This is a genomic window from Comamonas sp. w2-DMI (assembly GCF_040187735.1).
In the GTDB taxonomy this organism is placed as follows: domain Bacteria; phylum Pseudomonadota; class Gammaproteobacteria; order Burkholderiales; family Burkholderiaceae_C; genus Comamonas; species Comamonas terrae.
Window position 1 is genome coordinate 53338 of the sequence record NZ_JBANEL010000021.1, and the last position, 52356, is coordinate 105693.

The following is a 52356-nucleotide window of genomic DNA, read 5'->3' on the forward strand; positions in this document are numbered from 1 at the left end:
AGGCCGCCAATCTGCAGCAAGCCCAGGCCGATGCACAAGCCCGCGCGGACGCCGGGCAGGCGCCGACCCAGGCGGACAAGAATCTGGCGGCAGCGCAATCCCTGGTGCAAGGCGGGGCCGATGTTTCCATCTTTGGCGATTTCTCCGAGGAGGCGATGGCCGCCGGTATCGCCAGGCTGGTGAGCGAGAGGGTCGAAGCTGCGCTGGCTCCGCAGCGTGAAGCCCAGGCGCGCGAGCAGGCGCTGACGGCAGAGCAAGCCCATATCCAGAAGATCCTGGATGCCCACAAGGATGCCTACGAAGTCGCGGAGTCCAAGGAGTTTGCCAGCTGGAAGGCTGGCCAGCCCAGCTACGTGCAGGCAGCCATTGACCGCACCTTGCAGGGCGGTACCACCCAGGAGGTCATCGACCTGTTTGACCAGTTCAAGAAGGTCCATGCCGACGCGCAAGCAGCCAATCCGGCCGCCGCGGCCGTGGCCCATGCGCTGGCGGCAGCCAAGAGCGAGCCGCCCGTGAGCCTGTCCAGCCTGCCCGGTGCGGCGCCGACCGGCTCCGAAGCCGAGCGTGTCCAGCAACTCGCAAGCGACCCTGCTGCCCTGTTGGAGTACATGGCCAGCCTGCCGCGCGAGCGCCAGACGAGTTTGATGAACAGCGTGGTGTAGCCGCAAGGCCCGCCGCAAAAACCCTTTGGGCCATCTCGTGACGAGAGCGCCCGTGTCCCATAGCAGGAGGACCCGAAATGTCCAAGACCAGTGTAGGCGCAGGCTCGTCCAATGCGCAATTCGTGCAAGCCGCCGGACTGTTTTCCCAGTCCATGCAGCGCAATTCCAAGCTGAACCAGATGGTCGGCCCCATGCCCAAGAGCGAAGGTTCGGTGGGCGCCACGCTGCGCAAGCAGACCACCACGGACATGCCGATTGTGCGTACCGTGGACCTGTCGCGCGGCAAGGGCGATGAGGTGGAATTCCATTTTGTGCAGCCTGTCGGTGCCTACCCCATCATGGGCGCGCGCATGGCCGAGGGCAAGGGCACCGGCATTTCGCTGGAAAAGGCCCGTGTCCGCGTCAATCAGGCGCGTTTCCCCATCGACGTGGGCGACACGATGACGGACCTGCGCTCGCCCGTGGATTTCCGCAAGATCGGCCGCCCGATCGCGCAGAGCCTGATGGACCGCTACCAGGATCAAGGCACGCTGGTGCATCTGGCCGGCGCGCGCGGTTTTCACAACAACATCGAATGGGCCATCCCCACCAAGGACCACACGGACTTCGATGATATTGTCATCAATCCCGTGCTGGCGCCCACAAAGAATCGCCACTACCTGGCCGATGGCGATGCGATCAAGCCCTTTGCCGTCAATGCCGGCGAGGTGGATCTGGCATCGACCGACGTGCTGGGCATGAGCGTGGTGGATAGCGTGCGCACGCTGGTGGAGTCCATCGCGCTGCCGCCTCCCGCCATCCGCCTACCGGGTGACCAGGCGGCCGATGACTCGCCTCTGCGCATGATGCTGGTGAGCCCGGCGCAATACCACCAGTTCTCGCAGGACAAGGATTTCCGGCAGTTCCAGGCCAATGCCCTGACGCGCGCCAGCCAGGCGGAGCGCCATCCCCTGTTCCTGGGTGAGGTGGGCCTGTGGAACGGAATTCTGATCTGCAAGATGCCGCGCCCGATCCGCTTCTACGCCGGGGACGAAATCAGCTATTGCGCCCAGTACAACAGCGATGCGGAAAGCACCTGCGTCGTGCCGACAGGCTTCGGCACCACGCACGCGGTGGACCGTGCGCTGCTGCTGGGCGGCCAGGCGCTGGCGCAGGCGTTCGCTTCCAGCCGCCATGGCGGCATGCCGTTCTTCTGGAAGGAGAAGCCGTTCGACCACGACGACAAGATGGAGCTGCTGATCGGCGCGATTCAGGGTACTTCCAAGGTCCGCTGGGCCGTGGATCAGGGCAATGGCACCAAGCACTTCACCGACCATGGCGTGATTGCCATCGACACGGCTGTGCCCATCATCGGCGCGCGCCAGTAATCCGGCGGCTGCGGGCGCGGCGGTTGGCTGCGCCCGGCACCGGCCGGGCTGTGTTCCCCATCGAATTGTTCTAGGAGCCAATCATGGCAATCGTGACCATCAACCAAAAGCGCGGCAATCTGCTGGGCGCCACACCGTGGGGCAACTTCAATGCCCTGCATTTCATCCTCAAGACCGGCACCGCAGGCGGCGCCCTGGAGGCCGACAGCGCGGCGCCCATCGCAGCGGGCGACAAGCTGCGCCTGGGCATCATCCCTGCGGGCTCCACCCTGGTGGATTCCCTGGCCATCGTGTCCAAGGCCCTGACCGCCTCCGTCAAGGGCGATCTGGGCTTTGAATATGTGGATGGCGTGGACAGCGCCAAGGTGCCCCAGGATGCGGCCTATTTCGGCGCTGGCCTGGACCTGGCTGCCGCGGCCCGCCTGCGCAATGCGACGGCCAAGCGCCCGTGACGCTGCCCAAGGATGCCTATCTGGTGCTGACCACCTCGGGCGCGGCCAATGCGAAGGACGGCCGCGTCGACGTGGTGCTGCAGGCCATCTCCACCGGCGCACTGTAAGCAGCGCTCCCAGGATGCGGGCCTGCCTTCGGGCGGAGCCCGCATTGGTCCATCTACACACTCCCCAGCATCATGAACTTTGTACGCATCACCTATACCGGGCGCAAGATCTACCGCGACCGCGCCACGGGCTATATCTGGCAGCCTGGCGAAGAAAAGCTGGTGAGCGAGGCCATCGCCCGCCCGCTGCTGAAATTTGTTGAATTTTCCCGCACGGCCGACCTCAAGGCCGAGGAAGCCAAGGCGCCGGCGCAAGAGCAGGGCGCGGAGGTTTGCGCCGAACTGCCTGCGGACCTGAGCGAGCAGGACGTGGCCGAGCTTGAGCAGCAGGCGCTGGATGACCGGGCGCGTGAGGAAGACAGCCAGCGCGAGGCCATGTTGATCACCGTCCAGGGGATGAACAAGGCTTCGCTGGTCGAGTACGCAAGGAAGTACGACACGACCTTCCCCGCCACCACGAAGGTCGATGACATGCGCATCGCCGTCAACGGCCTGATTCACCAGTTCGGGGTGCGGTGATGACGCTTGCGGAGCTGATCGCGTCGTTTCGCGTGGATGCCATGGACAGGGCCGAGCCCTATCTGTGGGACGAGGACACCGTGACGCGCTGGCTCAACGAGGCCCAGGAGGAGGCAGCGGTGCGCGGCCGGCTCCTGCTGGACGACAGCACCCCCGCCGTGACCACCATCGCCGTGCAGGCCGGCAAGGCTTCCTATGCGCTCCATCCCAAGGTCTATGAAATCGCCCATCTGCGCTGGCAGCCCAGCGCGGCGCCGCACCGGGCCCGGCCGGTGGTTCTGGTGACGCGGGAATGGATGGACCGCAAACACCCGGGCTGGCGCCACCGCCTTGATGGCGATGCGATGTATGCGATCCAGACAGAGCGTGACCTCCGACTGGTGCCCGTGCCGCGCGAGGACGGCGTACTGGTGCTGGAGGCCTATCGCCTGCCTTTGAAGCCCATGGGCTGCGATGGCGACAAGCCGGAGATCCACGCGGCCAGCCATGCCTATCTGGTCTATTGGGCGCTGTACAGAGCGTTCAGCCAGCCGGATGCCGATGGCTTTGACCCGCAACGCGCGGCCATGGCCGAAGCCGCGTTCACGAAGTACTTCGGCGCGCGCCCCGATTCCGACCTGCGCCGGTCTACCCGCCAGGATCTCCCCCAGGTGAACGAGACCTATATTTTCTGAGGTGCCGCATGTTCGGACTGAGCAAACCCCCATCCAAGGCCCAGGCCGCCGCAGTGCGAGCCCAGCAGCAGAACCAGGCGCCGGACAGCATCCCCGGGATGTTCAAGCCGGGCGAGTTTGTGCTGCCCCCAGACACCGTGCATGCCATGGGCGGCAAGCAGGCGCTGCAGGGCATCGTGGATGCCACGCACACTCCGGTGCCGTCGGGATTTGGCTGGAGCGCCGAACGCGTTGCCACCGCCAAGCCCAAGGCGGAACCCGGGCTGGGGTTCAGGCCGGAGGTGTTCTTTGCCAACGGCGGCGCGCCCGAGGACCAGACCCGGTTGGGACTGGGATTGAAGCCCGCCGCGGCACCCAGCCCCAGCAATACGTTCCCCGGCAGCCGGTTGCCGGGCGACAGCGGCTCGACCAGTGCGCCGCCTGCCGCGCCCGCGGCGCCAGCTGCGTCAGCAGCAGCGCCAGCGCAATCCCCCGCTGCGGCCGGCTTCATGCCCGGCTCCCGTGCCGTGTTCAATGAGTCGGGCAAGGCCATCAGCGACCTGGCTGCCCAGGGCCGCTATGGAGCGGCAGCCGGCGAGACAGCCCGCGCGGCGCTGTCCTATGTGCCGGCCGTGGTGGATGACGTGGTAGGCGGTGCGATCCGTGCTGTTGGCCCGACCGTCATGGATGCTGGCAAGCAGTTCCTGGGCATTGGAGATGCTGCCGCGGCACCTGCCCCAGCGGCTGCGCCAGCGCCAGCTCGCCCCGGTGCGGCACCTGCGGCACCCGCGGCTACGGGTCTTCCTGCTGGTGCTGGTCGGGGCTTGGTGAATCCGCCGCCGGCCAATCCCGCACAGCCAGCGCCCACATCGACCACGCCTGCAGCAGCTACCGAAGTTTCCCCCGGCGTCTTCCGCTCCGGCAATTCGTTCGGAGACTCGGCGCAGGCGGTGGCTGACATCCAGGCGCGGCCGGCTGGGCTGCCTTCGAGGCAGAACATGGCAGCCGCCGATGCGCTGGCTGCCCGTTCGCAGCAAGACTCACTGGCGCGCGGCTTCCAGCCGGGACAGGGCGCGGCAGCGGCTCCCCTCTCGGCACCTGCCGTCAGCCATAGCGGCAACGACTGGGCGGCGCGCCAGCGCCTGAAAGACTTGGAGACGGCGGCCAGCAGCATCACCAACCGGCCGGAATGGCGCAGCGGCAGTTCCACGCCAGCTTGGGGCAACCGCCAGAGTGCTGGAGTCGTGGATCCGGACGGCAAGATCGGCCGTTTCAATGCCGCCCTGCAGGCGGACCTGGCCGCCCAGGGCAAGGCGCCCGATTTGCAGCAGCGCACCAACGAAGTCAACGCGGGCCTGCAGCGCGCGGCCATGGCAGAGGCCGGCGCCAACGAGCGCAATGCGGCCGACAATGCAACCCGCATGGCAGACGTGACAGCGCGCGGCTTGACGGATCGCGGCCGGCTGGCGCTGGAGCAGAGCAGGGCAGCCATTGACAACCAGGTGCGCGGCTTTGAGGTGCGCGGCGCCCAGCGCCAGGAGCAGCTGCAGCAGCGCTATGCCGCAGCAAAGACGGACCAGGAGCGCCAGTCCATTGCCAAGGAGATCCGCGATCTGTCCGGCAAACCGCTGGAATCGCCCTGGAAGGTCCAGGTGACGCCGGCCGTCAAGAACGTGGACGGCTCCACCACCGAGGGCAGCATCTACCGCTACAACACCCAGACGGGTGAGGTGCAGCAGGTGGGACAGCGGAGCGCGGCTTTGCCTCCAGGTATGAAAAAGCAAGTGGGAACTTCTGGCGGCAAACCGGTTCACGAAGATGAGAAGGGGAATCGCTTTGTTGTCGGGTAAGGCTACTCGCCGTCGAGGCGGCCATTGAAGGGGCGTAGCTGTGTCGGTGCGTCATACAGCCGCCGGCAGGCTACCCCGATCAGCTGTGCCGCGCGGTTGCTCCGCGTGTCCCCGGCCTTCTTCACCGTGCATTCTGCACCGCTGCTGAAGCCGAACAGCCCGCGGCCGTTACCCTGGGGCACGGCCTGCAGGCCGCCCGGATGCTCTGCAATGCAGACCTGGTGCACGGCCTGGGCCGCAGTATCGTTTTGCGTTCCAGGGAGCTTGTCAATCAGGCAGGTCGCGTAGTTCGCGGCCTGCGCGGCGCCGCCGGCGAGCGATAGCAATCCCACTGCTGTAGAAATTTTCCAGTTCCTTCCCATGAATCTCCTCCTGGGAAGGACTGTATCAGGTTGATTTCATGCGATTTTCCGAACGCTGCCTTCGATTTACAGAAGGTTCAGTATGGCCGCATCGCGCAGATGGGCTGCAGTCATGACGAGGCCGCGCTTTTCCATGAGTTCAATCATGTCCTCGGCAGACATCTCCGGCCGTTGCCATCGCTGGCGCATCCGTTTGAGTGCATCCAGTGCTCTCAGTGGGTAAAGGCCCAGCTGATTCACGACGAACTCATCAGGGGTGTGCAGCTCAATATCGTAGCTCTCGAGGATTTCGGAAGGAAAGTCCTTGACGTTCGAGGTGACGATGACGTCAGCATGACCTACGACGGCCGCAGCCAAAACATGACGGTCGTCTTTGTCGGGTAGGTTCAGACTTTCGATGATGGGCTCGTAGCCGCGGATGAGGCAGTCCGGGATTGCTGCTTGCATTTGCAGGGCGGTCTGCCGGATCGCATGTGCATTGTTCGGGAATTCCTCAATCAAGTGGCGCGTCCACTCATCCTCGATGGTCGTTGTCCAGCGAGCAACGTACAGTCCTGAATGGGCGAGGCTCAGCAGGATGTCCCGCAGTAGGGCGGGATAAAGAACGTTGGCATCCAAGATTGCTGTAAAGCCTGCTGCACCCGCCATTCATAGCTCCTGTCCGATGTCTTTGGTTAGTTTTGCGATATTGGATAGCGCCTGCTCGGACCGAGCTTGCGATTCAGTCTGGTACTTGACCAGCTCTTCGAACTCGATTCTTCGATGCCGATTGACCATCCGGCACTTCAGCCTGCCTTGCTCGATTTCCTTGATGACGAAGGGGCGCGATACGTTCAAGAACGCGGCGGCCTCTTGAGTCGTCAGTTCCAGCTTCTGAGGGACAAGAAGCATGGGTTCACGCTTGGCCATCTGGCGAAGCACGCTGGCGAAGAACCTCAAGGCCTTGGGAGGCAGCAGCAGTTCAGGGCACTCGCCCTTGCCATCATCAAAATCCAGTTTCAGCTTTACTGTTTCTGCGCGGGAGTGATCCAGCGCAGCGATTAGGCAACTCGTTGCTGTGGCCGCCATTTCGGCTTCGGCAACGCTTGCCGGCTCAAGCACTTGTTGACTCATTGTTTTCTCCTGGTTGGTTAAACGAATTAAACGAAAAATACGCAACTAACGCAATAGGAGTTGTAATTCGACCTAAAGTTCGCGTGGAGATTCGTTTTGCAATTCGAGTTGCAATCCAACTGGCAACATTGGAGCGTTCTAAGAATTGCCTGCCGCTGTACGCGCCGCAGCCATCTGTGCAGAATCCACTGCCAGGAGGGAACCCAACATGCCAGCTCCTGCACCTCGTCTCCAGTTCACCAGCATCCGCACCGTGGTTGTGGAAGGAAAGCCATTGGTCGGCCTGAAGCACACCGCCAAGACCGCCTCGGGCCTGCCGGTGTCCACGGCCTGGATCGAGATGCCGCCGGAAGATGTGAGGCGCCTCATCAAGTCTCTGCAGGACACCTTGGCAGAACTCGGGCAAGAGTAGCCGGCCCTCTTCAGGAGGCTGGCAAACTGGATTCAGTTGCAGTTCCAGAAATTTCCGGAGCGATGGCAGGCTTGGCCATTGGGCCCGGTCATGAAATCTGGGCTCACTCGGTGATAAGTGCTGCCCTGATTGTCGTAGCAGAAGCCGGCATTGCAATTGGTGAAGCTCGTAGGTGGGATCGTCTTGGCCTGTGCAGCACGCCTGCGCGCCTCTTCATCCCGGAGTCGCGCGCGCTCAGCCTCTGCCGCCGAATCCCATTTCCCACCGTTGTTGGTGATGCTGCTGGCCGAGGTCTCCAAGTCCTTCAACCGCTGGCGGGCCGCCCAGTCGTTGCCGGAGTGGCGCACCGCGGGCGCTTGAATGGACTGTTGGCTCTGCTCCATCCATTCACGCTGTTGCTCTGCCATGTAGCGCTGCTGTTTGGCCGCTTCCGCATTGAAGGCCTGCTCGCGCTCTCGGTAGATCTCCGCATCGGTGCGCTTGCGCTGAACCATGCCGCCGGTCTGGTGTGCTTCGCATGGGCGGTCTGAAAAAATCTGTCTGCCGGTTGCATCCTTGCAACGATAGACCTGACCAACTGCTGGCAGGGCAAGCAAGGCGAAGACAGCGGTCAAGGCAACCAGGCGCATTTTTCCCTCATTGATAGTTCTGTTGGCAGGATGGTAGCAGCGCCCCCCCGTATAGGGTTCGACCGCTCCTCCAGCTCCCGCGAGAGTGCGGGGTATGGATGCAAAGACACTCAAGCCGTTCAATGGAGCGCTGGATGCAAACAGTGGTTCCGAAAATTCCCTGAAACCGTTTGACGGAACGCTGGATGGTGAAGAGCCGAAGCGTGGCCTGAAGGACATGGCCAAGGACGCAGCGGCCTGGGCCGTGAAGGGTGCCATCGCGGTGCCCGAGGCCGCCGTGGGCCTGGCCGACCTGGCTACGGGCGGCCGGGCCGGCAAGTTCCTCGAGAACGAGGGCGGTGCCGTGGGCTTCAGGCCCAAGCAGGCGCGCGAGATCGTCAACGACTGGCATTCCGACGCCACCAAGCGCGCGCAGCAGGAATTCCAGCAGGCCGAAGGCTTCGGCGGCAAGCTCAAGGCGGCCGTGCAGAACCCTTCGAACATCGTGGGCGCCGTCGCAGAATCGCTGCCCTCGATGCTGGCGGGCGGTGCCATTGGCCGGGGCCTGACTGCCGCCACCCGCCTGGGCCAGATGGGCCTGAAGGGCGCGACCGTGGCCGGCGCGGCCGGCGAAGGCGTGGTGGGTGCCGGTTCCGCGGCAGAGCAGATCCGCCAGGAGACGGAAGACGGCCTGCTGACCCCCGGCCAGACGGGCGCGGCGCTGGCCACCGGCGCCATGACGGGCGCCATCGGCTACGGCGCGGGCAAGGTGGCGAACCGCCTGGGCATTGGCGATGCCGAAACCATGCTGGCCCAGGGCCAGGCCGGGCTGTCCAAGCAGATCGCCGACCAGGCTGCCCGCAATGCTACCAATCCCCTGGCGGCCACGGCCGCGAAGTCGATCCCGCGCCAGATGGTGGAGGGCGCGATTTCCGAGGGCCTGCTGGAAGAGCTGCCCCAATCCATCTCCGAGCAGATCCTGCAGAACCTGGCCCTGGGCAAGCCCTGGGCCGAGGACGTGGATGCATCGGCTGTCATGGGCCTGCTGTCCGGCGCGGCCATGGGCTCCGGTGCGGCCGGCTATCGGGCGCTGCGGGAGCCGCGCGCCAAGGCAGAGGGCGCGCCTGTAGCGGATGGCGAGACTCCCCAGAATGATCGGCCAACCACCGGGCCAACGCCAGGAAGCGGCACTGCTATAGACCAAATGCGCGAGGCCTTCCTGAAGGGCCTTGCCGTGCAACAGGAGCCTTCGCTCGATGAGGCGCGCTTGCGCGCAGAAGGCGTGACGCCCACTCCCATTCTGGATTCGCAGCGCCTGGAGCAAGAGGTGGGTGCCGCGGCACCCGCTGCTACCCCACCTGCGCCCAAACCCTCTGAAGCCATGGGCCTGGACCCCGCCGCGGGCGCGCTGTCTGCAGCTGCTGCGCTTGCGGTGGATAGCGGTGCTTCTCCGGCGGTACAGCCGCCGTCGATCCACGAGGCTGGCGCGCATGGTTTGCTGTCGGGCATCGGTCTGCCAGACCCGCAAGAGGATCTGGCATCTATTGAGTATTCCAGGAAGCTTTACAGCTGGGATAGGGAAAACGGGGTTCGGGCGGAAGAAATGGCTCCGATGCGGACGAAGTGGCTACACGCGTTCAAGACTCCGGAGCAGCAGGAACAAATTATCAGTGGGCTGCTGCAGCAGTTGAAGCAAGGCCGCAACCCTGCCGATTTGGGCATCACGTTCGGTGCCGATGATCACACGATCGTCGTGGGCCTAGGTGATACCAATATCGCCTATACCGGAATGCGGCTGGACGATTTGGACGACCGATTTGAGGCGGGCAAGCATAAAAACGATGGGCCCATCGATGAAGACGGGATCACAGTGCCCCAGCACGTCATTGTTTCTGCATTGACGCGCGAGCTGAAATCCATCAAGGCAGAAGGAAAGAAGGGTGCACGAACTGAGCGCGCCCCGTCCGCAGCTGCCGCCATGGCCGTGGACCAGGCAACGGGCGAGGTCACGCCCGAGGCGCGGCTGCAGCAGGTCAAGCAGCGCCTGGATTTCCTGGGCCAGATGGGACGCAGCCAGGGCTGGAACAACGCCATGGTGGACGAGCGCAACGCGCTGGCCGCCGAGCTCAAGCAGTTGCAGGCCGGCCAGCCTTCGGCGCCCGGCGACCAGATCAACCAGTTGCAGGCGCAGGCCGATGGCGCCGACCTGACGGCCCAGGACTGGGCCCAGCGCGAGTACCGCCCGAACAGCAAGGCCCTGCCCGAGCAGGCCGCCAAGGGTGGGCCCGCGGATGTGCAGGAGGCCAACGAGCAGCGGCGCCTGCAGCGCATGGCGAGCGCCCAGCAGGAGGCCGGCGCGGCACGCGAGCAGGCCCAGGCGCTGATGGATCAGGCCAATGAAGCCGCGCAATTTGCCTCAAAAGAGCGCCAATCCAATGACCAGAAAGCGCAAGGCGCTATCAATGAAGGAGCGAAAACCGATGGCAGTGAAGCCGATCAAACCCAGCAAGGCGGCGCGCAATCGCCGCAAGCGGGAACAGCGCCAGCTGGCCCTGCAGTCCCGGGAAACCGCCGTGCACCGTCTGATGCGGCGGGCACTGCCGTCTCCGGCGAGCAGGGGCTGACCCATGGCACCGCCCCGACTGAAGACGCTGGCCGTCAAGCAGGCCCGGCGCCTGCGCCGCAAGCTCAAGCGCAAGTCGCCGACCCCGCCCAACGCCTCGCAGATGCTGGCGCTGCCTGGGCTCGCATGCCTGCCGCCGAACGCCAGGCCCTGGCCGCCCGGCTGGACGGTGTAAAGCCGGTCCTGGCCAAGAACCTGCCGCGCGCCCAGTGGGAGAACCTGAACGGGGACATCCAGCGCAAGATCTCGGATGCCATCGCACAGCTGGACCAGCCTACCCACGCCACCCAGAACGGCACCACAGACCAAGTTTTCAACACCAGGAAAGCTGCGATTGATGAGGGTGAGCGAACCGGCGCCGGCTACTCGGTGGAGCCAATCGATGGCGCCGGGCCTTTGGGTCCACATCGACTGGTAATCCAGCGCAAGCCGACCGATACCGCCGCGCCCCAGGCCCGGGCCGCCGCCGTCACCGAGGCCGCTCACGAAGCTGCGACCAGCCAGCACAACGACCTACCCGAGCCCACCGAAGCCCAGAAGGATGCGGGCAACTATCGCAAGGGCCACGTTCGCCTGAACGGCCACGACATCAGTATCGAGAACCCGGCCGGCAGCCGCCGCCGCCCCGAGTGGCCGCCCCTGCAGAACCACTACGGCTATATCAAGGGCTCGTTGGGCGCGGACAAGGACCATGTGGACGTTTTCATGACCGACCGCGCGCACGAGGCCGACTTGCCCGTGTTTGTGGTGGACCAGGTGAACAAGGACGGCTCGTTCGATGAGCACAAGGTGGTGCTGGGCGCGGCCGACGAGGCCGAGGCCCGCAAGACCTACTTGGGAAACTACGCAAAGGGCTGGACGGGCCTGGGCGCCATCACGCAGATGACGCAGGACGAGTTCAAAGCCTGGGTGCGCGACCCGGCCAAAACCAAGAAGCCGGCCGGCAAAACTGAGGAGCTGGACGCCAAAACGAAGGAGCAGCAGGCTATCGAGGCCCACGGCCTGCCTCCCGAAACAAAGTTCTCCCAGGGCAAGGGGGTGCTGGGCGCCGGGAAGTGGAGCGCCAGCGCCGGCTCGCAATCCGGCAACCTGTCCGAGTCGGTGGACGCTGCGGCAAAGTCGCTGGCCGACTTCATGAAGATGGACACGGCGCGGAAGGCCCTCAGCGCTGAGCGCGAGGCGCTGGCAAAGACTGTCGCGGAAAAGCTCAAGCGCGGCGAGCAGCCTTCGGACGTTGAATTGCGGGATCTGTTCGGCCTGGCGCCGAACCACACCTACGTGGAGCAAAGCGCAGTCGGCCAGTTCCTGGTGGAGCATATGGGCGTGCCTCGCAATGGCATCCGCAAGGCGCTGGGTGTTGCGGCAGGTGATCGCACGTCGGATGGCGGCACGAAATACCCCATCGTCTACCCGCGCAAGCTGCATCAGGTGTTTGGACCCAGCCAGGCTCCCGAAGCTCCGGCAACCAAGCAGCCGCGCGGCGTGGCGGCGAAGGTGAAGGAGGCCCAGGCCGCCCGCGCTGACTATTTCACCCCCGGAAACATCGTCAAGAGCTACGGCGGACACGACCGTGTGATCGCCTATACCCCGCCGGACGCGGACGGCCGCTGGAGCGTCACCGTGCGCGCGGTGCAAAAGCAGGGCGATGCCTGGGTGGATGTGCCCGATGGGCGCGAGCGTACCCACAGGACGGAGCCCACGCCGCGTGAATTGAAGGCCGGGCCAGTGGAGCGCGCGCCTGCCAGCGAGGAGGCGCCGAGCTTCCGCCGCCAGGAGTCCGAGCATCTGGCCGGAGCCGACTTTGACGTAGCCAACTTCCTCAAGATCATGGGCGAGGGGAGCCCGGCCGCTCGCAGCGCCGCACAGCTGCGCCCCGACTTTTCTCCTGCCGCCCGCGCGGAAGCCGTGAGCGCGGTGAAGGGCACGGCGGATGCGATCCGCAAGGCCTGGGCCAACGGTCCCGAGGTCGTTGTGGCCTTCGATATGCAGGACCCGGTGGTACCGGAGAGTGCACGCCGGGCGGATCTGAAGCAGCGCAGCGGCGGCGCCCACGGCGCCCCGGAGGGCTTCTATTACCAGGGCAAGGTGTACCTGATGGCGTCCAAGCTGAAGACGCCCAACGATGCGGCGCGTGTGCTGTTCCATGAGGCCTTGGGGCACCATGGCTTGCGCGGCCTGTTTGGCAAGGAGCTGGGGAAGATCCTGAACCAGGTGGCCACCATGCGCAAAGCGGATGTGGATGCGAAGATCAAGGAATACGGCCTGCGCCGTGTCAACAATCTGGATCGCCGCACGGCCGCCGAGGAGGTTCTGGCCGAGATGGCGCAGAACACGCCCGAGATTTCCTTTGTGCGCCGCGCCGTTGCCGCAATCCGGAGCTGGCTGCGCACCCATGTTCCACGGTTCAAGTCGCTGGCGCTGACCGACGACGAGCTCATCCGCAATTACATCCTGCCGGCGCGGGCCTGGGTGGAGCGGGGCGCTGGCGGTGGTCGGGATGGCGGCATTGCCTTCAGCCGCGCGCCCGCAGCAACGTCGAACATGCCGGACGCCATCATCGGCAACACACTGGGTGCAGCCTCGGCGCATCCGGACTATGCAGCTGCCAAGGGCGGCGACCTCGAGGCCGCAGTGCGGCTGGCCCAGGATCTGGTGACGCCAGAGCTGGTGGCCAAGGTGAAGGCCGTGATCGGGGATACCAAGCCGCTGGTGGCTCCAGTTGCAGCTGAAGAGGCTACTGGGCGCAACAGAATCCCGCTGGCAGCGGCTGCAGTGCTGGCGCAGCGCCTGGGGTTGGCCACGACTGGCGCTATCGTGCAGGCCAATCGCGCCCACCGTACTGGCATGGATGGGCTGGATCGCATCTTTGCGCCTGTGGACTTTGCCGGCACAGTGGAGGCTGTGCCTTACCTGCTGGTGGACGACACCCTGACTCAAGGCGGCACGTTCGCGGCGCTGGCCAGTCATATTCGTGAAGGGGGCGGCACGGTGGCCGGGGTCATTGCATTGACCGGCAAGCAGTACAGTGCAAAAATCCAGCCCTCTCCCGAAACTCTGGCTTCACTCCGACAAAAGCATGGTGACCTCGAAACCGAATTCCGCGCCGCAACAGGCTACGGCTTCGACGCGCTCACCGAGTCGGAAGCCCGTTACCTCGCGCGCTACGAACCGGCTGACCGACTCCGAGATCGAATCTCTGCGGAAGGACACGCAGGACTCGCTGGCAAAGGTTCAGGAAATACTGGCTCGGAGCCAGTAAACGACGACCCGGTTTTCAGCCGCTCCCGCCTGGCCGACATCAAGGACAGCGCGCTCTCCCAACTTGACACCATCCTGAGCCACCCCGGCAAGGTATCGCTGTGGGACAAGACGGTGGGCACGATGCGCCACCTGGCCGAGCGCGCGCCAGCGTTCAAGCCGGTCTACGAGTCGGCCCAGCAGAACATCGATGACGTGTCCATGCTGGCCAACGATGCCGCGGACACGGCGCCGACGCTGCTGCCCCGTGTGGAGTCCCTGGGCGACCTCAAGAAGAAGCCGGTTTCCGCCGCCGACAACAAGGCGGTGGCCACGCCGCTGTTCGAGGGCACGCTGGTGTGGGGGCGCGATGTGGGCGGGCAGCCCATGCGCGTGGAGGATCTGGCCAAAAAGTACGCCGGCCTGAGCGTGCACAACAAGGCCGCCATGCTGCTGAAGGCCAACAAGATCGATGCGGGCGTGCTGGCGATGTGGCAGGGCCTGCCGGCCCAGCAGTATGAAAAGCTGATCGACTCCCGTTTTGAGAGCAAGTTTCTCAAGGCGGGCGTGGTGTGGAGCGACAAAGAGCTGCAAACCATGTTCGGCGCCAATGCCGCGCAGATCGGCCTGTACCGCGAGGCGCGGGCGGCCATCGACCGCTCCATCGACATGACGGCCCGGGCGGACATGCTGCGCGTGCTGGGCGACGAGTACCGGGCCATGCGGGACGTGGTGCTGGAGCAGCCCTCGCTGGACGCGGCGGCCCAGCTGCTGCTGGACACGCTGGAGCAGGACGCCAAGGCCAACCCTGATGCGCGCGACCGGCTGGGCCAGCTGGAGCAGCAGGTCCGCCGCCGGCTGGACATGGCCCGCGATCTGCAGGCCAGCGGCTATGCCCCTCTGTCGCGCTTTGGCCGCTTCACCCTCGATGTGGTGGACGCCAAGGGCGAGCGCCAGTATTTCGGGCTGTACGAGACGCAGCGCGAGGCCAATCTCGCCAAGCTGCAGATGGCCCAGGCCTTCCCGGGCGCGACCATCACCCAGGGCACCATGAGCGCCGAGGCCTACAAGCTCTTCGCCGGCGTGACGCCGGAGACGCTGGAGCAGTTCGGCGAGATGCTGGGGCTGAACGCCACCGGCGATGAGGCCCAGGACAAGGCGTTCCAGGAGTACCTGCGCCTGACCAAGAACAACCACAGCGCGCTCAAGCGCCTGATTCACCGCAAGGGCATCGCCGGCTTCAGCGAGGACGTGGGCCGGGTGGTGGCGAACTTTGTCTACTCCAATGCGCGCGCCGGGGCCATGGGCCTGAATGCGGGCGCCATGGAAAAGGCGATCAACGCCATCCCCAAGGAGCAAGGCGAGCTCAAAGACCTGGCCATGGGCCTGCGCGACTACATCCGCGATCCGCAGGAAGAGGGCCAGGCCGTGCGCGGCATGCTGTTTGCCCAGTACCTGGGCGGCTCCATCGCTTCGGCCTTCGTGAACACGACGCAGCCTTTCGCGGTCACGCTGCCCTGGCTGAGCCAGTACGGCGGCATGGCCAAGGCCGGCGGCCAGCTGGCACGCGCCCTGAAGGACATGGGCAGGTCCATCGCTGATAAGGGCTTCAAATACGAGCCCGACCTGGCCAAGGCGTTGCAGTCGGCCGAGGATGACGGCGTGGTGTCGCCCCAGGAAATCCACCAGCTGATGGCCCAGGCCCGCGGCGCGGGCATGCTGCGTGCGGGCGATGGCTCCCGGCTGGGCAACGCCCGCGCCAAGGCGTCCAACCTGTGGGAGCAGGGCAAGGTGCTGTGGGGCCAGCCGTTCGCCCTGGCCGAGCAGTTCAACCGCCGCTCCACCTTCATCGCAGCCTACCGCACCGCCAAGGCCGAGGGGATGGTCGACCCCGCCAGCTTTGCCCGGCGCGCCGTGATCGAAACCCAGTTCCAGTATTCCAAGGCCAACAAGCCGCAGTGGGCGCGCGGCGCCATCGGCGGGACTTTGTTTACCTTTAAAACTTACTCGGTCAGCTACCTGGAGCTGATGCACCGCATGTGGAACCAGGGCGGGCCCGAGGGCAAGCGGGCCGTGGGCTGGGCCGTGGCCATGCTGCTGCTGATGGGCGGCGCCGGCGGCTTGCCGTTCATGGAGGATGTCGAGGACCTGGTCGACGGCGCGGCCCAGCTCATGGGCTACAACGTCAGCGCCAAGCAGTGGCGCAAGCAGCTGCTGGCCGACGTGGTGGGCAAGGAGGTTGCCGACTTCATGGAGCAGGGCGTCTCCGGCCTGCCGGGCGCGCCGGTGGACGTGTCAGGCCGGCTGGGCATGGGCAACCTGATCCCGGGCACGGGTCTGTTCCTGAGCAAGCAGGGGCGCGAGCGGGATCTGCTGGAAATCGCGGGCCCGGCGGGCGACTTCGTGTCGCGCGGCTTCACGGCTGCCCGCAAGGTGCTGACGGGCGATGTGGGCGGCGCGGCGCTCGAGGTCTCGCCTACGGCCGTGCGCAACCTGGCCAAGGGCGCCGACATGGCGGCCACGGGCATGTACCGGGACCAGAAGGGCTACAAGGTGCTGGATACCACCCTGGCCGAGGCCGCGGCCAAGGCCATCGGCTTTCAGCCCAAGAGCGTGGCCGAGGTGCAAGAGGCCAACAGCTTCATGCAGCGCAGCAAGTCGTTCTACATCCAGCAGAGCAGCGAGATCAAGGCGCAGTGGGCCGATGCGCTGTTCCGCAAGGACGAGGCGGCCGTGCAGCGCGTGCGCGAGCGGCTGGCGGACTGGAACCGCGACAACCCGGAGCAGCCCATCGTGGTCAAGATGCCGGACATCTGGAAGCGCGTGCGGGAGATGGGCAAGGACCGGACCCAGCGAATCGCGGACACGGCGCCCAAGGCCTTGCGCGAGCAGATGCGGGAGATGGCCAAGGAGGCCAGGGCCGGATAGCCCCGTATAGGGTTCGACGCCGCGCCTGCTCTCGGGGAGAGTGCGGGCATGGCGGACTCTTCTTGGATCAACAGCGCAATGGCGGCACCGGACGAGCCAGCAGAATGGGTGAGCGATTCCCTTGGCTGGCCGCTGGTGATGCGCCGCAATATCTCCGGTTTGGGCGATGTGCTGATCGGCCAGCAGCCGGAGCTAAGCCCGGATCTGGCGCCGGCGGCATGGGCGCAGCAAACCGGCACCATCGGGGCGGCCGTGTCGGTCGGCTCCTGGCGCGATCCCTATACCCCGGGCTTTTTCAGCGAGGCGGCGGGCACGGCGTCAACGACGCTGGCGCTGGCGCTGGGCCCAAACCGCGGCGCGGCCGTGTATGTCGGCTTCGGCCGGTATGTGCCCTTTGTCGCCGGCCACCCCGATCCCGCCTATGCCACGGATCCGGGCCTGGCGCTGGAGCTGCTGGGCGAGGGCGGCGCGGTGGTGGCCCGCATCGCTGTCACTCCCGGCGACGATGGCGACGGCTCGCCCATGTTCACGCTGCACGCCGGCGGCGCTGGTCTTGACCAAGTTGAGCTTGAAGGCCCCATCGGCGTGTACGAATGGCGCAATGCCTGGCTGCGCACACTGGCACTGGCTGTCAATGAGGCGGGCCAGCTCGGCGTGGGTTGGCAGCATCCGGGCTTTGGCGGCTTCACCGACTATCGCTACATCGGCGATGTGCCGGGCCTCGACATCAAGAGTCTGCGCCTGGCGGTCAGCCGCTGCTTTTGCATGACCTTCATCGAGGTGCACAAGACGGGCATGCGGCCGGTGGCCGCACCGCTGGGCACCTGGTGGCGCAACCGTGTGAACGCCATCGAGCAAGGCGGCGGCGATGGCCCGGCCATTCCCGAAGACGACTGGATGGCCCCCATATGAGCCGTACCGTCACCATCGGCACGCTGCTGGGCCTGAACAACCGGCTGGCGCCCACGCGCATGGAAGTGACGCTGCCCAATCGCGCCACCGCGGCCTGGCTGCGTGTGGCCACCAATGTGGACATGACGGCCGACGGTTTTCTGTGCAGCCGCGGCGGTTTCGCGCGCTCTGCGGCCGGCGGCTATCACAGCCTGTGGGCGGATGCCCAGGACGCCTACGCCGTGCGCGATGGCGACCTCGTGCACATCCACGTCCGCACGCTGGCGCAGACGGTGGCGGTGCCCGGTGTGGGCCGGGCCCGCGTCAGCTTCGTGCGATTGCCTGACGGCATGGTGTACTGGAGCAACGGCGAGCGCCTGGGGCGCCTGCAGGGCGCGCTGGCCCGTGAAGTGACCACTGCAGCGCCCAACCCCGTGCCCGTGGTGGATCCGACGGCGGGCAGCCTGCCGCCCGGCCGGTACCAGCTGTGCTTCACGGCCCTGGGCCCGGACGGCGAGTCCGCCAGCTCGGAGCCCCAGGACGTGGTACTGCCCCAGGGTGGCGGCATTGCCATCCATGGCCTGAAGCCGGGGATGCTGGTCTATGCCACTGGCCCGGATGGCGAGGTGTTCAACGAGATCGCCCCTGGCGACTACCTGAGCCTGGGCAATACGGGCGCGGCCTGCAGCACCTTCATGCTCTCGGCCATGCCGCCCGGCCGTGCCTTGGCGCATTACCTGGGGTCGCTTCTGGTGGCGCGCGGGCGCTTCCTCTATCTCAGCGAGCCGTACCGCTACGGCCTGACCCACGCCAGCCGGGCCTTCATCCCGTTTCCCGGCGAGATCACCGTGCTGCAGGCCTTCGATGACGGCCTGTATGTGTGCGCGGACAAGACCTACTGGATTGCCGGCGACCCCCTCAATACCTCGCCCGTGGTGGTGCTGCCCTATGGCGCGCTGCCCGGATCGCTGGCCACCGACCCGCGCGAGAAGACCGCGTACTGGCAGGGCGAGCAGGGCGTGGTCGTGGCGCGGTCCGGTGGCGCGGTGTCCGTGCCCCAGGACGATGCCTTGTTGTTTGCCGCGGCTGTGGGCGGCGCCACGCTGGTGCGCGAGCAGGGCGGCGAGAAGCACGTCATTGCCGCCCGCTTTGACATCGACCCCCTTTGAGCAACGAAAGGAATCCCACCATGAGCCTCAACTACCCGGCCGAGGGCCGCAACTACATCATGGATGCCGCGATTCACGGCGGCCAGCAGATCGGCACATGGTATGTCGCGCTCTACGAGGGCGACTACACCCCCCAGGAAGACGATACGGCCGCCAACATCGGCGCCCGAGCCACCGAGATCACGGCCTATACCGAGCTGACCCGTCCCGAGTTGGTCGAAAGCGCGGCCACCGGCGGCGCATCGGACAACACCGGCAATCTGGCCCAATTCACCCTGTCGGCCCCCAAGACGGTGCGCGGCTTCGCGGTGGTCAGCAGCGCGGGCAAGGGCACCAACACCGGCAAGCTGCTGGCATACCAGCGCCTGGCCACGCCCCGGGCCTATGCTGCAGGCGACGTGGTGAAGGTGCCTGTGTCGCTGATCCTGAGCAACCCGGCGTAAACAGGCAGCGGCCCGACCATGGACTACACCAAGTTCCCCCACCATTCTGGCTTCCCCGCAAGCCGGGAGGGCGAGCGCCAGGCGCGCATGCTGGGCGCCATGGGGGCGCCTGCGCTGCGCCATGTGAACGCCGACGGCTCTGTGTCGCGCAAGGTGGGGGACCGCCTGTCCGTGACGCCACCGGCTGCCAAGGTCGATGATGGCTTTTACAGCCTGGGCATGCAGGGTGGCCAGCGCCATGTGATGGCCTCGCCCACGGGCTGGGGCCGGTTTGTGGACCGTGGGCCCCTGACCGGCGACGATGGCTGGAGGCCGGATTCGGTGGACCGCCTGTACCACTATTCGCGCGGCTGGGGCATGGCTTCGGCCGTGTCCGTGGTGGGCCAGGTGATGGACTTCAACGACAAGGCGGCTACAGCCTGGGAAATCGGCCTGGGTCGCACGCGCGACGGCCGCAAGCTGACCCAGGTGCAGCAGATCTTTGCCGTGGGTTCGCACATCGGAGTCGGGGTGTCGCGCTCGTTCAACTGGTGCGAACCCACGGTGCTGGATGACGGGACCGAGCTGGTCGTGGGCGGCGGCGGTGTCGGCATCACCATGCAAGGGGACTATGTGCTGGTCTACCTGCGCGGAGAGGCCGGCGGCCATGCCCAGGTGCCGCTGCAGACGCTGCAGTACCAGCTGCCCAGCGAGCTGCTGCCGTACACGCTCAGCCCCACGGCGCGGCTGGCCCAGGCCAAGTACCTGCGCCCGGTCTACCCCCAGGTGACCTACCCCGGGGGCGTGCCGACGCCGGTGCCCCATCCCATCAACGACGCGGGCTGCCCGGGCCTGGTGATGCATTTCAGCGACGATGCGGGCGCGAACTGGACGCCTTTGTCCTTTGCGGCCGCGGCCCAGGAGATGTTGGCCACGCTGCTGCCGATGCGCGTGCCGCACGGCCATGACTATTGGGCGGCGGTCAACACGCTGTTCGACCGGGCCATTTTGTCGGCCGGCATCGTGGGCTCTCCCGCCCCGGTGTCGCGCCAGCGTTCCCTGGCCTGCATGAACGTGCCCTATGCGGTGGCCGATCCGAGCACGGCCGTGGGCTGGCGGCTCATGTGCAAGGCCAAGCTGGTGGCCGTGGATGCCGCGGCCCACACCATCACCGAGCTGGACACGCTGCTGGACGACGAGTTCGACCGGGCCATCCACTACTTCGGGTCCGCGGCAGCCATCGGCGGCGGCATGCTGTACCTGGCCAAGCCCCCGCTGGCAGGGGATTTCCGGGACAACCCCGTGCAGTGCTGGTTTGTGGACAGCAGCGGCAACCGCGTGCTCAAGGGGCAGCTGCCCCAGCCGGCCTGGCTCACGGGCAGCGTGTTCGCGATCGACCGCAGGACCGTGGGCTGCACCACCTATATCGACGGAGCCTACAGGCTCTACCAGTCCACCGACCTGGGCACCACCTGGAAGCCGCGCGCCTTGATCGCCGAGGCGCCGCAGCCGGCGCGCGTGGCGGGCGCCGACTTTCTGACCGAATTCGAGTTCGTGACGCAGCTGCGCGATGCCGGGCGCCGGCCAACCCCATGCCCGGGGCGCCCTGGGCCATCGACGCCCGTCTGCCGGTGCCCCAATAAGGAACCCATCACCATGATTCACCTGAGCACTGCCTTGCGCGCGGCCATGGCCACCGAATACGGCCTGGCCCGGATGATGCGCCTGGGCTGCATCAAGATTTTCAGCGGCCCGCAGCCGGACAGCGCCGACGCGGCCGAGCAGGGCGACTGGCTGGCCACGATCACCCAGGACGGCGCCGACTGGTTCCCGGGCTATACGGCCGGCGGCCTCAACTTGCGTGCCGGCCCGGTAGCTGGCGCCTGCCAGAACGATGGCGCCTGGGTGCTGCGGGCGCGGGCCAGCGGCACGGCCGGCTGGTGGCGCTTTGTCTGGAACAGCGCCGACGAGGGCAAACCGCTGCCCATCGAATACACGCCGCGCATCGACGGCCTGGCCGGCGAAGGCCTGGTGCTGCCCAGCAACGAACTGACCGCCGGCCAGACCGTGCCCATCGAATCGTTTTTCTTCTTCATCCCTCCCACCTCGACTTGAAAGGCCCATCATGACCCACTATGTTTCCAGCGGCCTGGCCGCCCACCTGGCCAATACAGGCTCCATGAAGAGCGCCCTGGATGGCGGCTTCATCGACATCTACTCCGGCCCGGTGCCGGCTGACGCGGACGCCGCCCTGGGCACCGCCACGCGGCTGTGCCGCGTATCGCTCGACAGCACGGCCACCGGCCTGACGCTGGTGGCCGATGGCCGCTTCCTGCGCAAGAACCCCGGCGACAGCTGGACCGGCACCAAGGAAGCGTCCGGCACGGCCACGTTCTACCGCCATGTGGAAGACGGCGACGACGGCAGCGCAAGCACGACGGCAAAGCGGCTGCAGGGCGCCGTGGGCCTGACCAATGCCGCCGAGATGACGCTGGTGGATGTGGTCTTCACCGCCGGCGGCACCTTTCCGCTCAATAACTACGTGCTGGAGCAGCCGACCTACGGCTGATACCGATGGCAGTGCCCCAAACCAAGGTGGAGCTGCTGTCGGTGCCCCCTCCGGCGCCTCCGGCACCCCCACCGCCTCCTGCTCCAGTGCCGGCCCCGCCGCCGGCGGGCAACACCCGGCCGCCCGATCCTCCATCGTTCGGCGGCTCGGGTGGCGGCTCGTCCAGTGGGCAGGTGCCGCCGCCTGCGTCCGGCGTGGTGACGATCTGCGTGCCGGTGTATGACGCGGGCGTGCAGATCGGCACCCGTTGCTTTTCGGGCGTGCGCGTGACGTGAAGGAATGCAGATGGCACAGTTGAAATGGATACACGGCGCGCGCTCGATCATCGAGATGGCCAACGACGGCTGTTTCGATTTTCTGATCTGGGCAGAGGCTCAGGGGATTGCATGCGGCCTCAATGCCAGCGATGGCGGCACCGACCCGCGTGAGATTGCCCACGGCGTGATGGTGCTGGACCAGGCGCTGTGTGTGGTGGAGCGCGGGGTGCAGGTCACCCCCTGGCAGCGCCCGCCGTTCGAGTTCCAGCCCTGGATGCCGCTGCGGTTTCGCATCTACCGCATCGGTGGCCATGTGGTCTACACGGTGGGTGCCGAGGACTTCATCACCGAGGGCTACTACGAGAGCACCGCCGCGCGCACCATGGTGCGCAACGTCGAAGTGCGCGGCTCCATCCTGCACCAAAGCGAGGTGCGCAGTACCGGGCCGGTGTTCCTCGATGCGGCATTCGGTGCCGCCTGGGACAGCATCATGGATGCCCAGTTGCTGGACGTGCAGACCATGGGTGGTTACGTGCAGGCCCGGCTGCCGGCCTGGCGCGGCAAGTCGGTGGATGCGGATCGCACCGAGGTGCGCATTCCTGCCTGGCGCGCCACCGCGTCGGATCTGGAGCCGGACCATGTGCTGGCCCGGTTGCCGCAGTGGAAGGCCAGGGCCGGCATCTCGGCATTCGACATCCAGCGCAACGAGGTCTATGCCAAGCTGCCCGGCTGGCGCACCGAGGATCCGGCGCTCAAGGTGCGGCCTATCCAGGTGCCGGGCTGGCGCGCCAAGGCGCAAGGCCCCAATCAGACCTTGGCCAAGGTGCCCAGGACCCGCGCTCACGGCGGCGACGCCATCAATCTGGTCTATGCCCGCCTGCCCGGCTGGCGGGGCAGCAGCATGGCACCGCGCGACATGGCGGGTTTGGCCTATGGCCAGGTGGTGCTGCCCGTCATGCTGGTACCGTTCGCGCCGCCCGCCGATGTGCTGCCCACGGATGCCCTGCGGGGCGTGCTGGGCGGCAGCATGGAGCCCTTCATCGAGGCCGAGCTGACCACGGATCCCATGGTGGGGCTGCTGAGCGGCCAGATGGTTCCTTTTGGCGAGATCGTGCTGGAGACGGGCCGCATGGAGGGCCGGCTGGGCGGCGAGGTGACGGCCTATGCCTCGGTCACGCTGGAGACGGCGGCGCTGGCCGGCCTGCTGGGCGGCAGTATCGATGCCCAGGCAGAAGCGGTGCTGCCGGTGCAGCCCCTGCTGGGCCTGCTGGGCGGCTCCATCACCGTGCTGTCGGGCCTGAGCGAAGTGTTTGCTCTCAATATGACAGGCGGCAAGCCGGGCGGTACCACCCGGTACGACGGCTACGACTTCAACAGCTACGCGCGGATCGGTGATAGGTTCTTCGGTGCGAGCGAGCAGGGTCTGTTTGTGCTCGACGGACCCGATGACGCAGGCCGGCCCATTGCGGCCAGCTTCGGACTGGGGCAGCTGGACTTCGGCAGCCCGCAGCTCAAGACCGTGAGCCATTGCTACCTGGGCGCGGCCGCCGGCGCCATGACACTGCGGGTCGATGCGCTGCTGCGCGGCCAGCCGGCCAGCTACAGCTATGCGGCGCGCGGCCACGGCGCCTCCATGCGGGAGCTGCGTTTCGACCTGGGCAAAGGCCTGTCCAGCAGCTACATCACGCCCACCTTCGCAAATGCCTGCGGCCAGGCCTTCGCGGTGGACGCGGTGCGCTTTCTCATCAATGAATCAGCCCGGAGGATTTGACCATGGCGGATATCGTCACCATCCCGGACGGCACCACCGGCCCGGCCCTGCAGAATACCCAGATCATCAACGCCAAGTGGAACAACGCCCAGATGTGGTTCACACGGGCGTGGAATTTCGCCAATGAGGTGAAGGCCGATGTGGGGACTGCGCCGCAGATTCAGGCGCCGGTGCTGGACAAGAGCTTCACGCCGGCCACGCCGCCCAAGGATCTGGCTTTCGATGATCCCGATTCGGCCCTGGCCTACTTTGACACGAAGAACGCCGAGCTGAGCGCCCAGATCGACCGGGCCTTCCAGCAGATGCTGGGCATTGCCTTCCCGGACATTGCCGTCATGGGGCAGGCCCTGGCCTGGTGCGACCGCGCGCTGGCGCAGGGCGGCACGGGCATCAATGCCAATGTGGAGATGGCGCTGTGGGAGCGCGGCCGGGCCCGCGTGCTCAAGCAGGCCGAGCGCGACATTGCCAGCACCATCGAGCGCTATGCGCGCGCAGGCTGGCCGCTGCCGCCCGGGGCCATGCTGCACGACACGGCGCTGATCCGGCAAAGCAGCCGCGATCAGCTGGCCGAAGTCAGCCGCGACATTGCGATCAAGAGCTTTGAAACCGAGGTCGAGAATGTCCGCTTCGCCGTGAAGAACGTGGGTGACCTGTTCGTGCAGGCCCTGGCCGCCGTGGGCGACTATGTGAAGACCATCATGATGGGGCCCCAGGTGGCCGCGCAAATGGCCACGTCCATGTCGGGGCTCAAGAACGAGGCGGCGCGCACGCTGGTCAGTTTGTACCAGGCCCAGAACTCGGCACTCGAGCCTTTCATCCGCCTCTCGATCACGGATGCGGAGCTCAAGGAGAGGGCGCAGGAAGCGAATCTGCGGGCGCAGACGGAGACCGCGCAGTTGCGCGCACAGTCTGCACTGGCCAACATGCGGATGGTCGGGGATGCCGCAGCCGCCAGCCTGAACGGTATCAGCTCCGGCGTGAGCAACACCATGTCCACCAGCGTGATGATGTAGACGGCCCCCGTATAGGGTTGGACGCGGCCGGGCGGGGCGGCAAAACTGCCCGGCATGAGTGCTCCTGCCCGCCTTAGCTACACGATCTACCAGGGGGCCACGTTCCGGCGTGGCTTTCGCTGGTGCAGCGTTCCTTATCCCACGAGAGTGGTCAATGGCAAGCTGGTGAACGCCGAAACCGGCCTGCCTGTCCCCGACAGCGACCTGACACCCGTGGACCTCACCGGATGCAAGGCGCGCATGCAGTTGCGCGCCGAAGTGCTGGCGCCGGATGTGCTTCTGGAATTGACCACGGAGAACGGCCGCATCGATCTTGGAGCCGGAGATGGCTGGATCTATTTCCCGCTGGATGACACGACGACCGGCGCCATCCCCTATGGGGATCAGCCGCCAGTCACTTGGAGCGAAGCTATCAGTCAACTGGAAGTTGTTCACGCGAATGGCGATGTGTCCCGTCCCGTGGAGATTTCTTGGCGCGTGGATCCGGAGAGCACACGATGAGTGGCGATACTGTAATTGCGCGCGATGCGGAAACCATCGTAGTTCAGGTTGAACGGCCGGGCGGCGTAGTCATGGTGGAGTCCACCGAAACGGTGGTGCTCAAGGAAGATCCAGCCTCGTCGGTGGTCTTGCTGGAAGACGACTCCCAAGTGGTGATAAGCCCCCATCCGGAGATGCAAATCGTGCTCGCGTCTGGCCAGCAGGGCCCGCCCGGGCCGCCCGGCATCCCGGGCCCGGCCGGCGGCCAGGTGCTGCAGCGCACCGCCGGCCAGGACACGAGCGCGCTCGTGGTCGTCTATGAAGACCTGTTCAGCGCGGTGTGGCCGGCCGACCCCGACGTGGAAACCGACGTGCTGGCCCTGCTGGGCGTCACGGTCTCGGCGGCGCAGGGCGGCCAGCCGATCAACGTGCAGCGCCTCGGCGTGATCGATGACGCCAGCTGGAGCTTTGTGCCCGGCCGCCGCGTTTTCCTGGCCGGCCAGGGCCGCCTGACCCAGGAGCCGCCCCAGGCCGGCTATGACGTGCTCATCGGTACCGCCGTGTCGCCGACCCGGCTTCTTCTCAACATCCAAGACCCTATCGAACTGGAGTAAGCCATGGCTACCCAACCCACCCAAGGATTCCTGGCCCGTGTGGCCGGCAAGAGCAAGCAGCTGTTCGGCGTGGCGGTTTCTGCCGGCGCGGCCGATGCCGGCAAGATCGCGGCACTGGGCCCGGACGGCCGTTTCGACCAGAGCCTGATGCCTGCCGGCATCGGCGCCAGCACCATCGTTGCGCCGGCCAGCGAAGCCCTCGGCGCGGGCAAGTTCGTGAACTTCCACGCGAACGCCGGCGCTATGAATGTGCGCTTGGCCGACAACTCCAACGGGCGGCAAGCTGACGGTTATGTGAAAGACGCCGTGGCCAGCGCCGCGAACGCGACCGTGTACCCGCTGGACAGCACGAATTCGGCGCTCACCGGGCTCACGCCCGGCGCCCGGTATTGGCTCGGTACCGCCGGCGGCGTGATCCCCACGCCGCTGGACCCCGCAGACACGGCCAATGCCGGCCGCATCTGCCAGGAGCTGGGCACGGCCAAGAGCGCCACCGAGCTGGTGACGGACGACCTGAGCTACGTGACCCTGTAATGGCTACCCGGCGGCCCCTGGTGCGTGTTGGCGGCAGGACGCGGCAGCTGCCCGCGGGCGACAAGCTGCCCGTCACGCGCTCGCTGCTGGGGCAGTGGAGCGGGGAATCGTCGGCAAGCGCCGGGGGCCAGCGCTTTTACCCGCCGGCGGCGCTTTCCATCACGCAGATCACGGCATGGATGACAGGCGCTGCCGGAGCGGCCACCGGCGCGGTGCTGCGCATCAACGGGCAGGCGAAGGCATCCATCGACATCCCGGCCGGGCAGACGCTGGCATCCAAGCCCTTGGCCATCACCACAGCCGCGGGCGACTACCTCACGCTGGACCGTAGCGGGGCGGCGGCAACAGCCTTTGCGGTGCGTATTGACTATCTGGAGTCCTGAGAATGAAGGCCGTTTACACCACTGTGGTGAATCCCACCCTTGCTGCAACCATTGCAGACATCGCGGCACTGCTGTGTGGCGCGGATATTGCAGACCTGAGCGCCAATTGCGTAAAAGACTCCAGTTCGGTAGATAAAACCATCCCGGCCGGCTGGACCCTCGTGGATGCGGCGGCCAGCGCGACGGACCGGGTGATCTCGGCGCCCGATGTGGATGGACTGACGCAGAAGTACCTGCGCTTGGGAGGCTCCGCGACTTTCCTGAGCGTCATGGGCTACGAGAGCTGGAATGCGGCAAACCATACCGGCGTCAATGCGACCAATGGCGGTACGGCCTTGGGAACAACTGCTTCCGTCAAATTTGCTGCGAACGCTGTGCAGCAGTACTACGTGATGGCCACCCCGCGCTATGCGGTCGTCATTGACGGGTCGGCGCCGACTGGATACATGGGCTGTTTTGAGTTCAGCCGCATGGCGCAATGGCTCAAGGGCTCGAGCTACCCGTGTTTTGCAGTGTCCAATACGGGCCAGAACGGGCTGATGTCAGCTTCGTCAAATTCATTGTGTTCTCCCCGGGTGAAATCGCAGACGGCGGCCGGCGATCTGACAGGGCTGGGTGCCACGGCGGTGACACCCGGCTCGCTCGCGGCGGCCTGTGTGAGACCGCGCTACACCGCCGCTGGATCTGCAACCACCCCTGCCTCTCCTGCACTGGATGCGCAGGATCAGCCGTTCCATAACCTGACGCCTATCTGGGTCGGGCAGCGTATTGACGCCTTTTCGTCGTCTCCCTTGGGCGTCTTTCTGGACGTTGCCGAGATCACGAACATGGGAGCCTCCGCTGACACGCTGCTGGATGCATCCGGTAGCAAGTGGCACGTCGTTCTTCCGGCTACCACCTTCGCCAGCGGTGCGATGGCACTGAGGTTCGCATAAATGGCGCAGTGGAGCGCTACTGGGCGGGTGTTCGGCCTCGGGGGATTGTCCCTCGGGCGCCTTACCGCGCCGCCACAAGCCACGTCCTGGGCCGTACCGGGGAAAATCCTTGGCACAGAGGGGGTTAGGATCATCAGCGCCCAGCGCATGCCTTGGCCCGCGCTCGGAATTCCATTCGATGTTGCGGGTGCAGAGGGTGTGCGCGCGCAGCTTTATCTCCCCATTTCTGGTTCCGGCCCCGCCCCGGCCGCGGCATTCGCTTGGGGCATGGTGGGATAGCTGCCCCCGTATAGGGTTCGACCGCCGAGCCCATCCCCGGAAGACTCCGGGCCATGAAAAACGAATTCGTCATCCAGGCAGACCAGGCCATGACCGGCAAGTCGCTCATCAGCTGGCTTGCCGCGTTCCTTGGCTTCGGCACCTTCCTCGGCTTGGTCAACCTGGCCGTGGGCTTGTTGTCAGCTGCCTGGCTGGCAGTGCAGCTCTACGGCTATATCAGGCACGAGCTTCCCATGAAGCGCATGCGCAAGCAGATCCTGCGGCGCCAGCTTGATGCAAACCCGACGCGGCCCGCGCCGCTGGATGCCGCCGAATGAGTGCCGTTCCTTCCAAGCTGCGCGCCACCCTGGCCGCGCTGACGCTGCTGGCTGGCCTGGGCGGCGGGGCGGTGCTGGTCAATGACCTGCCGCAGGATGTACCAGCCAAGGAACTGCAGCTAGCGCAGTCCGACCCGTATGTCCAAGCTGTGGCCAGCGACCCCACGACCAGCCCCGCGGTCAAGATCGCAATGATCCTGGGCTACTACTACGAGTCCAGCAATCGCCACATCGGCACCCCGTACATCGACAAAGCCGGCCGTGGCCAGCCGCTGACCGTCTGCAACGGCATCACGGGCGCGGGCGTGGTGGCCGGGCGCTGGTACAGCCAGGCCGACTGCTACCGGCTGGAGCGCGGCCGATACCTGGCCGCCGAGCGCGAGGCCCGCCGGCTGCTCACGTATTGGGAAAGGTACGACCCGTTCACCCAAGGCGTGCTGCTGGACTTCATCCACAACAAGGGGACTGCAGCACTCGAGGGCAGCACCATGCGGCGCAAGGCCAATGCGGGCGACCTGCAGGGCGCGTGCCGAGAAAACACGCGCTGGAACAAGGGCACCGTGGCCGGAGTGCTGCAAGTGCTGGGCGGCCTGCAGATACGGGGCGATTCCAACGACGAGATATGCCGCAGCTGGCGCGTGGAGCCGCACACATGAGCCTCGCCACCCTCACGCACGCCGCCGCGGCAATCCTGGCCGGCCTGCTGGCCTGGTGCTTTCAGGAAGCCCGTCTGGGGGCCGAACTGGCCGACGAGCGCCTGCAAACCAGCGAATACCGGCTGCAGGTGACACAGGAGCGCGCTGCGGCCAATGCCCGTGTGGCGGCTGTTGGCCAGCAGATCGCTGGCGTTTACCAAGGAGCCCTCAACGATGCAATCAAGAAGCAAGCCACTTTGCACGCTGCTGCTGATCGCGCTGGCCGCGAGCGCGACGGCTTGCGCCAGCAACTGTCCGATGCCGAGCAGCGACTTGCCGACGCTTCCCCCGCCGCCCTCATCGAGTACGCCCGTTCCCTCAACCGCGTATTCGGACAGTGCAGCCAGCGATATACGGAGCTGGCAGCGCGAGCTGATGGGCACGCAGCTGATGCGGCAACCTGCCGCGCGGCCTGGCCCGTGATCCCCACCCCCACCACCAAGGAAAACCAATGAACAGAATTGCGATCACCGAGCAGATGGTCGGCCGCTTCCTTTCCTGGCCGCTGCCGGCCGACTTCGCGCCTGACTGCGGCATCACCTTCACCCGCTCGCCTCACGCGGGCATGAACCCCACGGGCACCAACCTGCTGCATTTCGGCCAAGCCAAGGCGATGCTGGAGCATTGCATCAACGGCGCCGACACCGGCGAAAGCAACCTGCCGCCCCACCAGCAGCGCGTCCTGGACGAAAAGCAGGAGCTGGACATCCGCATCACAAAGCTGGATGAGTTCATCGAGCGCAATCCGCTGTTCGGCAATCTGCCGGACGCTGAGCAGGCCCGCATGAAGCGCCAGCTCGATGTGATGCACGAGTTGTCGTCCATCCTGAGCGAGCGCATCGCCAATTTCTAAGCCATCCGGCCCGCCCCGGCCGGCTGCCGGAATCTGGAGTACCCCGTGAACTTTCAACTCTCGTTCAAGAAGCTGGCGCTGGTGTGCGCCGTCTTGCTCTCCATCGGCCTGATCTTCTATGCCCATCGCCTGGGCGGTGATGCGCCCAAGGTTGCCGACCTAGTGGGCTTCTTCTTTTCGATGTTCCTGCTCCTGGCGCTGGGCGCGGTCGAGCTTGCGGCCGACCTGAAAACCGCAGTTCTCGCCAAGCTGGAGCCTAAGGAGCATGCCAACGCACCTATTGCCCCGCAGCGGCCCCACCGGTATGACCTGGAGTATGCGCTTGTGCATGCGATGGCTCCTGGACTGAACAACCGCATGGATGGCAAGGGGGTTGGTGAATTCATTCGGGACACAGTTGATGCGATCCTTGGGGATGGTCGAATCAGTATGGGTAGCACTCGGCCTGAATCGCCGATCATCGCCCCAGCCTTGGACGCCATCGATCCCGCGAAGGCTGACCAGCACAAATGCCTGGTACACGGCGTTGCGACTTGCACCTGCTCCGCCACCATGGACGGGCTACTTCGTTCTGCCGGCTACCAGGCCGACCAGGCGGCCGAAGCCGAGATAGTGGCAGCAGGCCTGACTGCGCCGCGCGTGACGGCCGAGCAGATCCAGGCGCTGATGGACAGGCTGACCTGGCGCTACGAGCAGCCCGAAGGCACCGCCAGCACGTTTGCCCATGCTTTCCTGGGCCGCTTCTACCTGGCCACCGGGCACAGCGCCTGCGTGAGCGCCGAGAACTTCAATGCAGCCCTGGGCCAGAAGTACGCCCGCGAGCAGGCCGAGGGCAAGGCCCGCGATAAGCTGTGGGAACTGGAAGGGTGGGCGCTGCATCGCGCCCTCAATGCTGGCGCTTAGAAGCCTGTTGCCAGCAATGTGGCCCATCGTCGGCAAGCGGAGCTTGCTGCCGGTGGGTTTTTTATGGCAGCTCGATGGTGGCAAGGTCGATCACTTCGCCGTCGATGCCGATCATCTCGCCCTTCGTGGTTTCATCGATCTCCACAGGCACGCCCCACATTTCGCCCGGGCTGCGCATTGAGTTCATTTTGTCAAGCTGCCGCGCCTGGTCGCCGGGCAGACGAATCAGTTTGGGGTATTTGTTGGAGTGCTTGCGCCAGTGCTGCATGAACGCATGCGTGACGCGCTGGTGGACGGTTGCGATGGGGGATTTCTCGGTATCTGCCATGCCCGGCATTGTCGCGCAGTCAGAAAGGCGCGGGAGAGCGCAGCACTTGGGCCGGCCCCGGTCCGTAATAGACAACGCCCTCCGGAACCTTTTCGACCAGCACCCAGCCTGCGGACGCTGGTTCGACAACATAGTCGCCCGGCTCCCCAGGCAGCACGCGTTCGCGCGGCATGTCAGAGCGTCCCCGCGTGCGGAGCAGCGTCGGATACAGCGGGATCAGGGGGTGAGCTCGCATCTCCACTCCTGCGCATACCATGCATTGCCCACGCGCTCGAGGCCCGAAAATTTCAGGGTGTCCACAAAAACCGAGGTGAGCTTGGGCTCGTAGAGCTCCTGGCCTGATGCTCCCAGCAACTGCAGCACCGGCACCGTGCGGGGCTCATCAGGGGATATGCGTAAGTGCGTCAACGAGAGCTCGCCCACAGCCCGCATCGTGGGACGGTCAGGGACGCTGAGCCGGCCTCCTGATCGCAGCAGCGTCACATGGGCTTTCATGGCAGCGCATCCTCGACGGCCCACTCTTTGAGCATACGGATTGGATCTAGCCCGAGTGCGTGTATTTTTCTGGGCAGTCGGTCAGCAGCTCCTCAAAGAACATGCGGACTGCAGTGTCCAGCGTGGGCATATCGCCCTGATCTGCGCGATCTTCGGACCAGCGCAGCCAGCGCTCGAGGATCTCGTCCTTCACGCTGGCCGCATCCAGGCGAGCGATCACCTCGGCATGCGTGGGGTTCCAGAAAAATTTGCCCGCAAACTGACGATGCGTGTAGGCGCGCCGCTCGAACCGCAGGCGCACGCGACCCAGCATCAATGCATCCACTTCGACTTCCACAGGGCCTTCCACGCCGCCTGCCGGAGGAAGTGTTTTCCCGGCGGCAGCAATCTCAACGCCGGTGACCAGGCCCAGGCAGCCGTTTGTCGATTCCTGCATCTCGAAGCTCCAAAAATAACTGTTTATTTATACAGTATTTTATCGCCGGGAATTGTTAGTATTCACTCATGTGCAATCGCTTTAATACCCCCGAGGAAATTGAAATGGAGCGCCATTTCAAGATTGGCAGGGATGCGCCGAACAGGGGGTGGAACGCTGCAGTGGTGCCGCTGGCCACAGCCCCATACATCACACCCGGCGGCCAGCTGGTGGCAGGGCAGTGGGGCATGATCCCGCACTATTCGAAGACTCGGGTGCCCGTGGACGCCAACGGGAAGCGGCTCTCAACGAACAACGCGCGCCGCGAATCACTGGCAACCCGGCAGACGTTTGCCAGATCCTGGAAAGCCGGCCGGCGATGCCTGATCCCGGCAGCGAACTGGCTTGAGCCGTACTGGGGCTTGAAAACCAGAAACATCTGGTGGTCGATCCGGCGTGCTGATGGCAACCCAGCTGCGCTGGCTGGCCTGTACAGCGAGTGGATGGACCATACGACCGGCGAGGTGGTGCCGAATTTCACGATGATCACGCAGCCTGCTGATGGTCACCCCCTGCTGGCGCTGATGCACCGGCCGCAGAGAGAAAAGCGCGCGGTTGTCATGCTTGAGCCAGAGGATTGGGATGAATGGCTGCACGGGTCTGTCGACCAGGCCGACGCGCTCATTAAGCTGCCAGCGCCTGGGCTGCTGGTCAGCGGGGCCGAGAAGCCTGAGGACGAAGAGCTCCTGCCGCCGGCCGAAGCGCAGGCCCTGCATGCGGCAGGCTGAATCCGTCACGCCAGCCGGCGTAGAGGAATCACATTGCTTGGCGGCCGGGGCGCTGCGCCCCCATTCGCGCACTCGACAATAAAGTCGGCCCAGATATTCAGAGCTCTGCGGCGCTCCGGGATCTCTTCACGCACGTCATAGACCCCCTCCATCCCTTTCAGCTTGTGGTTCAGTGCAATTTCTGAAATCTCGCGCGAGATGCCGAAATTTCGCAGGTGACCCTTGGCAGTGCTTCGGGTGTCGTGCGGCGTGAAGCGGCGAATATCGATGTCGCCGCGCAGAAAGCTGCGGTTGATCGCTGCCCATAGCGTCGTGCGGCCCACATGGGTATCGCCCAGCTTTGCGATGCGGTCTGCTCGCCGTGCTGGGAGGACATAAGCCGAGTCGCCGGAAAGGGTGATCAGCTCGCGGAACCACTCGATCACCGGAGGAGCCAGGGGGACGAGGAAGCCGGATCGGGTCTTCACCGATGAATCTGGAACCCACCAGGTCCCGGCCTCGAGGTTCAGGTGCTCTTTGCGCGCCTTGGCCAGTTCGATGCCACGGACGCAGGTGGCCAGCAGTATGCGGAAGGCCAGCGCGTTTTCGCGGCCGATGAAGTCGATGTCTGTCAGCAGCAGGCGCAGCTCGTCCGGCTGGAGCATGAGGCGCTTGCGTGGCTTGGGGCGCGTGCCCTTGAGAGCCTTCAGTTTGATGCCGGTGCAGGGGTTGGCCGGGATCAACGGCATCCCGCAGGCATGGTCGAAAATCTGGGAGATGGTTGTCAGGGCCCTCTTTGTCATCAACCAGGTCCGGTTGATCTCCTTGAGCAACGTGGCTATATCGATGCTCGTGACCGAGGTGACCCGCCGCGGGCCGAGCCTCGGCAGCACGATCTGGTCGATGTCTGCATTGCGGTAGTACAGCGTGCTTTCGCCGTAGTTCTCGGGCTTCAGGATCTTTTCGCGGTAATCCTCCACGAGATCCCGCACCGTCCATTCCGCCATGAGCCGGGTTTTCCGCTCCTGCTTCTGGGCCGCAGGATCTTCGCCGCGGTCAATGGACGCCCGCATGGCGCGCGCAGCTATCCGTGCATCACTTAGCGAGAAATCGGGGTAATTCCCAAGAGTGACCTCCCGGCGCCGGTTGCCGGTGCGATACCGCAATACCCATGTCGCGGTTCCGGCGCTCGACAGCGTGAATGTCAGCCCATCGCCATCGGATTTTGCAATGGGCTCACCTTTGGCGATCCATCGCCGTATTTGCAGGTCTGTGAGGTTGTGGCTGGTTTTTGCCATGGCGCTTTTGGACACGATTTTGGGTAGCTAGGAGTCTAGCTACCCAGCTAGCTACCCAAAAATGGTGCGCCATTGTGACACGTAGTGATTCAGTGGGATATTAAAAAATCAATGATTTCAATGGGTTGGAGATCCGCTTGAGCCGGCGTGACCCGTAGTGAGACATGAATGAAAATTCCACGTTGCAATCTTCATGTTCTAGAACTTTCCTGGTTGGGTGTGCTTGCCCAAAAGGGCGGGCCCCTTCGAGCCGGCCGCCGGCGGCTGCCTTTGGCTGTTCATCTCGCACCTTGGACAGGATGGTACCAACCCCTGGTGGTGATACCGGACACGGGCCGGGCAGCGCCGGCATTCGAACGGCATTTCATGGAAACGGATCGCTGTGGCGAAATAAGCCACAAGTTGAAATTTATTGCCGCTTTGGATGTTGCTGAATGTAAAAAATAATGCATATTTAATGGTGAATCTCGGTTTCTGGAGGGAGCTAATATGCGTATCAACCATCCCGTGACGCAGCGCGAATACGAGTTTCCGGACAATGCCACCCTGATGTCCACCACGGACGCAAAAAGCCGCATTACCTATGCCAATGCGGCCTTCGTTCAGGTCAGCGGATTTGAATTGGACGAGCTCTATAACCAGCCCCATAACCTGGTGCGCCATCCCGATATGCCGCCCGAGGCTTTTGCCGATTTATGGCGCACGCTCAAGAATGGCGAGCCCTGGAGTGCCCTGATCAAGAACCGCTGCAAGAACGGCGACCATTACTGGGTCCGGGCCAATGCCATACCGATCATCCGCAACGGCGTCACCCAGGGCTATATGTCGGTGCGCACCAAGCCTGGTGCCGAGGAGGTGCAGGGGGCCCAGAAGCTCTATCAGGCCATGCTCAAGGGAGAAGTTGCCGGCAAGCAGTTTTTCAAGGGGCTGGTCATCCGCTCGGGCTGGAAGCGCATTTTCTCCATCGGGCGTGTCATTTCCGTCCGTTCTCGGATACGGCTCAATATGCTGCTGGTATGGGCGCTGACCATGGTCAGCCTTTTTGCCTTGCAGGGCATTCATGCCGAAGATATTCCCGCCTATGCATTGATCACCGCCGCTTTCGTGATCGGCAACTACCTGCTGGAATCCCAGCTTGCGCGTCCGATAGAGCAATTGCGCAAGCAGGCGCTGGACGTGGCCACCGGCAATAACCGCGATGTGGTGCAGATGGATCGTGTCGACGAAATCGGCATGACCATGCGAACCATCAGCCAGCTGGGCCTGATGTTCCGCTGGCTGATCGACGATGTGAGCCAGCAGGTGACCAGCGTGCGCACCGCCGTGGACGAAATCTCGCGCGGCAACCAGGACCTGCGCGAGCGCACGCACCATTCCACGTCCAGCCTGGCGCAGACGGCATCGGTCATGGAGCAGATGAACGCCACCGTCCAGAACAACAACGCCACTTCCCAGGAAGCCAATGCGCTGGCCAAGAAATCCAGCCAGGCCGTGAACCAGGGCGGCCAGGCCATGCAGAAAGTCGTGGACGTCATGGCCGAGATCGCCAGCAGCTCCTACCGCATGAACGACATCATCGGCGTGATCGACGGCATTGCCTTCCAGACCAACATCCTCGCACTCAATGCCGCCGTGGAGGCGGCCCGTGCCGGCGAACAGGGGCGCGGCTTTGCGGTCGTGGCCAGCGAGGTGCGGGCTCTGGCCCAGCGCAGCGCCAATGCGGCCAAGGAAATCAAGGAGCTGATCGACTCCAGCGTGGGCCGCGTGGAAAGCGGCGCCACGCTGGTGCACAAGACGCGTTCGGAGATCGAGGAGGTAGTGGCCCACGTGGAGCAGGTCACGGCGCTGATTGCCCAGATCAGCGGCGCCACGCACGAGCAGCGCGACGGCATTGCCGAGGCCAATCATTCGATCGGCCATCTGGATTCGATCACGCAGCAAAATGCAGCCCTGGTGCAGCAAAATGCCGCGGCCGCGGAAAGCCTGCAGACCCAGACGCGCCAGTTGGATGAAGCTGTCAGCGTGTTCCGCTGAGATCGATGAAAGAAATGAGGACTGGCTTTTCCCTTTAACCATTCCAGTCCCATCAACGTGTTCACCAATTGCAATATGCAATCATCAAACCGTTGAGGAGGGCGTGGCTGGGTTCAGAGTGGACCGGATGCCTCGTCGAGGAGGCAAGCAGAATGGGTGCGGGCTTGAAACTGCCCACCCCTTTTTTTCTTTCTCGAAAAAGAAAAAAGTGAGCTTCTTTTCTGTCTCGATGGATTTCAACAGAAAGCCTCTTGTTTTTTGTTACAACCTCTGTACGGAGGCTCTGTGCAAGAAATCAAAGGCCAAGATCTCAAAACCATCCTGCATTCCAAGCGGGCCAATATCTACTACCTCGAACATTGCCGCGTGCTCGTCAACGGCGGGCGCGTCGAATATGTGACCGACGCCGGCAAGAAAAGCCTGTACTGGAACATTCCCATTGCCAATACCACCAGCATTCTGCTGGGTACGGGCACGTCCATCACCCAGGCCGCCATGCGCGAACTGGCCAAGGCCGGGGTGCTGGTGGGCTTTTGCGGCGGTGGCGGCACGCCGCTGTTCAGCGCCAACGAGGTCGATGTGGAAGTGGCCTGGCTGACGCCGCAAAGCGAATACCGGCCCACCGAATACCTGCAGGCCTGGGTGAAGTTCTGGTTCGACGACGAACTGCGCCTGCAGGCGGCCAAGCAGTTGCAGACCTGGCGCCTGCAGCGCTTGCTGTCCGAATGGAATACCCGCACCCTGAGCGAAGCGGGCTTTGCGGTGGACATGGAGCGCCTGAAGGCGCTGGTGCGGCAGTTCACGCCGCTTATCGCCAACGCGCCGGATGTGACCGCGCTGCTGACCGACGAGGCACGGCTCACCAAGGCGCTGTTCAAGCTGGCGGTGGATGCCGTGGGCTACGGCGAGTTCACGCGCGCCAAGCGCGGCACGGGCACCGATGCGGCAAATCGATTCCTCGACCACGGCAATTACCTGGCCTATGGCCTGGGCGCCACGGCCACCTGGGTGCTGGGCCTGCCGCATGGCCTGGCTGTGCTGCACGGCAAGACGCGGCGGGGTGGCCTGGTGTTCGATGCGGCTGATCTGGTCAAGGACGCCGCCATCCTGCCCCAGGCCTTTCTGTCGGCCATGCGCGGCGACGACGAACAGCAGTTCCGCCGCCAATGCATCGAAGCGCTCACGCGCAGCGAATCGCTGGACTTCATCATCGATACGCTCAAGCGCATTGCCGTCGAGACGGCGCGCCTCGCAGTGCCCCCGGAGATTCAGGCATGAACGTGCTGTTCGTCTCCCAATGCAGCAAGCGTGCCCTGGCCGAAACCCGCCGCATTCTCGACCAGTTTGCCGAGCGCCGCGGCGACCGCACCTGGCAGACGCCCATCACCCAGGCCGGCCTGGATACGGTGCGCAAGCTGCTGCGCCAGAGCGCGCGCAAGAACACCGCCGTGGCCTGTCACTGGATACGCGGCCGTGACCACAGCGAGCTGCTGTGGGTGGTGGGCGACGGGCGCCAGTTCAATGCCGAAGGCGCCGTGCCCACCAACACCACGGCGCGCAATGTGCTGCGCACCGAGGATGAGAACGCCTGGCACCATCTGCCGCTGATCACGGCGCTGGCCGCACTGGCAGCCTTGTTGCACGACCTGGGCAAGGCCACCAGGGCATTCCAGGATAGGTTGAAGAATCCGGGCCTGCGCGAGCGCAATCACTACCGCCACGAGTGGGTGTCAGTGCGACTGTTCCAGGCCTTTGTGGGTGACGAAGACGATGCGGGCTGGCTGCGGAGGCTGGCCGCCTGCACCGATGCCGGCATGACGGCGCAAGCATTCGAGGATCGGTGGCTCCATGGCTTGCTGCAAGATGGACTGACCGATGCAGACTGGGATGTTGCGCAAAAGGAGGCCGCCAATCCCTTTGCCTGCCTGCCGCCTTTGGCGCAGGCCGTGGCCTGGCTGGTGTTGACCCACCATCGCTTGCCTTGTCTACCCAATCGCAAAAGCACCCTTGATGCCGACGACAGCGATGATGACGGCGGCGCTATCTTCAAACGCTTTGGTTCGCATCCGTCCGATGTGTCTGCGCGCCTGCTTCATGGCCTGTTGGCACGAGTGAACGCAGACTGGAACGAGCCACGCGAAGCGGTCGAAGCTGCGAAGCTGGGAGCGTATTGGCAGTTCCCCCATGGGTTGCCGGTGAGCCAATCCGCATGGCGCAAGCAGGCGGCGCGTTACGCCGGCAAGCTGCTGGAGCTGGTGCCGCATTATCAGCAGGTGCCTGCGCTGCATGACCCCTTCACCATGCATGTGAGCCGCATGTGCCTGATGCTGGCCGACCACCATTACTCCAGCATCGAGGACGAGGCCCGGCGCAGGCCCTATCGCAACGATGGCTATCCTCTGTTTGCCAACACGCTTAAAAACAGTAGCGCCCGGCGCTTGATGGGCGGGCACAAGCCGCCATTTTTCAACCAAACCCTGGATGAGCATCTGCTGGGCGTGCAGGCCCATGCCAGCCTCATCACCCATGCCTTGCCCACCTTGGCGCGCAGCCTGCCTGCGCTGCAAAACCACAAGGGCCTGAAAAAACGCAACAGCAACGCGCGTTTCCAGTGGCAGGACAAGGCTGCGGACTTGGCCGCCAGCGTGCGCCATCGAGCTGCCAGCCAGGGAGCGTTCATCGTCAATATGGCTTCGACCGGCTGCGGCAAGACGCTGGGCAATGCGCGCATCATGAATGCGCTGGCTGATCCGCAGCTGGGCATGCGCTGCGCCTTCGCCATCGGCCTGCGCACGCTGACCTTGCAGACGGGACGCAGCTTTCAGCACGACCTGGGCTTGAGCGAAGAGCAATTGGCCATCAAGGTGGGCGGCAGCGCGAGCCGCGCACTTTTCGAGTACTGGGAGCGCCAGGCCGAAGCCACCGGCTCGGCCTCTACGCAGGCCTTGCTTGATGAGGGCGGGCAGGTGCTGTTTGAAGGCAATGACCGCCACCCGCTGCTGGAACGCCTGAGCGATGATGCCCAGGTGCGCAGCCTGATTGCCGCGCCCCTATTGGTCTGTACGGTGGATCACTTGACGCCCGCCACCGAAAGTCTGCGCGGCGGCCGCCAGATCGCGCCCATGCTGCGCTTGCTGACCGGCGATCTGGTGCTGGACGAGCCCGATGACTTTGACATGGCCGACCTGCCCGCGCTGACGCGGCTTGTGCACTGGGCGGGCCTGCTGGGCTCGCGCGTGCTGCTGTCCTCGGCCACCTTGCCGCCGGCGCTTGTGGAGGGACTGTTCCTGGCCTATCGGGCGGGCCGCGAGATCTTCCAGAAACACCGCAGCGAGCGGCCGCACGAGGCCAGCAACATCTGCTGCCTGTGGGTAGACGAGTTTCAGCAGACGGCCCAGGACTGCGCCGATAGCCGTGCCTTTGGCGAAGCGCACCAAGCTTTTGTGCAAAAGCGCATGACGCAGTTGGCCAAGACCTCCGTGCGGCGGCTGGCCTGCATTGGGAGCTTGCCGCAAAGCTGGAGCTGCATAGGCATGAGCGAAGCGCAGCGCCGCAAGGAATGGGCGCAACTCCTGCTGCAACACGCCTGGGTGCTGCATCAGGCGCCTCAAAACCATGGCCAGGATCCGGCTAGCGGCAAGCGCGTGAGCTTTGGGCTGATCCGCATGGCCAATATTTCGCCGCAGTTCGACGTGGCATTGGCCATGTACGCACAGGGCGCTCCTGCTGCTGGCGTGCGCGTGCATCTGTGCGTGTACCACTCGCAGTTTCCGCTGCTGGCACGCTCGGTGATCGAACGGCAATTGGATACCGTGCTCAACCGGCGTGGCGCCGACGAGGGGCGTGATCCGGCCCTTCTGCAGCCCGGTATTCGAGCGCTCATCGACGCTCATCCCGAGCAGGATCAGCTCTTCATCGTGCTGGGGTCACCTGTCACGGAGGTGGGCCGTGACCATGATTACGACTGGGCCGTAGTCGAGCCTTCTTCCATGCGCTCGCTGATCCAGCTTGCAGGACGGGTGCGTCGCCATCGCAGCGCGCCAGTGCAGGAGGCCAATGTGTTGGTGTTGGACACCAATCTGCGCGCATTGGAGCGCAAAGGCCAGGCCGCCTATTGCAAGCCCGGCTTTGAAATGGAGCGGCTGCCGCCGGGCGGCACGGATGCTGCCGCGCACTTTCATCTGGAATCGCACAGCCTGAACAAGCTGCTGTCACGCCAGCTCAAGGAGTGGGCGCAGTCGCCATGGCCGGTGGATGCGCGGCCCCGGGTTGCGCGGGCTGCAGGCAAGCTCAGCCCCAGCCGCAACTGGGTGGATCTGGAGCATGCCCGCATGCGCGACACCATGCTGCCGCGCGAGGCCGACAGCGCGGCCACCACCGCAGTCAAGCGCGCCGCCAGCCTGGCCTGGCATGAAGCCGATGGCGAGCAACTGCAGTGCCTGTGGCTGACAGGTGTACTGCCGCAATACCAGCGTTTTCGCGAGGACCCGCAGCGTCGTGTCGATGTGGTGCTGCTGCCCGATGAAGACGAGGAAACGCTGTTGCTGCACCGCGTGGTCGATGGAGAGCGGCGCGGTAAGCAACTCTATGTGTGCATAGACGAGACCATGCGTGCACCGGTAGCTGACACCGCTTTGCGGCCCGGTCCGCAGCACAGCGTGCAGCCATGGATACAGGTGGATTTGCTGGAGGAACTGCGCACGCTGGCCCAGGAGATGGGCCTCTCGCTGCAAGACTGCGCCAAACGATATGCCACCGCCAGCCTGCCGGATGAGGGGCAAGGCTGGCGGTTTCATGAGGCTTTGGGGTTCACCAAGAGAGCGTGAGCTGCCTGTGCGGCAGAGAACGGTGCATCCCCATCAGGGTATTTTCTGAGCTGCTTATGCGGCAGTTAATACTCATCATGGTATGGTTAACTTCTGTGAGCCCTCCACCCATAATAAGAACCAGCACCGCTGCAACGGTGCTGGTTATCACCACTAGCTGTCGAGGCTACCCAATCCAGAAAGAGAGGTCACAGTTGATTAGCAATCACGCCCTTAGAAGAGCTTGATCGCCATTTGGCCTAACTTCACATCCCCAGTTGGTTTGTGCTGACTGGGCAATTCTATCTTTCATTGAATTGGAAAGGTGTATCCCTATGTCCACTGCCTCTGTAGCAGGCGGCAAGGCAGGCTGGCGCGCGGAAATTGAACGGTTCTTGCAAGAGCGATTGCAAGCCAAGCTCGACAAGCTCAAGCCTGACGATCCCCAACGCGGCGAGGTCATTGCTTCGTTTGCCCCTGATGCATGGCTGGAAGACGCCGCACGGCGCGTGCAGCAAATCCAGGCCGTCACACATTCCCTCAAACCCATTCACCCCGACGCGCGCGGTACCAATCTCTATGTGGAGCCCGAGCAACTGCCAGAGCTATGCGAACTGGGCAGTCATGCGCTGGGCACGGAATTCGCAGGCGACGTCGTAGGCAATGCGGCTGCGCTGGATGTCTACAAGTTCCTGAAGCTGCAGGTGGGTGGGCGCAGTCTGCTGTCAGCCTTGCTGGCCGAAGATGCGGATGCTCTACAGGCCTTGCATGACGACCCGGTGAAAGCCCAGGCCTTGCGCGATGCACTGGTGTCATTGACGGCACCGCGTGCCGGCGGCCCCAGCAGCCATGGCCGCGCCAAGCAGCTGTACTGGCTGACCGGCGATGACGCCTGCGACGATGCGCAATACGAGCTCCTGGCGCCGCTCTATGCCACCTCGCTGGCGCATGCCGTGTACGGTGAGATCCAGGAGCACCGCTTTGGCGAGGCCAACAAGGCAGCGCGCCTGGCCCGTCGTGGCCGCAAGCCGCACGATGGCGTGTTCCACGACTACCCGGACCTGGCTGCGCAGAAGATGGGCGGGACCAAGCCACAGAACATCAGCCAGCTCAATAGCGAACGCGGTGGTGTGAACTATCTGCTGTCTTCCTTGCCGCCCGCCTGGACACCGAGCGCAGTGCGCATGCCGGTGCACGCCGAATCAGTGTTTGATCGCATGTTTATCGCCCGGCCCGAAGTGCGCTGCACGGTGCGCGCCTTGCGCAAATTTCTGGCGGAAGCCACCCAATCGAACAAGCCCACCCGGGACACGCGTAAAGCCTACACAGATGCCTTGCTGGATGAGCTGGTCGCATTTGCCAATGAATTGCAGCAACTGGTTCAGCCCGGCTGGAGCAAGGACGACGAGCGCTTCGAGGCGCTGAGCTACATGGAAAAGCTGTGGCTTGATCCATTGCGTTCCGAGCTGCCCGAAGAGGTGCAGTTTGCCAGCGACTGGATGTACATGGACTGGCCAGCAGAGATTGGCAAGCGCTTTTCCACCTGGCTGAACAGGGCCTTGGGTGAGCAGTTTGGTGATGTGGAAGCGCGCGAGTGGCGCAAGGAGCTGCTGACGGATGAAGACGGCTTCAAGCAGCAATTGCGAGAGCTGCGCGACAAGCTGGATGCCCCTCACTACATCCCTATTCGCAGCACGCATGATGAGTTGGTGGCTGGGGGTGACGAATGACCAGGAAACCTCAACCCCAAGCCATTCTGGTGCTGCCGCATTTGCGCGTGCAAAACGCCAATGCCATCTCCAGCCCGCTCACGCATGGCTTTCCTTCCATCACTGCCTTCACCGGCCTGATGTGGGCATTGCAGCGCAAGCTGGTACAAGCGCAGATCCCCTTGAAGCTGCTGAGTGTGGGCGTGGTCTGCCACCATCACCAGGAGCAGGTGACCCAAGGTTACGTGCGCACCTTCAACCTGACCCGCAACCCTGTAGACAAGGACGGCAGCACGGCCGCGATTGTGGAAGAGGGGCGCATGCACCTGCAGGTGTCGCTGATCTTTGCGGTTGCAGAGCAGTTGGCCCCGGGTGCTGCCAGCGTGCTGGTGCAAGGTGGTGAAGATCGCATGGCCGAATGGGCGGCCAAGGCGGGCGAGATTGCTGCCCAGATGCGGGTGGCGGGTGGAACCCTGTTGCCCTCGCGCCCAGTGCCCGGCAAGAAAGTGCGCCCATGGATGGCACTGCTGGCAGAGGACCCTCAAACGCAGGAAGCGGATTTTCGGCGCTGGCGCCGCCAGTGGCTGCCGGGCTTTGCACTGGTGGCGCGCGATGACTTGCTGGCTGCACGCCTGGAGCAGCTGCGCAAGACCGATGCTCAAGCCACGCTGCTGGCTGCATGGCTGCATGCCTCGCGCTTCAACCACCAGGTATTGGCAGACCCGGATGGCAAGCCGCAGGCCGATGGCAAGGTGCGCTGGGGAGATCCGCTGCGCCCCAAAGGCAGCGGCTGGACGGTGCCCATCCCCGTGGGCTATGCCGCGCTCTCGCCCCGCCACGCAGCCGGCTCGGTCGCCAACGCGCGCGACATGGCAACGCCGCTGCGCTTTGTGGAGTCGGTGTATTCGCTGGGCGAGTGGATCAGTCCTCACAGGCTCACCGATCTGGAGCAACTGCTGTGGACTGCAGAGACTGATACCGCCAGGGGACTGTTTCGCTGCCGCAATGGCTACCAGCCACCGCACACATTGCCTGTAGACCACGACGGCCATGCAAACCTGGAAGACGAGTGGGAAGAGGAGGACGACGCTTATGTCGATGACTAGGCGAGCCGTTGCTCACCCTTGCTCCACCCCAACCGTTTCAACGAATTGCTAAAGGATTTCTAACCATGTCGAACAACCTGAAAACCGCATCCGTCCTGGCTTTCGAGCGCAAGCTGGACCCCTCCGATGCCGTCTTCCACGCGGGTCTCTGGAGCCAGAAGGCGGCTTCGGAAAGCTGGTCGCCGGTTCGCATCAAGGAAAAATCGGTGCGCGGCACCATCAGCAATCGGCTCAAGGCCAAAGAGCAGCAGGATGAGGCCAAGCTGGACGCCGCAATCCAGAACCCCAACCTGCAAACCGTGGATGTGGCGGCCTTGCCAGCCGAAGCCGACACCCTGAAGGTGCAGTTCACGCTGCGGGTGCTGGCCGGCGCCGGCATGCCTTCAGCCTGCAACAGCGCCGAATACCAGGCCAAGCTGTTGCAGACCGTGCAAGGCTATGTGCAGCAGCATGGCTTTGCCGAGCTGGCCAACCGCTATGCAGCCAACCTGGCCAATGGCCGCTTCCTGTGGCGCAACCGCGTGGGCGCGGAAGAGGTGAACGTGGAAGTCGCCGTCTTGAAAGATGGCAAGGCGGAAAAATCTTGGTCTTTCAAGGCGCTTGAGCACAGTACCCGTGAGCTGGATGCCTCCAATTCCCAGGTCGAGGAACTGGGGACGATCATTGCCGAAGGCTTGGCAGGCAAACGCCATGTACTGCTGCAGGTCACCGCCTTTGTGCGTGTGGGCGCCGGGCAGGAGGTCTTCCCGTCGCAGGAGCTGGTTTTGGACAAGGGTGCCAGCAAGAAGAGCAAGACGCTCTACCACGTGGACAACGTGGCTGCCATGCACTCCCAAAAAATCGGCAATGCCCTGCGCACCATCGACACCTGGTACGAGGGCGCGCAAGACCTCGGCCCCATCGCAGTCGAGCCCTATGGCTCCGTCACCACCCAGGGTAAGGCCTATCGCCAGCCCAAGCAGAAGCTCGACTTCTACACGCTGCTGGACGATTGGCTGCTCAAAGACAAGGTGCCCGCGGTGGAACAGCAGCACTTCGTGATGGCCGTGCTGATCCGCGGCGGCGTGTTTGGCGATGCGAGCTGATGGCCATGACCACACACTACATCGACATCGCGCTGCTGCCCGATCCCGAGTTCAGCCATGCCCATCTGCTGGGCGCCCTGGTCTCCAAGCTGCACCGTGCACTGGTGCAACTGAAGACGGGCGATATCGGTATCAGCTTTCCGCACTACAGCTTGCGCCCGCGCTCGCTGGGCGAAGTGTTGCGCCTGCACGGTACGGAGGCGGCCCTGCAACGGCTGATGGAGCTGCCCTGGCTGCAGGGCATGCGCGACCATGTGCAACTGGCGGCCCTGTTGCCGGCACCACCAGATGCGCCGCGCTGGCAAGTGCAGCGCCGCCAGTTCAAGACCAGCGTTGACCGTTTGCGCCGGCGTCGGATGCGGCGCAAGAACGAAACCCTGGAGCAAGCTGCGGTAGCCATTCCTGACAGTGTGGAACGAAGCCCTCAACTGCCCTTTGTGCAGTTGCGCAGCACCAGTACCGGCCAGCCGTTTTGCCTGTTTGTGGATCAGGGGCCGGCGCAGTCAAACGCAGCGCCGGATCGCTTCAACACCTATGGATTGAGCCTGGGGTCCACGATTCCTTGGTTTTGACCCTTTTTCCGAGGGTTGGGTGGTGCTTCATATAAATCAACCACTTAGCGCGTTCCTCGGAAATTGGGGTATCGCGCTGCTTGGAAGGTTTGTTCTTTAAAAATCAAGAGGTTGCACGATTTAGAGTCCAGTTCGCTGCCGCATAGGCAGCTCAGAAAAAACCGCCCGCGAGGCGGTTTTTTCATGCCCCGTTCGCTGCCGCATAGGCAGCTCAGAAACACGATCCGCGCGCCGGGCTCCGAGATCTGGCGTTCGCTGCCGCATAGGCAGCTCAGAAAATGAGCACCGCAGCCCAAATGCCCGTCATCCTGTTCGCTGCCGCATAGGCAGCTCAGAAACCGCAGCCGCAGCCCTGAGCTGGCCAAGCTCGGTTCGCTGCCGCATAGGCAGCTCAGAAATTCGGCCTGATCTCTGGATCGGTCGAAGCAACGTTCGCTGCCGCATAGGCAGCTCAGAAATGTGGCTCCTTTTAATAATGGATCTGTGAATGGTTCGCTGCCGCATAGGCAGCTCAGAAATGCCGCCGTGGAAGCTCCTGCAGCAGATGCATGTTCGCTGCCGCATAGGCAGCTCAGAAAGTAGGTGCCATCGATACGAGAGGATTCGATGTGTTCGCTGCCGCATAGGCAGCTCAGAAAATAACCATGCCGATGGAGCCGACAGTCACCACGTTCACTGCCGCACAGGCGGGCCATGCTGATTCAGCCTTAAGGCAAGCTGTCAGCTTGTCTGCCCGAAATTCTCCGAAGCCGCCTGTACGCCGTCGTCGAACACCAGCGTGCGCTCGGGCCAGCGCATGGCGGCGAGCTTGAAGCGGCGCTGGGGGTCTTCGCCGTTCAGGCGCGCGACCCAGCGGCCGCCGACCGAGTAGTCCACGCAGAATACATTGCCGCGCAGGCCATGCCAGGACAGCGGCGTGGTGTGGCCGAACAGGTTTTCCGCCTGCGCGCCATGGGCCGCCGCGTCGCCGGGCAGCAGGCGGCGCCAGTAGTGGCCGACGATGACGGCGGTGTCGTCGGCGTATTCATCCCACCAGGCCACGCGCTCCACGAAGCGCCATTTGCCGCCTGCGTAGAAGGGGGTGCGGCATTCGCGCTCCACGCCGGTGGTCAGCACCTTGAGCGGGTTGACCATGGCCTTGGCCAGTTCGTTTTCGCTGTGCGCGGCCAGGAAGGGCGGTGGTGCTTTCGGGTCTTCGAGGCTGTGGGGCCAGCGCAGGTTTTCTTCCTGCATGCGCTCGGCCACGCGGCTGGCGCGGGCCTGGCGGGCCGCTGCGTCCTCGTAACGGTCGTATGCCTGGCGGGCGCTGCCGGCCGGCAGCTCGCGGGCCATGGCGATCTGGTCGGGCCGCCAGGCCGCGTGAACGATGCGCAGGTCCTCGCGTTCCAGCGCGATGGGCAGGCGGCCGAGCTCTGCGAGGATGGCCGGCGCATCGGCCCGCGGCAGGCGCGCGAACGGGCCGTACTTGGGCTTGTCGGATTCGCGGCGGCTGTCGAAGAACCAGCCCGAGCCGTCCTTGGCGTCTTCGCGCAGCAGGTTGATCTCGTGGTTGCCGAGCACGGCCGAGGCCTTGCCCGAGGCCAGCATGGGCACGATGAGGTTCAGCACCGCGGGGCTGTCGGGGCCGCGGTCGCAGAAGTCGCCCACGAAGACCAGGCGGCGGCCGTCGGGATGGCGGCCCTCAGGGTCGTAGCCCAGATGGCCCAGCAGCGGCTCCAGTGCGTCGATTTCGCCGTGGATGTCGCCCACGATATCGAGTGGACCGGAAGGAAGGGGCTGGACGAGGCTCATGGGCGGACGATGGCGGCGAAGCTCGGTTCACGAACAGAGTGGGACGGATGCCAGAGCGCCAAGCCGGGTGCTGTTGGTTTGGATGGTTACCCAGGCAATGTCTGCCATTATCGGTTTGTTGCGCCGCAACACGCTAGTGGAAAATGTCACGGGACGGACTGGGGGGGAGCGGACAGCGGCCGCAAAAGCGGCGCAGGCCGCTTTTGCGGCCTGCGGGTGGCTGGTCGCGGCGGCGGTGCTAGCGCTTTTCGTAGCGCACGAAGTCATAGGGCAGGCCGCTGGCCGCCACATGGCTGCTGCGCGAGACTTCGTGCCATTGCGCACCCAGTGTGGGGGCGTAGGCATCGCCTTCGTAGTCGCGGCCGATCTCGGTCACTTCCACGCTGTGGGCCAGTGGCAGGGCCTGGGCATAGATCTGGGCGCCGCCCATGACCCAGACGTCCTGCGAGATTTGCTGGCCGTGCTCCAGAGCCTGCTCCAGGCTGTCGGCGCGCAGCACCTGGTCCGAGGGCGGCTCGGGCTGCCAGCCGCTCTGGCGCGTGACCACGATGTTGGTGCGCCCGGGCAGCGGTCGAAAGCGCGCGGGCAGCGAGTCCCAGGTCTTGCGGCCCATGACGACGGCGCAGCCCTGGGTGAGCTGCTTGAAGTGCGCCAGGTCCTCCGGCAGGTGCCAGGGCATGGCGTTGTCCTTGCCGATGACGCCGTTGGCGGCGCGGGCATAAATCAGGTGAATGGCCATTTCTATCGATAGGTGAGCTGCTGGCGCTGGTCCGTGCTGGGTTTCAGATGGATTCCATCGTGAAAACAAGGAACATCATGCGCGGGCAGCTTTTGTTTTCATAGCAACCCTCAGACTGCCACCGGCGCCTTGATGGCCGCATGGTGCTGGTAGCCCTGTACTTCGAAGTCTTCGTATGCGTAGTCGAAGATGGAGTCCGGGCGGCGCTTGATATGCAGCGTGGGGTAGGCGAACGGGTAGCGCGCCAGCTGGGTCTGCACCTGCTCGAAGTGGTTGTTGTAGATGTGGCAGTCGCCGCCGGTCCAGATGAAGTCGCCTACCTCCAGGTCGCACTGCTGGGCCAGCATGTGGGTCAGCAGCGCGTAGCTGGCGATGTTGAACGGCACGCCGAGGAAGATGTCGGCGCTGCGCTGGTAGAGCTGGCAGCTGAGCTTGCCGTCGGCCACGTAGAACTGGAAGAAGGCGTGGCAGGGCATGAGCGCCATTTTGTCCAGGTCGGCCACGTTCCAGGCGCTGACGATGATGCGGCGCGAATCGGGGTTGGTCTTGAGCTGTTTGACCACCTCGGCGATCTGGTCGATGTGCGTGCCGTCGGCCCTGGGCCAGCTGCGCCACTGCACGCCGTAGACGGGCCCCAGGCTGCCGTCCTCGCGCGCCCATTCGTCCCAGATGGTGCAGCCGCGCTCCTGCAGCCATTTCACATTGCTGTCGCCGCGCAGGAACCACAGCAGCTCCAGGATGATGGACTTCAGGTGCACCTTCTTGGTGGTGACCAGCGGGAAGCCCTCGGACAGATCGAAGCGCATCTGGTAGCCGAACACGCTGCGCGTGCCGGTGCCCGTGCGGTCGGTCTTGGAGACGCCATGCTCGAACACATGGCGCATGAAGGTTTCGTATTGGCAGCGCACGGGGCGCAGTGGCTGGCGGGTGGAGTCCATGGTGCAGAACTTGGAAATATGGCCGGGCCGTCGGGGCCCCTGGCCGGTGGACCGTGGAAATCGGCAATCTGTCGGGGCCTGCCGGCGCCAGTGCAGGGCACTGCGCCAGCCGGGCCGGAATCGGGCCTAGTGTGCCACGCCGGGCGAGCCCTTGCGGCATGTCGGCGCATGTCCGCATCTGCCGGTGCGCTTCATGCCTGCGTTGCAGCGGAGGCGGCGGTGTAGGACATGCCCGGGGCGCAATTGCCGGTTCAGCCTGAGGAACCCGGGGCGCGCGCCAGGGTCACAATGACCGCAAGTTTGTACCGGATTGATCCGATTCGAGGAGTTGATGCATGCATTTGAAGTCCCTGTCCTGGAAAACCGTGCTGGCTGCCGGCGCCTGCTGCGCGCTGCTGGCGGCCTGCGACAAGCCCGGCGCGCCTGGCGCCGAGGCGGACCGCACGAAGCCTGCGGCGCCCGAGGCCAATTCGGCGGTCCATGGCGTGAGCAATACCGCCGCTGCTTCGGCAGCCCCTGCGGCGCCGGCCGGCGATTCTTCCGTCCAGGAAGTGCGCATTCCGTACCGGGGCGCCGAGGGCGAGGCCCGGCTGGACAGCCTGAGCAGCCAGGTGGGCAAGTACCGGCATGAGGGCACGGACTATCTGAAGACCGGCCCGCTGGCGGCCCACCTCAAGCCCCTGCTGGGCGAGCAGTACGAAACGCTGCTCAAGAACATGGACACCGTGGGGCCCTTGAAGCTCGAGGGCAAGCTGCTGAGCCTTGCGGGCAACCGGCCGCACCAGGGCGGCGAGGAGATGGCCGCCATCGTGATCGACCCGGCGCGCAACGGCATACGCGTGTGGCTGCTGACCCAGGGCCGCCACACGGTCTACACCGATGTGGAGGGCCCGGACATCGAGTGGACGCCCGAGATCAAGACCGTCATCGGCAACCAGACCACGGCACCGGCATCCTGAGCGGGCGGCCGGGTTGCAAAAAAGCCCCGCGGGCTTGCCGGCGGGGCTTTTTTACGGGCGCAGCGGCAAAGGCTCAGCCCCTGGCCAGCACCACGCCGGGGTTCATGATGCCCAGCGGGTCCAGCGCATTCTTGATGGCACGCATCATCGAGAGCGCCACGGGCGACTGGTATGTCTCCAGCTTGTCCACCTTGAGCGCGCCCACGCCGTGCTCGGCCGAGAACGAGCCGCCAAATGCGGCCACGGCCTCGTAGACCAGGTGGTTGACGCGCTCTTCCTGCTCGCGCAGGAAGGCCTTGGGGTCGCCATCGGCCGGCGCCTGCACGTTGTAGTGCAGATTGCCGTCGCCCAGGTGCCCGAAGTTGACCAGGCGCACGCCGGCGATCTCGCGCTGCAGCAGCGCGTCGGTATGCGCCACGAAGGCCGGAATGCGCGAGGCCGCGATCGAGATGTCGTGCTTGATGTTCAGGCCCTCCTCGGCCTGGGCCAGCGGGATGCTTTCGCGGATATGCCACAGCTCATGCGCCTGGGCCAGGCTCTCGGCCACCACGGCATCGAGCACGCAGCCGTCCTCGAAGGCCAGCTCCAGCAGGTGCTCGAAGCGCTCGCGCGCATGGGCTTCGGACTCGCTGTCCGAATTCTCCAGCAGCACGCAGTAGGGGGCATCCTCCTGGCCCGCGAAGGGCACGCGCAGCTGCGGCATGTGCTTGGCGACCAGGCTCAGCGCGAACTGGCCCATGACCTCGAAGCCCGTCAGGCCCGCGCCCAGGTGCTGGTGCGCCATGCCCAGCAGGCGCACGGCGGCTTCCATCGACGGCACGGCGGCCCAGGCCGTGAGCTGGGCCGCGGGCTGGGGAAAGAGCTTCATGGTCGCAGCGGTGATGATGCCCAGCGTGCCTTCGCTGCCGATGAACAGGTCGCGCAGGTCGTAGCCGGTGTTGTCCTTGCGCAGGCCCTTGAGGCCGTCCCAGACCTCGCCCTGGGGAGTGACCACTTCCAGACCCAGGCACAGCTCGCGCGTATTGCCGTAGCGCACCACCTGCGTGCCGCCGGCGTTCGTGCCCAGGTTGCCGCCAATGGTGCAGCTGCCTTCGGCGGCCAGCGACAGCGGGAACAGCAGGCCGTGCTTTTCCGCGGTCTCCTGCAGGCTTTGCAGAATGCAGCCGGCTTCCACGGTGAAGCTCAGGTTGTCCCTGTCGATATGGCGCACGCGGTTCAGCCGCGTGAGGCTGAGCACGATCTGCGTGCCGCTGGCGTCGGGCGTGGAGCCGACCGACAGGCCGGTATTGCCGCCCTGGGGCACGAGGGCGACCCTGGCCTCGGCGCAGGCCTTGACCACGGCCGCCACCTGGGCGGTATCGGCGGGGCGCACCACGGCCAGGGCCTTGCCCTGCACGCGCTTGCGCCAGTCCTGCTCCCAGGCGGCGAGGTCGCCGTCGGTCAGGACATGGGCGGCACCGACGATCTGGCGCAACTGGTCTAGGAATGCGGTCATGCTTGCAACTCTCTCAATGCTCTTCGGAGCTGGTGGATGGAAAATTCAGTCTTGTGCGGCCCGGGCCGATGTCCGGCGCGCCGCGCGCTGGCGCCAGCGCACATGGGCCGCGCAGGCCGCGAACAGCAGCAGGCACAGCGCCACTTCGGCCAGGGCCAGCCAGCGGCTGGGCCCGGCATCGCTCCAGGCGCGCACCACGCCTTCGGTGAAATACAGCCACACCAGCAGGCTGACCCAGCGGTAGGTATACATGCGGCGCTTGAGCAGGCCCGCGAGCGCAAAGGCCAGCGGCAGCGCCTTGAGGAACAGCCAGCTGCCGCCGGGGCGCAGGGGCGCCAGCCACAGCTCCCAGGCCACGCACAGCACGATCAGCGCGAACAGGCTGCCCGCGGCCAGCCAGCGCGTGGCGGCGACATCGGCGCCGGGCGTGGCGGGCGCATGCTGCGGGGAGCCTGCGGGGGCGGCAGGCGGGGGCGGGGAAATGGCGTCGGTCATAGCGATGGCATCATATCGGCCATGGCAGTGACTCTTGTATCTGTAGTTGTTCGTATCGGCCTTGCGGCGCCGCTCAAAAAGGGCGTGCGCAGCGCCGTGTCCGTTGAATGGGCGGCCGAGGTGCGCGCATGAAGGGCCCCCACGCTCCCTCACTCCGTGTGGTCGCTGTCCCCAAGGGGGGCGCTTGTCATCCAGGGGCGACCCGGCGATGAAAAAGTCCAAGAACCCCGGCTTCTGGGCCGCGCTGCAGGGCGAGCCGGAGCGGCGCGCCGACCAGGACCCGCCGGCCGGCCCGGGCCGCGAGCCCAGCCTCGACCCGTCGGCGCTTCCCGCAGTCCCGCCGGCAG

49 protein-coding genes and 1 CRISPR repeat array (1 of these 50 only partly in view) are annotated in these 52356 nt (G+C 65.0%); of the genes, 36 read left to right on the plus strand and 13 right to left on the minus strand.

Translation table 11 applies throughout. The features are described 5' to 3' along the window. The 6 genes from V8Z74_RS19590 to V8Z74_RS19615 all read left to right on the plus strand — a co-directional run. Positions 1-662 carry the 3' portion of a hypothetical protein gene (locus V8Z74_RS19590; RefSeq protein ID WP_349710813.1) on the plus strand. 319 nt of this gene lie to the left of the window's left edge, so 662 of the gene's 981 nt are visible here — the last part of the coding sequence; its start codon lies off the left edge, out of view; its stop codon occupies positions 660-662. 77 nt (positions 663-739) lie between these two features. Then, the gene (locus tag V8Z74_RS19595; RefSeq protein ID WP_349710815.1) at positions 740-2029 is read left to right on the plus strand and encodes a phage capsid family protein; all 1290 of its coding nucleotides are present in this window, start codon (positions 740-742) and stop codon (positions 2027-2029) included. Between the two features lie 83 nt (positions 2030-2112). Next, positions 2113-2481, plus strand: a complete 369-nt coding sequence (locus tag V8Z74_RS19600) for a hypothetical protein (protein WP_349710817.1) — start codon at positions 2113-2115, stop codon at positions 2479-2481. Between the two features lie 179 nt (positions 2482-2660). After that, on the plus strand, positions 2661-3107 hold the full coding sequence (locus V8Z74_RS19605; protein WP_349710818.1) for a hypothetical protein: 447 nt from the start codon (positions 2661-2663) through the stop codon (positions 3105-3107). Beyond that, positions 3107-3781, plus strand: a complete 675-nt coding sequence (locus V8Z74_RS19610; protein ID WP_349710820.1) for a phage adaptor protein — start codon at positions 3107-3109, stop codon at positions 3779-3781. Before V8Z74_RS19605 ends, V8Z74_RS19610 begins: the two co-directional genes overlap by 1 nt. Before the next feature lie 8 nt (positions 3782-3789). Further along, positions 3790-5610: a hypothetical protein gene (locus V8Z74_RS19615; protein ID WP_349710822.1), complete on the plus strand. Its 1821-nt coding sequence runs from the start codon at positions 3790-3792 to the stop codon at positions 5608-5610. A gap of 2 nt (positions 5611-5612) precedes the next feature. On the opposite strand, the gene V8Z74_RS19620 is transcribed toward V8Z74_RS19615, so the two are convergent. From V8Z74_RS19620 to V8Z74_RS19630, 3 genes are all read right to left on the minus strand, one after another. After that, complete coding sequence (locus V8Z74_RS19620; RefSeq protein WP_349710824.1) at positions 5613-5972, minus strand: hypothetical protein; 360 nt, start codon at positions 5970-5972, stop codon at positions 5613-5615. Positions 5973-6038: 66 nt separating this feature from the next. After that, positions 6039-6620: a PIN domain-containing protein gene (locus tag V8Z74_RS19625; RefSeq protein ID WP_349710826.1), complete on the minus strand. Its 582-nt coding sequence runs from the start codon at positions 6618-6620 to the stop codon at positions 6039-6041. Continuing rightward, positions 6621-7085 (minus strand): helix-turn-helix domain-containing protein, encoded by a 465-nt coding sequence (locus V8Z74_RS19630; protein ID WP_349710827.1) that lies wholly within the window; start codon positions 7083-7085, stop codon positions 6621-6623. A 208-nt stretch (positions 7086-7293) separates the two neighbouring features. On the opposite strand from V8Z74_RS19630, the gene V8Z74_RS19635 reads away from it, so the two are divergent. Next, on the plus strand, positions 7294-7497 hold the full coding sequence (locus V8Z74_RS19635) for a hypothetical protein (RefSeq protein WP_349710828.1): 204 nt from the start codon (positions 7294-7296) through the stop codon (positions 7495-7497). A gap of 32 nt (positions 7498-7529) precedes the next feature. Here V8Z74_RS19635 and V8Z74_RS19640 read toward each other — a convergent pair whose 3' ends face one another. Continuing rightward, positions 7530-8126 (minus strand): DUF4124 domain-containing protein, encoded by a 597-nt coding sequence (locus V8Z74_RS19640; protein ID WP_349710829.1) that lies wholly within the window; start codon positions 8124-8126, stop codon positions 7530-7532. Between the two features lie 217 nt (positions 8127-8343). Here V8Z74_RS19640 and V8Z74_RS19645 point away from each other — a divergent pair, with 217 nt between their 5' ends. The 19 genes from V8Z74_RS19645 to V8Z74_RS19735 all read left to right on the plus strand — a co-directional run bounded on the left by V8Z74_RS19645 (position 8344) and on the right by V8Z74_RS19735 (position 30978). After that, a complete protein-coding gene (locus V8Z74_RS19645) occupies positions 8344-16893 on the plus strand; it encodes a PLxRFG domain-containing protein (RefSeq protein WP_349710831.1) in 8550 nt (2849 codons plus the stop codon). A 108-nt stretch (positions 16894-17001) separates the two neighbouring features. After that, positions 17002-17805 (plus strand): hypothetical protein, encoded by an 804-nt coding sequence (locus V8Z74_RS19650; RefSeq protein ID WP_349710833.1) that lies wholly within the window; start codon positions 17002-17004, stop codon positions 17803-17805. Then, a complete protein-coding gene (locus V8Z74_RS19655; protein WP_349710835.1) occupies positions 17802-18953 on the plus strand; it encodes a hypothetical protein in 1152 nt (383 codons plus the stop codon). The genes V8Z74_RS19650 and V8Z74_RS19655 overlap by 4 nt, the downstream gene beginning before the upstream one ends. 20 nt (positions 18954-18973) lie before the next feature. Continuing rightward, positions 18974-19396 carry a phage tail fiber protein gene (locus V8Z74_RS19660; RefSeq protein ID WP_349710837.1) on the plus strand — a complete coding sequence of 141 codons (423 nt, stop codon included), beginning with the start codon at positions 18974-18976 and terminating at the stop codon, positions 19394-19396. Between the two features lie 18 nt (positions 19397-19414). Next, positions 19415-21490, plus strand: a complete 2076-nt coding sequence (locus V8Z74_RS19665) for a hypothetical protein (protein WP_349710839.1) — start codon at positions 19415-19417, stop codon at positions 21488-21490. A 10-nt stretch (positions 21491-21500) separates the two neighbouring features. Further along, the gene (locus V8Z74_RS19670; protein WP_349710841.1) at positions 21501-21944 is read left to right on the plus strand and encodes a hypothetical protein; all 444 of its coding nucleotides are present in this window, start codon (positions 21501-21503) and stop codon (positions 21942-21944) included. A gap of 5 nt (positions 21945-21949) precedes the next feature. Next, entirely contained in the window at positions 21950-22219 is a 270-nt protein-coding gene (locus tag V8Z74_RS19675) for a hypothetical protein (protein WP_349710843.1), read from the plus strand. 10 nt (positions 22220-22229) lie between these two features. Further along, positions 22230-23972: a hypothetical protein gene (locus tag V8Z74_RS19680; protein WP_349710845.1), complete on the plus strand. Its 1743-nt coding sequence runs from the start codon at positions 22230-22232 to the stop codon at positions 23970-23972. A 2-nt stretch (positions 23973-23974) separates the two neighbouring features. Then, positions 23975-24985: a hypothetical protein gene (locus tag V8Z74_RS19685; RefSeq protein ID WP_349710847.1), complete on the plus strand. Its 1011-nt coding sequence runs from the start codon at positions 23975-23977 to the stop codon at positions 24983-24985. A gap of 54 nt (positions 24986-25039) precedes the next feature. Further along, positions 25040-25486: a hypothetical protein gene (locus tag V8Z74_RS19690; RefSeq protein ID WP_349710849.1), complete on the plus strand. Its 447-nt coding sequence runs from the start codon at positions 25040-25042 to the stop codon at positions 25484-25486. Continuing rightward, a complete protein-coding gene (locus tag V8Z74_RS19695) occupies positions 25483-26079 on the plus strand; it encodes a hypothetical protein (RefSeq protein ID WP_349710850.1) in 597 nt (198 codons plus the stop codon). Before V8Z74_RS19690 ends, V8Z74_RS19695 begins: the two co-directional genes overlap by 4 nt. Positions 26080-26082: 3 nt before the next feature. Then, a complete protein-coding gene (locus V8Z74_RS19700) occupies positions 26083-26613 on the plus strand; it encodes a hypothetical protein (protein WP_349710851.1) in 531 nt (176 codons plus the stop codon). Beyond that, entirely contained in the window at positions 26613-26996 is a 384-nt protein-coding gene (locus V8Z74_RS19705) for a hypothetical protein (protein WP_349710852.1), read from the plus strand. The genes V8Z74_RS19700 and V8Z74_RS19705 overlap by 1 nt, the downstream gene beginning before the upstream one ends. Before the next feature lie 2 nt (positions 26997-26998). Further along, a complete protein-coding gene (locus V8Z74_RS19710) occupies positions 26999-27931 on the plus strand; it encodes a hypothetical protein (protein ID WP_349710853.1) in 933 nt (310 codons plus the stop codon). Positions 27932-28299: 368 nt separating this feature from the next. Next, complete coding sequence (locus V8Z74_RS19715; protein ID WP_349710854.1) at positions 28300-28527, plus strand: hypothetical protein; 228 nt, start codon at positions 28300-28302, stop codon at positions 28525-28527. Continuing rightward, positions 28524-29183 (plus strand): lysozyme, encoded by a 660-nt coding sequence (locus tag V8Z74_RS19720; RefSeq protein ID WP_349710855.1) that lies wholly within the window; start codon positions 28524-28526, stop codon positions 29181-29183. The genes V8Z74_RS19715 and V8Z74_RS19720 overlap by 4 nt, the downstream gene beginning before the upstream one ends. Continuing rightward, positions 29180-29677 carry a hypothetical protein gene (locus tag V8Z74_RS19725; protein ID WP_349710856.1) on the plus strand — a complete coding sequence of 166 codons (498 nt, stop codon included), beginning with the start codon at positions 29180-29182 and terminating at the stop codon, positions 29675-29677. The genes V8Z74_RS19720 and V8Z74_RS19725 overlap by 4 nt, the downstream gene beginning before the upstream one ends. Next, entirely contained in the window at positions 29674-30075 is a 402-nt protein-coding gene (locus V8Z74_RS19730; protein ID WP_349710857.1) for a crAss001_48 related protein, read from the plus strand. Before V8Z74_RS19725 ends, V8Z74_RS19730 begins: the two co-directional genes overlap by 4 nt. A gap of 45 nt (positions 30076-30120) precedes the next feature. Then, entirely contained in the window at positions 30121-30978 is an 858-nt protein-coding gene (locus V8Z74_RS19735) for a Gp49 family protein (RefSeq protein ID WP_349710858.1), read from the plus strand. Positions 30979-31039: 61 nt separating this feature from the next. On the opposite strand, the gene V8Z74_RS19740 is transcribed toward V8Z74_RS19735, so the two are convergent. The 3 genes from V8Z74_RS19740 to V8Z74_RS19750 form a co-directional block, all read right to left on the minus strand. Further along, complete coding sequence (locus V8Z74_RS19740; RefSeq protein WP_349710859.1) at positions 31040-31306, minus strand: hypothetical protein; 267 nt, start codon at positions 31304-31306, stop codon at positions 31040-31042. Positions 31307-31522: 216 nt separating this feature from the next. Further along, positions 31523-31801 carry a hypothetical protein gene (locus tag V8Z74_RS19745; protein WP_349710860.1) on the minus strand — a complete coding sequence of 93 codons (279 nt, stop codon included), beginning with the start codon at positions 31799-31801 and terminating at the stop codon, positions 31523-31525. Between the two features lie 46 nt (positions 31802-31847). Next, the gene (locus V8Z74_RS19750; RefSeq protein ID WP_349710861.1) at positions 31848-32237 is read right to left on the minus strand and encodes a hypothetical protein; all 390 of its coding nucleotides are present in this window, start codon (positions 32235-32237) and stop codon (positions 31848-31850) included. 68 nt (positions 32238-32305) lie between these two features. Between V8Z74_RS19750 and V8Z74_RS19755 the strand changes: the two genes are divergently transcribed. Further along, on the plus strand, positions 32306-33004 hold the full coding sequence (locus tag V8Z74_RS19755) for an SOS response-associated peptidase (RefSeq protein ID WP_349710862.1): 699 nt from the start codon (positions 32306-32308) through the stop codon (positions 33002-33004). A gap of 5 nt (positions 33005-33009) precedes the next feature. Here the strand turns inward: V8Z74_RS19755 and V8Z74_RS19760 are convergent, their stop codons facing one another. Next, positions 33010-34281: a tyrosine-type recombinase/integrase gene (locus V8Z74_RS19760; RefSeq protein WP_349710863.1), complete on the minus strand. Its 1272-nt coding sequence runs from the start codon at positions 34279-34281 to the stop codon at positions 33010-33012. A gap of 168 nt (positions 34282-34449) precedes the next feature. Here V8Z74_RS19760 and V8Z74_RS19765 point away from each other — a divergent pair, with 168 nt between their 5' ends. From V8Z74_RS19765 to cas6f, 8 genes are all read left to right on the plus strand, one after another. Then, positions 34450-34728 (plus strand): hypothetical protein, encoded by a 279-nt coding sequence (locus V8Z74_RS19765; protein ID WP_349710864.1) that lies wholly within the window; start codon positions 34450-34452, stop codon positions 34726-34728. 42 nt (positions 34729-34770) lie between these two features. Beyond that, positions 34771-36315: a methyl-accepting chemotaxis protein gene (locus tag V8Z74_RS19770; protein WP_349710865.1), complete on the plus strand. Its 1545-nt coding sequence runs from the start codon at positions 34771-34773 to the stop codon at positions 36313-36315. 285 nt (positions 36316-36600) lie between these two features. Then, a complete protein-coding gene (cas1f, locus tag V8Z74_RS19775) occupies positions 36601-37593 on the plus strand; it encodes a type I-F CRISPR-associated endonuclease Cas1f (RefSeq protein WP_349710866.1) in 993 nt (330 codons plus the stop codon). After that, positions 37590-41141 (plus strand): type I-F CRISPR-associated helicase Cas3f, encoded by a 3552-nt coding sequence (gene cas3f / locus V8Z74_RS19780; protein WP_349710867.1) that lies wholly within the window; start codon positions 37590-37592, stop codon positions 41139-41141. The genes cas1f and cas3f overlap by 4 nt, the downstream gene beginning before the upstream one ends. Before the next feature lie 314 nt (positions 41142-41455). After that, positions 41456-42850, plus strand: coding sequence for a type I-F CRISPR-associated protein Csy1 (gene csy1 / locus V8Z74_RS19785; protein ID WP_349710868.1), 1395 nt, complete (start codon positions 41456-41458; stop codon positions 42848-42850). Further along, a complete protein-coding gene (gene csy2 / locus V8Z74_RS19790; RefSeq protein WP_349710869.1) occupies positions 42847-43935 on the plus strand; it encodes a type I-F CRISPR-associated protein Csy2 in 1089 nt (362 codons plus the stop codon). The genes csy1 and csy2 overlap by 4 nt, the downstream gene beginning before the upstream one ends. 65 nt (positions 43936-44000) lie before the next feature. Further along, entirely contained in the window at positions 44001-45020 is a 1020-nt protein-coding gene (csy3, locus tag V8Z74_RS19795) for a type I-F CRISPR-associated protein Csy3 (RefSeq protein WP_066471415.1), read from the plus strand. 5 nt (positions 45021-45025) lie between these two features. Continuing rightward, entirely contained in the window at positions 45026-45592 is a 567-nt protein-coding gene (cas6f, locus tag V8Z74_RS19800) for a type I-F CRISPR-associated endoribonuclease Cas6/Csy4 (protein WP_349710870.1), read from the plus strand. Between the two features lie 130 nt (positions 45593-45722). After that, positions 45723-46230: direct repeats of the CRISPR family, unit length 28 nt; unit sequence GTTCGCTGCCGCATAGGCAGCTCAGAAA. 82 nt (positions 46231-46312) lie between these two features. Here the strand turns inward: cas6f and V8Z74_RS19805 are convergent. The 3 genes from V8Z74_RS19805 to V8Z74_RS19815 all read right to left on the minus strand — a co-directional run bounded on the left by V8Z74_RS19805 (position 46313) and on the right by V8Z74_RS19815 (position 49060). Continuing rightward, entirely contained in the window at positions 46313-47383 is a 1071-nt protein-coding gene (locus V8Z74_RS19805) for a metallophosphoesterase (protein WP_349710871.1), read from the minus strand. Positions 47384-47621: 238 nt separating this feature from the next. Further along, positions 47622-48122, minus strand: a complete 501-nt coding sequence (locus tag V8Z74_RS19810; protein ID WP_066471411.1) for a dihydrofolate reductase — start codon at positions 48120-48122, stop codon at positions 47622-47624. Between the two features lie 110 nt (positions 48123-48232). After that, positions 48233-49060, minus strand: coding sequence for a thymidylate synthase (locus V8Z74_RS19815; protein WP_349710872.1), 828 nt, complete (start codon positions 49058-49060; stop codon positions 48233-48235). A 335-nt stretch (positions 49061-49395) separates the two neighbouring features. Between V8Z74_RS19815 and V8Z74_RS19820 the strand changes: the two genes are divergently transcribed. After that, complete coding sequence (locus V8Z74_RS19820) at positions 49396-50019, plus strand: Ivy family c-type lysozyme inhibitor (protein WP_066471405.1); 624 nt, start codon at positions 49396-49398, stop codon at positions 50017-50019. 73 nt (positions 50020-50092) lie between these two features. Here V8Z74_RS19820 and V8Z74_RS19825 read toward each other — a convergent pair whose 3' ends face one another. Then, positions 50093-51514, minus strand: coding sequence for an FAD-binding oxidoreductase (locus V8Z74_RS19825; protein WP_349710873.1), 1422 nt, complete (start codon positions 51512-51514; stop codon positions 50093-50095). Between the two features lie 45 nt (positions 51515-51559). Then, the gene (locus V8Z74_RS19830) at positions 51560-52009 is read right to left on the minus strand and encodes a DUF2069 domain-containing protein (protein ID WP_349710874.1); all 450 of its coding nucleotides are present in this window, start codon (positions 52007-52009) and stop codon (positions 51560-51562) included. Positions 52010-52356 lie beyond the last annotated feature (347 nt).

Coding starts and splice junctions, on each gene's coding strand:
- V8Z74_RS19595 (WP_349710815.1), top strand. CDS start 740: ATGTCCAAGACCAGTGTAGGCGCAGGCTCGTCCAATGCGCAATTCGTG.
- V8Z74_RS19600 (WP_349710817.1), top strand. CDS start 2,113: ATGGCAATCGTGACCATCAACCAAAAGCGCGGCAATCTGCTGGGCGCC.
- V8Z74_RS19605 (WP_349710818.1), top strand. CDS start 2,661: ATGAACTTTGTACGCATCACCTATACCGGGCGCAAGATCTACCGCGAC.
- V8Z74_RS19610 (WP_349710820.1), top strand. CDS start 3,107: ATGACGCTTGCGGAGCTGATCGCGTCGTTTCGCGTGGATGCCATGGAC.
- V8Z74_RS19615 (WP_349710822.1), top strand. CDS start 3,790: ATGTTCGGACTGAGCAAACCCCCATCCAAGGCCCAGGCCGCCGCAGTG.
- V8Z74_RS19620 (WP_349710824.1), bottom strand. CDS start 5,972: ATGGGAAGGAACTGGAAAATTTCTACAGCAGTGGGATTGCTATCGCTC.
- V8Z74_RS19625 (WP_349710826.1), bottom strand. CDS start 6,620: ATGGCGGGTGCAGCAGGCTTTACAGCAATCTTGGATGCCAACGTTCTT.
- V8Z74_RS19630 (WP_349710827.1), bottom strand. CDS start 7,085: ATGAGTCAACAAGTGCTTGAGCCGGCAAGCGTTGCCGAAGCCGAAATG.
- V8Z74_RS19635 (WP_349710828.1), top strand. CDS start 7,294: ATGCCAGCTCCTGCACCTCGTCTCCAGTTCACCAGCATCCGCACCGTG.
- V8Z74_RS19640 (WP_349710829.1), bottom strand. CDS start 8,126: ATGCGCCTGGTTGCCTTGACCGCTGTCTTCGCCTTGCTTGCCCTGCCA.
- V8Z74_RS19645 (WP_349710831.1), top strand. CDS start 8,344: ATGGCCAAGGACGCAGCGGCCTGGGCCGTGAAGGGTGCCATCGCGGTG.
- V8Z74_RS19655 (WP_349710835.1), top strand. CDS start 17,802: ATGAGCCGTACCGTCACCATCGGCACGCTGCTGGGCCTGAACAACCGG.
- V8Z74_RS19660 (WP_349710837.1), top strand. CDS start 18,974: ATGAGCCTCAACTACCCGGCCGAGGGCCGCAACTACATCATGGATGCC.
- V8Z74_RS19665 (WP_349710839.1), top strand. CDS start 19,415: ATGGACTACACCAAGTTCCCCCACCATTCTGGCTTCCCCGCAAGCCGG.
- V8Z74_RS19670 (WP_349710841.1), top strand. CDS start 21,501: ATGACCCACTATGTTTCCAGCGGCCTGGCCGCCCACCTGGCCAATACA.
- V8Z74_RS19675 (WP_349710843.1), top strand. CDS start 21,950: ATGGCAGTGCCCCAAACCAAGGTGGAGCTGCTGTCGGTGCCCCCTCCG.
- V8Z74_RS19680 (WP_349710845.1), top strand. CDS start 22,230: ATGGCACAGTTGAAATGGATACACGGCGCGCGCTCGATCATCGAGATG.
- V8Z74_RS19685 (WP_349710847.1), top strand. CDS start 23,975: ATGGCGGATATCGTCACCATCCCGGACGGCACCACCGGCCCGGCCCTG.
- V8Z74_RS19690 (WP_349710849.1), top strand. CDS start 25,040: ATGAGTGCTCCTGCCCGCCTTAGCTACACGATCTACCAGGGGGCCACG.
- V8Z74_RS19695 (WP_349710850.1), top strand. CDS start 25,483: ATGAGTGGCGATACTGTAATTGCGCGCGATGCGGAAACCATCGTAGTT.
- V8Z74_RS19700 (WP_349710851.1), top strand. CDS start 26,083: ATGGCTACCCAACCCACCCAAGGATTCCTGGCCCGTGTGGCCGGCAAG.
- V8Z74_RS19705 (WP_349710852.1), top strand. CDS start 26,613: ATGGCTACCCGGCGGCCCCTGGTGCGTGTTGGCGGCAGGACGCGGCAG.
- V8Z74_RS19710 (WP_349710853.1), top strand. CDS start 26,999: ATGAAGGCCGTTTACACCACTGTGGTGAATCCCACCCTTGCTGCAACC.
- V8Z74_RS19715 (WP_349710854.1), top strand. CDS start 28,300: ATGACCGGCAAGTCGCTCATCAGCTGGCTTGCCGCGTTCCTTGGCTTC.
- V8Z74_RS19720 (WP_349710855.1), top strand. CDS start 28,524: ATGAGTGCCGTTCCTTCCAAGCTGCGCGCCACCCTGGCCGCGCTGACG.
- V8Z74_RS19725 (WP_349710856.1), top strand. CDS start 29,180: ATGAGCCTCGCCACCCTCACGCACGCCGCCGCGGCAATCCTGGCCGGC.
- V8Z74_RS19730 (WP_349710857.1), top strand. CDS start 29,674: ATGAACAGAATTGCGATCACCGAGCAGATGGTCGGCCGCTTCCTTTCC.
- V8Z74_RS19740 (WP_349710859.1), bottom strand. CDS start 31,306: ATGGCAGATACCGAGAAATCCCCCATCGCAACCGTCCACCAGCGCGTC.
- V8Z74_RS19745 (WP_349710860.1), bottom strand. CDS start 31,801: ATGAAAGCCCATGTGACGCTGCTGCGATCAGGAGGCCGGCTCAGCGTC.
- V8Z74_RS19750 (WP_349710861.1), bottom strand. CDS start 32,237: ATGCAGGAATCGACAAACGGCTGCCTGGGCCTGGTCACCGGCGTTGAG.
- V8Z74_RS19755 (WP_349710862.1), top strand. CDS start 32,306: ATGTGCAATCGCTTTAATACCCCCGAGGAAATTGAAATGGAGCGCCAT.
- V8Z74_RS19760 (WP_349710863.1), bottom strand. CDS start 34,281: ATGGCAAAAACCAGCCACAACCTCACAGACCTGCAAATACGGCGATGG.
- V8Z74_RS19765 (WP_349710864.1), top strand. CDS start 34,450: ATGAAAATTCCACGTTGCAATCTTCATGTTCTAGAACTTTCCTGGTTG.
- V8Z74_RS19770 (WP_349710865.1), top strand. CDS start 34,771: ATGCGTATCAACCATCCCGTGACGCAGCGCGAATACGAGTTTCCGGAC.
- cas3f (WP_349710867.1), top strand. CDS start 37,590: ATGAACGTGCTGTTCGTCTCCCAATGCAGCAAGCGTGCCCTGGCCGAA.
- csy1 (WP_349710868.1), top strand. CDS start 41,456: ATGTCCACTGCCTCTGTAGCAGGCGGCAAGGCAGGCTGGCGCGCGGAA.
- csy2 (WP_349710869.1), top strand. CDS start 42,847: ATGACCAGGAAACCTCAACCCCAAGCCATTCTGGTGCTGCCGCATTTG.
- csy3 (WP_066471415.1), top strand. CDS start 44,001: ATGTCGAACAACCTGAAAACCGCATCCGTCCTGGCTTTCGAGCGCAAG.
- cas6f (WP_349710870.1), top strand. CDS start 45,026: ATGACCACACACTACATCGACATCGCGCTGCTGCCCGATCCCGAGTTC.
- V8Z74_RS19805 (WP_349710871.1), bottom strand. CDS start 47,383: ATGAGCCTCGTCCAGCCCCTTCCTTCCGGTCCACTCGATATCGTGGGC.
- V8Z74_RS19810 (WP_066471411.1), bottom strand. CDS start 48,122: ATGGCCATTCACCTGATTTATGCCCGCGCCGCCAACGGCGTCATCGGC.
- V8Z74_RS19815 (WP_349710872.1), bottom strand. CDS start 49,060: ATGGACTCCACCCGCCAGCCACTGCGCCCCGTGCGCTGCCAATACGAA.
- V8Z74_RS19820 (WP_066471405.1), top strand. CDS start 49,396: ATGCATTTGAAGTCCCTGTCCTGGAAAACCGTGCTGGCTGCCGGCGCC.
- V8Z74_RS19825 (WP_349710873.1), bottom strand. CDS start 51,514: ATGACCGCATTCCTAGACCAGTTGCGCCAGATCGTCGGTGCCGCCCAT.
- V8Z74_RS19830 (WP_349710874.1), bottom strand. CDS start 52,009: ATGACCGACGCCATTTCCCCGCCCCCGCCTGCCGCCCCCGCAGGCTCC.